The organism is Pseudoalteromonas sp. KS88, assembly GCF_004766475.1.
In the GTDB taxonomy this organism is placed as follows: Bacteria; Pseudomonadota; Gammaproteobacteria; order Enterobacterales; family Alteromonadaceae; genus Pseudoalteromonas.
This window is the reverse complement of sequence record NZ_PYHV01000009.1, coordinates 115344-173014: the sequence shown is the minus strand read 5'-3', so window position 1 is coordinate 173014 and position 57671 is coordinate 115344. Positions and strand designations below refer to the sequence as shown.

Genomic DNA, 57671 nt, shown 5'->3' with positions numbered 1-57671 from the left:
TATTTCATGGTGACTTCTTTATCGTCTGTATTCTCAAGCTCATTGCTGCTTTGTGCAAAATAGAAGCCATAGCGGGCGCGGTCAATATTACGGTCAATACTAAAAGCGAAGTGGTTGCCATTATTAACCTCAACCTTTAATGCTTCTTTGGTTTCTAATGTTTGGTTAAAGTTTTTACCAGCATAGAGGCTTACAGAGTAATCATCTTGGCCGTAAGTGGTGGCAGATAAAAAACACAGCGGAATTAGTATTTTTTTCATTATATTGCAGCTCGTTGTTGAAGAATTTTTCAGTTACTATTGAAGCATAGCTATTTTAAAAATGTAACTATTGAGCGCGCAATTGAGGTGCGAATGTTGCAGCGATTGAATTTAAGGAATGGTATGAAATCATTAAAAATAATTAGTCTATTGGGGTTGTTAGCTTTACAAACTGGGTGCTCAGACGATGCTGCATCAGTTAGTTTAGGACTATTTACAACGAAGGATATTAAAGTAGTTTCACAACAAGACCCGTTGGTTACTGGCGTGACATGTCATATAAGTCACATTGAAGCGAATCTAGATTTTTCAGACCCATCGGATATGTCTATTGCATGTCGCCAAACCGGCCCTATTACAGCTGAGCAGTTAGCTGACATTGACCGAAGCAAGTCAGGTGAGGTTGTTTTTAAATCCTCAAAAAGTATTTTATTTAAATCGTTAAAAGTACGTCGAATTTATGATGCACAAACACGGTCTTTATTATACCTCTCATATTCAACTAAAGAATCGACTGGGAGTCATCATCACGCTTTATCGACTGTGCCGCTTTATAATACTCAGGCATGGCAATGGACAAGTTCCCAACAATAATATTAAGAGTTGATTATGTTAGCTTTATTTAAATCTAAACCGCTGTTAGATGCACAAGAACAACAATGGTTAATCGATACGTTTGTGTGGGCTGTTGAGCATTTTGACAGCGAGTTTTTTATCAATAAAACACAGTTAGTGTTACCTAATCATCAATTCTTTCCTGATCCTGTATCAAGTATTGAAGAAATGGCTAGCAAAGTATTTCAGCGAGTTGTGGGGTATGCGGGTATGCAAGCGTGGCCAATTCAGCTTGTTGGGCCTGCGCAGCTTCAGCCACAAGTGTTTCCGCATTTTGAGTTTACAGACACACTACGTTCACCAAACAGTACTCTTATCGTTGCACCGCCGCATTTGGTTAATGTGTCTTTTAATCCAAATCAAATAAATCAACCACAGGATTTGGTGGCGAGTTTTGCAGGAACACTTGCAACGATCATGATTCACCATGTTGGTGTATTACCACCAGGTGGTAAAGAGTTTTTACCTCAAGCCAGTGACGCGCTTGCATGCTTTTTAGGATTTGGAGTGATGATGAGTAACACTGTTTATCAGTTTAAAGGAGGCTGCGGGTCGTGCTATAACCCTTACGCGAACAGGCAGGCTGCATTAACTGAATCACAAACTTTGTTTATGCACGCTTTAATATGTCACTTTAAAGGTCACAACGACTCGAAAAAGCACCTTAAGCCACATCTGCGCGGCCAATTTAAGAAAGCGCAAAAAGAGATAAAAGCACTATTAAGTGAAACTGCAAACCCGCTTTTATTAGCGCTAGACGAAAAAAAGGCCGGATAAAAATTTGAATTATTTAGATGAATTTATCCTCATAGCGTTGGCACACTTTTTTGCAGTAGCGAGCCCAGGCCCCGACTTTGCAATCGTACTTAAGCAAAGTATTCAACATGGTCGGCGTAATGCGCTATGGACTAGCTTTGGTGTTGGCTTAGCGATTTTACTTCATGTGGGTTATTGCTTGTTGGGGGTTGCGGTATTGTTAGCGCAATCACCTAGTGTATTTATGGCGTTAAAATATTTAGCCGGCGCTTATTTAGCATACATAGGATTTCAAGCGCTGCGTAGCGCCAAACCCACGACAAACACGGGTGAAGAAGTACTTCAAAGCCAAAGTGAAGAGTCACTCTGGATTGCGTTTCGGCGTGGCTTTTTAACGAATGCCTTAAACCCCAAAGCGACCTTATTCTTTATGTCGTTATTTACTTTGGTGATCAGTCAAACTACACCGCTTTTGGTGCAAGCTGGATATGGTCTTTATATGGCTGTGGCAACTTGGCTTTGGTTTTCATTTTTATCACTGGTGTTATCTAAACCTAATGTACGTGGTTTTTTTCAAAAAAGCGGTTATTGGTTTGACCGTGGTATAGGCGTGATTTTAATCGCGTTAGCAATACGCGTCGTTTTATAGGAGTAAACAAACATGGCACTTTATAATTTTTCGTTTGGCTCAAATATGTCGTCAAATCGTTTATTAGCACGCCTTCCTGAAGTTAAACGAGTAGGGACGGCACGTTTAATAGGCTATGAGTTAACGTTTGATATGGTCAGCCTTGATGGTTCTGGTAAATGCAGTGTAAGAAAAAGCACCGCTCAAGACGCTCAAGTATATGGGGTGGTATATCAAATAACGGCGGATGAAAAAGAGATTCTCGATGCTATTGAAGGCCCGCGTTACGATTGTGTAGATGTTGAAGTTATTTTACTTGATGACAAAAAAATAACTGCGCATTGTTATATTGCTAATACCACAGATGCAACAATTCTACCTTATGACTGGTACATAGAGCACGTTCATCGCGGGGCGCTTGAAGCTGAGCTGCCAAATGCGTACAGTGAAAATATCAAGTCGCGGCCTACCCGCCAAGATAGCGATAAAGCACGTGCAGCTATTGAGTTTGCCGTACATAAACAATAAAAATTACGCCAAGGAACGTTATGAAACTGAAGAGAATAGCCATTGCTGCAACACTGTTAACTGGCTTGTCGTTTTGTGCTCAAGCACAAATAAATACCGAACAGTTAAACCAAGTTATTGAAAACTCAATGGCACGCTTTGATGTACCAGGAATGGCAGTCGCTGTAGTTGAAAATGATAAAGTGGTGTTTGCCAAAGGGTTTGGTGTAACTCATTTAGATACTGGAAATAAAGTAAATAAAAACACCTTATTTGGTATTGCTTCAAATACAAAGGCATTTACTGCTGCGGCGTTAGCTAAGCTGGTTGATGAAGAAAAAATTAGTTGGGATGACAAAGTAATTGATCATCTCCCTGAATTTCGTTTATACGACCCTTATGTCACCCGAGAGATGACCATACGAGATTTATTGAGTCATCGCAGTGGTCTAGGCTTAGGCCAAGGCGACTTGATGATTTGGCCAGATACCGATAAATCGGTAGATGAGATTTTAGCAGGTTTAAAGTATTTAAAACCTGCGAGTAGTTTTCGCAGTAAATACGCCTATAACAACTTAATGTTTGTGACTGCTGGTGAAGTTATAGCCCGTGTTTCGGGTATGAGCTGGAACGACTACATTGAAAAGAACATGTTACAGCCGTTAAAAATGAAAAACTCACGCGCTGGCTTTTCACGTATCCCAAATAGCAATAAAAACTGGGCGACGGGTCACATACCCATGGATGGCAAGTTAAATCCATTTTTCGTTAATTACCTAGAAGACTTTCGTGGTGCAGGCGCAATTGCATCAAGCGTCAGTGATATGAGCCAGTGGCTTCGTACACAACTTGCTGGTGGCACAATGCCCAATGGTGAGCAACTGTTTAGTGAAAAGCAGCAAGCGCAAATGTGGCACCCGCATATAACCTCTATGGCGTCAGAAAAAGCGTATGAAGCGTATCACCAACAGTTTAGAGGATACGGCTTAGGTTGGAGTATTGAAGACTTCCATGGGGTTAAAAAACTAGCTCATGGTGGCGGGATCTTAGGCATGGTATCGCAGGTAACCTTGGTGCCCGAGAAGAATCTAGGTATTGTCATATTGAGCAACCAGCAAGCATTTAGTGCACTCTCTGCGATTACTTACGAAGTGTTAGAGGATGCATTTGACCTTGAAGATAAAGACTGGGTTGAAGATTTAGCGAAAAAGCACTTTGAAGGTAAGCAAAAAGCGTACGCAAATGCCAAACCTGAAGCTCCTGCAGATTACCAGCCGCAACTACCAAATATCAGCTACACAGGCACTTTAAATGATGATTGGTATGGTGATGTAATTATTGAAGAGTTAAATGGTAAGTTACGTATTGATTTTACCCATACTAAGCGTTTAAAAGGGCAGCTTGAGCATTACTCAGGTAATACTTTTATTGTTAAGTGGGATGAAAAACTGCTGGAAGCCGATGCATTTATAACGTTTGAGATGAGTACCACAAACCGCGTTAAGCAGGCAAAAATGCGTGCAGTCTCTACATCAGTCACTGATTTTAGTTTTGACTTTAGAAATTTGACCTTAAAAGCAAAGCGTTAAACAGGTGTGATAGTAAACCAAAGTCGCAAAGCCACCTACGGGTGGCTTTGTTATAGTTAACTCAGCTAATTTATTAGGAGCTTTGTATGCGCACTGCAATTATCTCTCATCCACACTGTCGTAAACATAAAATGATAGCGGATCACCCAGAGTGCCCTGAGCGCTTGGATGCCATTGCAGATCGTCTTCTTGCAAGTGGGTTGGATATTGCCGTAGAGCAAAAACAAGCACCAAAAGCATCAACAGAGCATTATTTGCTTGTGCATGATGAGTCTCTTATTAGACATGTTGAAAATACCTTGCCTGATGAAGGTCTTGCCTCGTTAGATGGTGATACTTGGTTATGTCCTGATTCTTTAAAAGCAGTTGAACGAGCAGTGGGGGCTGGACTGTTGGCGGTAGATGAAGTACTTGCTGATAATTTAGATGCGGCTTTTTGTTCTGTCAGACCACCTGGGCACCATGCTACACGTTCGGCGTCGAGCGGGTTCTGTGTGTATAATAATTTAGCCATTGCGGTTAGGTATGCGCAAAGCAAAGGCGTCAAACGCATTGCTATTGTCGATTTTGATGTGCATCACGGTAATGGCACGCAAGATATTTTTATGGACGATGAAAACGTTCTTTTTTGCTCTTTGTTTCAATATCCCTTTTATCCTAATACTGCCATCGAAAATAATGCCACTTTAGTAAATTCTCCACTGCCCATTGCCAGTGATGGTAACGATTTGAAAGCACTTTATGATCAGCAATGGTTGCCTAAACTGTCAGCTTTTCAGCCCGAGCTTATTTTTATTAGCGCAGGCTTTGATGCGCACCTTGAAGATGATATGGCGAGCTTAAAGTTTGTCGAGGATGATTATGTTTGGCTAACAGAGCAGCTAGCCTCTTTGAGTAAAACACTTAACTGCAAAGGGATTATCTCTTATCTTGAAGGCGGGTATGCTTTATCGGCATTAGGACGCAGCGCAGTAGCGCATGTTAAAGCACTAGTCGATAGCTAATAAATCAAATGCCTGAGCTGGTGTTAAGTGATCTATTTTAGCTAAACAACATTGCCCTTCTTTTGCTAGGTAATGTTTAACTAATGTTGCCAAATCGCTAGATGATAAGGCTTGCGAGGGGGTGTTTTTAAGCGTTTTATAGCGTGCCTTTTTATCTAGTAAAATTACCTCTTTTTGTTGGCTTTCACTCATTCCATACAGTAAATTTTCGAGATCGCTAGGCTCTTCAATAATATCAATTTCGTGGTTGTAAATAAGTATTAAGGGGTCGAACTGACTCATTTATTGTCCTAAATCAAGTTGTTTTTACTGAGGCTATTTATACTTTAGACCTTTCACTGCAAAGAACTCTATTATGCCCCAAAACAGCCGCTATCAAAAAGTTCATGATGTATATACTAACAAGGTTATTGCTTGCACAAAAGATACTAGGCTTATAGAAGCGGTCAAACTTATGCGAGCACATAATGTTAGCGCTGTGTTTGTAAGAGGGCAGCAAGGTATTGTTGGGGTTTGGACAGAATCAGATTGTATGAAGCTCGACTTCACTAATCAGTCTGTAAAAAACATTGTTATTGGGCAGGTTATGTCATCACCTGTTTTAAACGTTTCTAGTAAGCAGCTTTTGAGTGATGCAGCGCTTATTTTTCATCAAAATAGTGTACGGCACTTATTAGTGACTGATGAGAATCACTTGCCATGTGGTGTATTAAGTATCAGTGATATTGTACGCAATCAAGGGCTGGATCATTACTTACAATTTAGAACAATTAACGATCAATACAATAAAAATATTTTGATTGTACCAAGCGATATGGTTGTAACTGATGCGATTGCTAAAATGCGCCAACGCAATGATAAGGCAATCCTTGTTTATAACGAGCATTTACAAGAGCACGGTATTATCACTCAGCGTGATTTGTTGAACTTAATCCTTGATAGCTGTGGCGATGGTTTATGCTGGGACTTTGTTAATCGATCTGTTCATCATATTAGCCCATCGCAAAGCTTATTTGATGCATACCGTTTGATGTCTCATAACCATGTTCGGCATCTAATTGTTATCGAAGAAGGCGTTATTGAAGGTGTATTGTCACTGGAGCATTTGATTAATGAAATTGAAAGTGCGTATTGTTGTGAGCTTGAAAAAGTACTGCAACAACGAGATGTAGCATTACAACATTCACAGCGTAACCTATTTCTAGCCAACAAAATTATTGATTGCTCGTTAGATGGCATCATGATCACCTCGCAAAAAGGTGAGATTATTCAAGTAAATCCAGCGTTTACTGAATTAACAGGTTATAAAGAGTTTGAAGTTATAGGGAAAAATCCCAGCCTATTAAGCTCAGGTCGACACAATCATAATTTTTATAAACAAATGTGGCAGCAAATTGAAGAGCATGGTGTGTGGCAAGGGGAAATTTGTAATCGTAAAAAAAATGGCGAATTATATGTTGAGTGGCTGACGATTATTGAAATTAAAGAGCCGCATAATAGCGAAAAGTTATATGCCGCTATTTTTAGTGATATTACAGAGCGTAAATGCGCAGAGGAAAAAATAGTCCAATTAGCTTATTTTGATGAACTGACAGGACTACCTAACAGGCGCTTGTTTAATGATAGGCTAAATATGGCGCTGGCAAGTGCCCACCGCGATAATACAATGCTTGCTGTCATGTTTATTGATTTAGACAGATTCAAAGAAATTAACGACACGCTAGGACATGGCGCGGGCGACCATTTACTTCAATTAGTTGCTAAGCGTATTGAGCAATTACTTGATGAAGGTGACACCCTCGCTCGTTTGGGAGGAGATGAGTTTGTCGTATTGTTTAATGTTGAAAGTTTCGAATCTGTCAGCAAACTGGCTAATAGCATTCTAAAAAATTTAGAAGCCTCATTCATGTTAGAGGGAACTGATGTGAGGATCACAGCCTCTTTAGGGGCCGCTGTTTACCCTGAGGACGGTCAAGACAGCGAAACACTGTTAAAGCATGCTGATATTGCGATGTACCGTTCAAAAGATCAGGGCCGTAATTCTTTTCAGTTATTTAAATCATCTATGAACGCACGCTCACTTGAACGACTGGCAATGATGAGCCGCTTTCAATTTGCTTTAGAAAATGATGAATTTGAACTCTACTTTCAACCTAAACTAAACCTACACAGTAAAGAAGTTCAGGGCGTTGAGGCGTTATTGCGATGGCACGACCCTGCACTCGGTGTTATTTCCCCAGCGCATTTTATCCCATTAGCAGAAGAACTCGGGTTAATTGTGCAACTTGATTTATGGGTCATAGAGCAAGCAGGAAAACACCTTGAACAGTGGCAAGCTTTGGGTATCAATGCGGGTCGATTGGCTATTAATATTTCCGCATGCCATTTAAGTCAGGGGAAATTGGCGAGTAGTATTGAAGCCATGCTAACTAAATACACGCTATCAGGTCGCTTACTTGAGATTGAACTCACAGAGAGCAGTTTTATTAGTTCGTTCACACAAGCTAAGAAAGAGCTAAACAAAGTAAAGGCGCTCGGAGTTAATATAGCTTTAGATGATTTTGGAACGGGGTATTCGGCATTAAGTTACTTAACGAAACTGCCGTTTGATGCCTTGAAAATTGATGCCAGTTTTATTGCAAAAGTACCCGATGAATATGGCAATAGCGAAATAGTGGCAGCAATTGTCTCATTGGCAAAAAATTTAAACTTAACGGTAATTGCCGAAGGTGTAGAGAAGCTAACACAGCAAACGTATTTATTAAGTTTAGGCTGTGATGTTATTCAAGGATATCACTATTGCCGCCCGTTAGCGCAGCGGCAATGGTTAGCGTTTTATTCGCAGTTTACTCAACCGTTACTTCATAAGACGTAAATTTACGGATATTAATAACGCCCTTATCAAAAATGAGGTATTGGCCTTTAATTCCTTGCAAAATACCGCTTACAACAGGCTCTTTATCAAAATTAAACGAACTAATTTTAGTTGGGTATTCAGTCACTGGAAACGTTAAATCAACTACGTCTTCGTCAAGTTGTTCAATGGCTGTTGCACCAAATAGCTCGGCAAGCTCATTAAGCTTATCTGCAATTTGCGGTATTAATTCAGCAGCAGAGGCTTTCAAATCAAGCACTTCACTTTGACCTTTGAGCATATTGCGCCAATTGGTTTTATCAGCAATAAACTGCGCGAGTGCAACTTCAACTAAACCAGATTGTAAGCGTGTCTGTACTTTAAAAATAGGCAATGCTTGCGTTGCACCTTGGTCAACCCAGCGTGTAGGGATTTGTGTATGGCGAGTGATACCCACTTTAAGCCCTGACGTATTAGCTAAGTAAACATAATGTGGGATCATGCAATTTTCTTCGCCCCACTGTGGTTCGCGGCAGGTACCTTGATCATAATGGCAAGTTTCAGGTTTCATGATACACATATCACAGCTGGCAAGCTTACGCATGCAAACAAAGCAATGGCCTTGCGAGTAGCTTTTTTTGGTCTTTTTACCGCAGCTAGAGCATAAAATCGTGCCACTAAACGTGAGTGTAAGTTGCTTACCAATATAAGCATTCAAATCAATCAATTCATCACCAACAGGAAGGTGATATTGGATTGGCTGTGTCAGAGAAGATTTTAGCTTTTTGAGTGTGCCTTGCATCTTTACGCCCCTAAAGATGTTTAAAAAAGGGATGGTACCAAAAATACTGCTGTATGTGGTAGCTATAAGCGATTATGCATAGGCCAGAGTAAGGTGTGTCTTTATTACTGCTCGTTTAAGAAATTAAGGTACTCATCGAATGGAATCGGTCTAGAGTAATAATAACCTTGAGTAAAATCAGCTCCCATTGCTTTTAGGGCATTGTGAGTATGCTCATCCTCAACGCCTTCAGCTGTTACCGTGATCCCTAAATTATGCGCCATATCAATGGCTGTTTTTACAATTACTTTATGGGATGCGTTACTCTCTAAGTTACTGACAAAGGAGCGATCAATTTTCAAGTTAGAAAATGTATAGTGCAATAGATAGGTTAACGAAGCATAGCCTGTGCCAAAATCATCAAGTATAACGTGTATACCTTGCTCATGAAATTGAGATATTAGATGCTGCATTTTTTCTTGGTTTTTCACTAATGCAGATTCCGTAAGTTCAAACTTAATTTGTTTTGCGGGTATATTGTATTTAAGCAATATATTCTCAACTTTTTCCGCTAACTTGTTAATGCTCAAATTTTTGGCACTTAAGTTAATACTCACGGTGTGCTCAGTGAAGCCTTGTTTATTAAGTATTTGCAAATCGCGGCAACTTTTTTCTAATACCCATAAAGTTAGCTCGTTGATAAGCCCTGTTCTTTCTGCAAGTTGTATGAGTTCTTCAATATTTAAATAACGGCACTCAGGAGTTGGCCAGCGTAGTAAAACTTCGCTGCCAACAATGCGCTTAGTGCTGAGATCTATTTGTGCTTGGTGATATAAAGCAAGGCTGTCATTTTTAATGGCGGCTTGCAGTTTTGCGGCAAGCTCTATATCCATAAATTGACTAGTCTTTTGCTGTGAATCACTAATGCTTGTGAGGCTGCTTTTAGCTTGCTTTAGCGTGACGTAACCGCGTTGCAAGCATGCCTCAAAGTTATCACTATCTAATGAAAAGCTAATAGCGGCAGCATACTTTAATTGCAAACTTAATCCTTGTATTTCATATTGTTTAGGTAACCCCTTAACAATTTTAGCTAAGCATAATGACAACTCTTCTGCACTTTGTGTTTTTGTTGAAATGCAGGCAAAAATACCCGTTCCTAAGTCAGCTAACTTAGAGTGGCTATCTAATGTTGAATCTAAAAATGAAAATTGGCGCTCACCAGTAAGCTGTAGCTCCAGAGATTGAGCCACTTTAATAATTAAGTTATTACTTTGCGTGGGGGTCAGCAAAGTATGCAATGAGTGAAAGTAGCGAATTTTAATTAAACATAGGGTGTTTTTTCGCTGTGCTTGTTCAAGGCCCATATAGGCTTGCTTTAACATTGCGCTATTAAGTAATTTCGTTTGTTGTGTATGGGTTGCGTGGTAAAGCGCACGCTCACGCTGGTAGCGCACACGATCAGCCAGTGCCATAGCCATTAAAATAACTTCACATAAAATAGCTACTAAAAATGCATGGCGAATAGCAAAACTGTATGGCAATACATCGGTTAATTCTAAAGGCTGAATTGCAGCGCCAATAATAAGTGGTATCCATGAAATAACATAAAACTTAGCCCATCTAAAACCACTGCGAAGTTTGTTGTAAATCATAATGATGCAGATAATGTATAACAGCACCATGGTGGAAAAAAAGATCCTCGCCGCGATATTTTCAACAATAAAAAAGGAGGCTAAGGCCAAAATAAACATAATGACCATTAAGCCGATGCTGGCCTTAAAGCGCCAGCAGCGTTCTTTGTGATACCGCAAGAACATGGTGCAAAATGCGAGCGTGAAAATAGAGATAGCGTAATTGCTAACGATAATATATTTTTGAAAAAATAGCTGCCAGCTAACAGGCCAGAGGTAAAACCCAAACCCAAGTACTGCGCCCATTAAAATTATGGCGCTGATAATGTAGCCAATGTAAATCAGGTATACACGGTCCCTAATACCAAAAAAGAGTACTAGGTTGTAGAGCGCTGCCATAATAAGTACGCCAACAAAGATACCCCAAATTGTTGCTTGTGAGCGGTTTAAACTTTGAAAGTCCAGCTCTGAATACAAGTTAATAGGCGTTTTACTGATACCTGTTGTGTCTATCTTAACTAACAAGCTGTGGCTAGTATTTGAAGGAATGTCCAAATAAATATGAGGCACGCTATATTGGAAAAGAGTTAACCCCTCTTTTAAATCACCAAGCTGAGTCTGTGTAACTACCTCATTGTTCTCATCTAAGTGATACACCGTTAAGTGATCTATCATCGGGTTATCAAAGTGAGCAACAACGCTTTCGTCTTTATGGCTGCGGTTATCGAGTTTTATTTGTAGCCAATAATTGCGGGGGGTGAAGTTCCAGTTTATTGTCTCAAATGGCTTATTAATAAAAGTATGGAGGCTGTTCAATACAGTCTCATTAGGCAGTTTTTTGGTGTCGTCGATTAAATAGCTGTGCTTTAAATAGATTGGGGTTGTTTTATCAATTGTGTATTTAGTGGGGTTCGCGAGATTGCTTGCAAAATTTGCAATAACATAAAATAACAGTACTAATATTAAAACAGCAATAAAGTGATAACGTAAGTAATTATTTTTCAATGTTTGTCGTCTTTTGCGAATCGTCCAGTAAGTGTAGCACCTTTCTAAAAAGAAAAAGCGCAGTGAACTGCGCTTTATATTAAATTTTACAACAATAAAGTATGGCTTATTGCTCGCGTGCAATTGCACGATAAGCAATATCGGTACGGTACTCCATGCCTTCCCAGTTAATTTCCTCAACCAGTTTATAGGCACGCTGTTGTGCTTCTGTAACAGTGTTACCAAGTGCCGTTGCACATAACACGCGCCCGCCAGCAGTCACAACGTTATCGCCGTCTTGCTTAGTTCCTGCGTGAAATACTTTTTCGCCTTCAGGGTAGCTTACTTTTAGGCCATTGATTGAGTCACCTTTCGGGTAGCTATCAGGGTAGCCTTTAGCAGCTAATACCACACCTACAGCTGCGCGTGAATCAAACTCAATGGTTGTTTTATCAAGTTCTACACGGTTAGCAGCTTCAATCAATTCGACCAAGTCTGATTGTAAGCGTAGCATCATAGGTTGTGTCTCAGGGTCGCCAAAACGACAGTTATACTCAATAACTTTCGGTGTGCCGTCGCTGTCGATCATCAAACCTGCGTATAGGAATCCTGTATAAGGGTGGCCTTCACTAGCCATACCTGCAACTGTTGGGTTGATAACTTCATCCATAATGCGCTGATGGATTTCGTCAGTTACAACTGGGGCTGGTGAGTATGCACCCATGCCACCTGTGTTTGGACCTTTATCGCCATTGTAGGCACGTTTATGATCTTGGCTAGTAGCAAACGGTAGTACGTTTTCGCCATCAACCATAACGATGAAAGAGGCTTCTTCACCCTCTAAAAACTCTTCAATCACAACGCGACTGCCCGCTTCACCAAAAGCGTTTCCTGCCAGCATGTCACGAATAGCATCCTCGGCATCAGCTTCAGTCATTGCAACAATAACGCCTTTACCTGCTGCTAAACCGTCTGCTTTTATAACAATCGGCGCACCTTTTTCTTTTAAATAGGCAAGGGCAGGGTCGATTTGTTCAAACGTTTGGTAATCCGCAGTTGGAATATTGTGGCGTGCTAAAAAGTCTTTAGTAAACGATTTAGAGCCTTCCAGCTGAGCAGCCCCGGCTGTTGGGCCGAATATTGCTAAGCCGTGCTCGCGGAATTTATCTACTACACCCAGTACCAGTGGTACTTCAGGGCCCACGATAGTGAGGCCAACATTGTTTTGCTTTGCAAAGTTAAGTAGGCCGTCTAAGTCTTCAACGTTAATGGCAACGTTCTCAAGCTTAGGCTCATGGGCTGTACCTGCATTACCAGGGGCAACGAATACAGTGGTTACTTTTGTGTTTTGAGCGGCCTTAAACGCAAGTGCGTGTTCGCGGCCGCCGCTGCCAATGACTAATACATTCATGGCGAATTATCCTATCTATTAAAGCGGTTTTTTAAATTTCAGCGTCATACGGTCACTTTCACCAATCGCTTTATATTTAGCTGCGTCTTTTTCATCAAGCGCTAAGCGAGGTGGGAGAGTCCATACCCCTTTAGGGTGATCAGCTGTATCAAGAGGGTTTGCATTAATTTCACTGCTTGCTTCAAGTTCAAAACCTGCTTGTTTAGCAAGTGCAATAACAACACTTTGCTTCATATAACCTGACGACTTTTGCATTTCATCAGCGCTACTTTCTGGTAAGCGATGCTCTACCACACCTAGCGTTCCGCCTGGTTTTAATGCTGAGAAAAAAGACTTAAAGGCACTTAATGCCGCGTCTTTTTCTTTGCTCATATACCAGTTATGCACGTTGCGAAAGGTTAATACCATATCAGCGCTGTTTGCTGGAGCGATATCTAAATGTGTTAGTGGAGCAAACTCTGTCACCTTTACTTGGCTATATCGTTTATCTTCAGCGATTTTCTTTTTAAAGCTCGCTAGTGAACGTTGATAGTAACCAACTGATGAATCTGCAGGAAAGTGAGCAGCATAGTAAGTACCTTGCTCTTTTAATGCAGGCGCTAAAATGTCACTGTACCAACCGCCACCAGGGGCAATTTCAACCACGGTCATAGTTGGTTTAAAACCAAAAAAATCCAATGTTTGTACAGGATTACGATACTGGTCACGCTCATTGTTGCGCTCAGTTGATTCGACTGCTTTTTGCAGTGCCGAATCGGCGCTGTGGTTATGTGCAAGAGCTACTGTTGAGCTGACTGCTAACGTAGCAACCAATAGAGATTTTAGTGCAAATTTCATCGTCTGTTCCTTCATATTATAATTTTACAAGAGGTTATAGAATAAGCAGAATACGTGAATTTAGTGCAAACAAAAAGAGCTAACTGTATCAGTTAGCTCTTTGCGTGATTAGTGGCGGAAGTGACGCATACCAGTAAACACCATTGCCATGCCAGCTTCATCAGCTGCCGCGATAACTTCTTCATCGCGCATTGAGCCACCTGGTTGTATGACCGCTGTAATGCCAGCTTCTGCAGCTGCATCTATACCATCACGGAATGGGAAGAACGCATCAGATGCCATAACTGAACCTTTCACTTCAAGGTTTTCGTCAGCGGCTTTAATACCCGCTATTTTAGCTGAATAAACGCGGCTCATTTGGCCTGCGCCTACACCAATTGTCATACCGTCACGGGCATAAACAATCGCGTTTGACTTAACAAACTTAGCCACTTTCCAGCAGAATAATAAGTCTTTAAGCTCTTGCTCAGTAGGTTGGCGTTTAGACACAACTTTTAAGTCGCCTTGCGTTACCATACCTAAATCACGGTCTTGAATTAATACACCACCGTTAACACGCTTGATGTCATGGCTTGTGCCTTTAGCAGAAAACTCACCACATTCTAATAAACGCACATTTTGCTTTGCAGATACGATTTGTGCAGCTGCTTCAGATACCTTAGGTGCAATGATCACTTCAACAAATTGGCGAGCAACAATGGCTTCTGCAGTCTGGGCATCAAGCTCTTGGTTAAAGGCAATAATGCCACCAAATGCCGATGTAGGGTCAGTTTTGAAAGCACGGTCATACGCTTCAAGAATGTTTTCACCGATTGATACGCCACAAGGGTTTGCATGTTTTACGATAACACAGGCAGGTACGTCAAACTCTTTAACACATTCAAGTGCTGCGTCAGTGTCAGCAATATTGTTAAACGATAATGCTTTACCTTGAAGTTGTACCGCAGTTGCAACAGAGGCTTCTTGTACGTCGTTCTCAACATAGAAAGCGGCGTCTTGGTGAGAGTTTTCACCGTAGCGCATATCTTGCTTTTTAGTGAACTGCATATTGATTGTACGTGGGAATTTAGTTTCCTCAGCCGCTTCATCAGTGTAGTCAGCAACCATTTTACCGAAGTAGTTAGCAATCATGCCATCGTACTGTGCGGTGTGCTCGTAAGCAGCAATCGCAAGATCAAAACGCGTTTTGTATGACGTTGAACCATCGTTGCTTTGCATTTCGCTGATCACGCGGTCGTAATCTTTTGCATTTACTACAATAGTCACGTCTTTGTGGTTTTTAGCCGCAGCACGCACCATAGTTGGACCACCGATATCGATGTTTTCAATAGCATCTTCAAGGCTGCAGTTCTCTTGAGCGACTGTATTCGCAAAGGGGTATAAGTTAACTACAACAATATCGATAGCAGAGATGTTGTTATCTGCCATTACGTCTTCATCTTGTCCACGACGCGCTAAGATGCCGCCATGAATTTTTGGATGAAGAGTTTTTACGCGACCATCCATGATCTCAGGGTGACCTGTGTGGTCAGATACTTCAGTGACTTTAATGCCGTTATCAGCAAGTAATTTACAAGTACCGCCAGTTGATAAAAGTTCGACACCTTGTGATTCAAGTGCACGAGCAAATTCAACGATACCGGTTTTATCTGACACACTTAGTAGTGCGCGACGAATTGGACGATGTGTATCCATTGTAGTTTGATTACCTCAGTGTTTGAGCTAGCTTAGAAAGGCGTTATTTTAACTGAATATCGCTTAAAAAACGATATTTAAAGGGTGAGGATTTTGCAATTAGGCACTTTTTGAGAGTTTTTAAAGATATAAAAAAAGCACCCGAAGGTGCTTTTTCATTTAAAATAACATGGTTATTTTAAATTTTTATTTTTTATACCAGTTATAACTGATATTAGTTCATGCCGTATTTCTTAAGCTTCTTACGTAAAGTACCACGGTTGATACCTAGTAAGATTGCCGCACGTGTTTGGTTGCCACGAGTGTAAGTCATTACTTCTTCAAGTAATGGTGCTTCTAGCTCAGAAAGAACAAGGTCGTAAACGTCTTGCACATCTTGACCGTTAAGCTGTTTTAAATAATGATGAACAGCTTTTTTCACTGCATCGCGTAATGGCTGCGGTTTCTCGTGTGACTGAACATGAGGGTTAGTAATAAATGGAGAAGTCACGTTTTGTTCGAACATTGTATATATCTCTTTCTTTCTTAGTTAGCTGCTAGTGTTTTAAAGTATTGCTCTAATGTCTCGATTTGTGCCTGTGGATTATCGAGAGCATTAAATACTCGCCTAAACTGACCGTCACTGTCATGGGTTTGCAAATACCAAGATACATGTTTGCGAGCTATGCGCGCTCCCATTGGTTCCCCGTAAAACGTATGAAGGTTCACTAAGTGTTCCATCAAAATACCCCGCACTTCTGAAATCTCAGGTGTGGGTAAATGTTCTCCGGTTCGCAAAAAGTGGTCTATCTCCCTAAATATCCAAGGGCGACCTTGGGCGGCTCGACCAATCATAATGGCATCTGCACCCGTATAGTCCAAAACCTGCTTTGCTTTTTCTGGTGATGTAATATCACCATTAGCAACCACAGGTATCGACACTGAACGCTTTATATCCCTGATTGTGGCGTATTCTGCTTCACCTTTATACATACATGCACGCGTGCGCCCATGTACGGCTAATGAAGCAATACCATAGCGTTCAGCTATTCTCGCAATCTCAACACCGTTACGGTTATCCTGATCCCATCCTGTACGGATTTTTAATGTTACAGGTACATCAACAGCGTTAACCACGGCGTCGACGATCTCTTCCACTAAATCAGGAAACTGTAATAAGGCTGAGCCTGCGAGCTTCTTGTTCACTTTCTTTGCAGGGCACCCCATATTTATATCTATGATCTGTGCACCATTGCTGACATTGAATTGTGCAGCCTGGGCCATAAGCTCAGGATCAGCTCCTGCTATTTGCACTGCGCGTATTCCTGATTCACCGCTGTGATCCATACGGTTCATCGATTTTTCGGTTTTCCATACCTTTGGATTTGACGACAGCATTTCAGACACAGCAAGCCCTGCACCTAAGCGTCGGCAAAGCTGTCTAAATGGTCTGTCGGTTATGCCCGCCATTGGCGCGACAATAACATTATTCTCAAGTTGGTATGAACCGATACGCACGATATTCAAAGGCCTCTTTTCAAGGGGCGCTAAGTTTACGGTGTTTTTACTAAAAAACAAAGGCTATAAATTGAACAAAAGTGACTTTTTTTTGACTTTTTCGTATTGACTTTTGATAACAGTTTGAAGGCTGGGTTGATTTGTTTGTTAATTAAGCAAAACAAAAACAAAGGGGCTATTTTGTTTTCAAAGTATGCGTGTAAATAATAGGTAAAGCCTGTTAATTACAGGCTTTACAAACGTATTTAGAGTTAACTCTTTAATAAATAAAACGCGATTAGATAGCGTTTTTTTCACCGCTGACTCGAGTCCATTCACCCTCAACAGCAATTTCATCAAGGGCAATAAATGGCGCATAAACGTCAGCAACTGACTGTGCCTGCTCTTCTAAAATGCCTGACATCGCTATTTTACCACCTGGTTTTAACAAGCCTAAAATGACACTGTGAAGTTCACGTAATGGCGCGGCTAAAATGTTTGCTACCACTATATCTGCTGTAAATTCAGGCTGATTTTCTGGTAGGTAAACTTCAAGCTTGTCGGCTACACCGTTACGCTGTGCATTATCGAGGCTCGCTTCTAATGCTTGTGGGTCGATATCAATGCCTATCATACGCTCAGCACCCAATTTTATAGCTGCAATGCCTAAAATACCTGAGCCACAACCAAAGTCGACGACGGTTTTACCTGTTAAGTCTTGGCTTTCAAGCCATTTTAAACACAATGCGGTAGTGGCATGCGTGCCTGTGCCAAAGGCAAGGCCAGGGTCGAGTAATACATTTACGGCATCAGGGTCTGGAATATCGCGCCAGCTTGGGCAAATCCAGAGCTTTTCGCCAAACTGAATTGGGTGGAAGTTGTCCATCCATTCACGTTCCCAGTCTTTATCTTCTAGTTGTTCTACTTTATAAACCAACGAGTCTCTTATCTCGTCATGGCGTTTTAATAGCTCAATAACCGCATTCATATCGTGATTAGCCTCGAACAGACCAATAACAGTGGTATCAGCCCAAAACTCGACAGTGCCAATTTTAGGCTCATAGATAGGCGTATCTTTAGCATCAATGAAAGTAACAGACGCGCTTCCAGCTTCCATTAATAAGTCACTGACAGCATCAGCGGTTGCGGCATTAGCATTGATACGGATTTGGATCCAAGCCATGATTATTTCCTTGAAATAGAAAAAAGGCCGCTACAGCGGCCTTTTAATTATGTTTGTTAGCAGCTAATTATTTAGCGTCTAAGAAGCTCTTAAGTAAATCAGAGCGAGAAGGGTGGCGTAGTTTACGCAGTGCCTTCGCTTCGATTTGACGAATACGTTCACGTGTTACGTCAAACTGTTTACCTACTTCTTCTAGAGTATGGTCGGTATTCATATCGATACCAAAACGCATACGTAATACTTTAGCTTCACGGGCTGTTAAGCCTGCAAGTACATCGTTGGTAGCACCACGAAGAGACTCCATTGTTGCCGAATCGATTGGCGAGTCAATAGTAGTATCTTCGATAAAGTCACCTAAGTGCGAATCTTCATCATCACCGATAGGCGTTTCCATTGAAATTGGCTCTTTCGCGATTTTAAGTACCTTACGGATTTTATCCTCAGGCATTAACATACGTTCAGCTAATTCTTCTGGGTTTGGCTCACGACCCATCTCTTGCAACATTTGACGTGAAATACGATTCAATTTATTGATCGTTTCAATCATATGTACCGGAATACGGATAGTACGTGCTTGGTCAGCAATCGAGCGGGTAATGGCTTGACGGATCCACCACGTAGCATAAGTTGAGAACTTATAACCACGGCGATATTCAAACTTATCAACGGCTTTCATTAGACCAATATTACCTTCTTGGATTAAGTCCAAGAATTGTAAACCACGGTTGGTGTACTTTTTCGCAATCGAGATAACAAGACGTAAGTTTGCTTCAACCATTTCTTTTTTCGCACGACGAGCCTTAGCTTCACCAATACTCATACGACGGTTGATGTCTTTAATACGTTCAATGCTCAAACCAGTGCTTTCTTCGATAGCACTTAGCTTATTAATGCAGCGTATTATTTCAGGCTTCACTTCTTCAAGTTTAGCTGAATGCTTTTCGTTAGCGGCAATTTCTAAGTCAAGCCACGATGAATCTGTTTCGTTATTTGCAAAATGCTTAACAAAGGTTTTCTTTGGTAACTTTGCAAATTGTACCGCTTGTTTCATGATAAGACGTTCTTGAATACGAACTCTGTCCATCATTTCACGCATGTTGTTAACCATGCGATCAAACTGTTTAGGTACTAGTTTAAATGTTCTGAATAGCTCACCGATTTCAAAAATAGCGGCTTTTGAATCAGGGTGAGAGCGGCCTTTTTTATCAAAAGTATCGCGTGCTTTGTTATACAGATCGCGAAGGTTTTCAAAGTGAACACGGGCTTCTTCAGGATCTGGGCCAGTATCAACTTCTTCTTCGTCTTCATCATCATCACTTTCTGAATCATCTTTATCTTCTTCATCAAGCTCTTTTTCGCTTAATTCAGAACCGATATGTGTTGCAGAAATTTGCGTTTCATCTTCATTAGGATCAAAGAAACCAGAGATAATGTCGCTTAAGCGCATTTCTTCAGCTTCGAATTTATCCCATTGCTCAAGAAGATAAGTAATTGCTTCAGGGTATTCAGCAACCGAGATCTGAACTTGGTTGATGCCTTCTTCAATACGCTTAGCGATGACAATTTCGCCTTCACGGGTCAGTAGTTCAACTGTGCCCATTTCACGCATGTACATACGAACCGGGTCCGTAGTACGGCCGATTTCTTTATCTACAGTAGCAAGCGCAGCGGCTGCGGCTTCTGCTGCGTCTTCATCTGTCGTGGTTTCTTGCATCATCAATTCATCGGCATCAGGCGCGTTTTCGCTAACCTTGATACCCATATCATTGATCATGCTAATGATATCTTCTACTTGATCTGAATCGATAATATCTTGTGGAAGGTGATCATTAACTTCTGCAAAAGTTAAATAACCTTGCTCTTTACCTTTTTGAATCAGAAGTTTTAATTGTGACTGAGGAGTTGGATCCATAGAGATTGTTTCTTCCACTCTGATAAGTTGATACAACAGGCGCCAGCTTGCTTATAAATAAGCTAAACTAAGTATTATTTGACGCAGTGAATAGCACAGTATAACAGCATTTATCAATTTTGACTAGCTGTTAGTTCCTTTTAGCGCTTGAGTTAATAAATGACACTCGAGTCGCTCATCGCTGTTTAATCCTTGTGTCTTGTCCTTTATTAATAGGGTCTCGAGTCGATAATTTAAACACTGATCTTCAATAAATTTAAAAGTATTTTTAAATTCATCTTCTAAGCGGTCGTCATTTATTTCATGACGCCACGTCGCTAATTTAATCAGTGCTTCATACTCTGGGCTTTCTCTAAACGCCTCAAGTAATTGAGCGGTAGTAATTGTGCCTTTTTCTAACGCGTAGTGCTGTAACTTTATTAACAGGGCAATACCTGCGATATTCATTTGAGCAAGATCAGGTAAGTAAGGCACTGCATTTGCTAAACTCGGATGCTGCACTAGCAAACCAATAGCACGACGCATTGGCGTTATTTTAAATTTACGCTCAATTGAATGCTGTTGTTTGGGGGTTTTTAAACGGCCATTTAGCTGCTCTTTTGTACGGCCAATTAATCGCCCTAGTTGCTCAAGTAAATTTTCCTGATAAAACTCACTAGGAATTTTTTCTATTAAAGGAAGCACCGCGCTGAGTAATTTTGCTTTACCAGCATCACTAGTTAAGTCAATTTCCTGACTGAGTTTGTTAAACAACACTTGAGTGAAATCATCAGCGTGGGCTAAACGTTGTTCGAACGTGTCTTTGCCTTCTTGTTGTACTAGTGAATCAGGGTCTTCGCCATCAGGTAAAAATACAAATTGCAGTGCTTTACCATCACTTAAATAAGGCAACGCATTTTCAAGTGCGCGCCAAGCAGCATCACGACCTGCACGGTCACCATCGTAACAGCAAATTACCTTGTCTGTGGTTCTGAACAAAGTATGCATGTGCTCAGCTGTTGTTGCGGTGCCAAGTGCTGCGACTGCGTATTCAATGCCTTGCTCGCTCAATGCGACCACGTCCATATAACCTTCAACAATAAGGACATGCTCAAGCTTTTTGTGTGCTTGCTTTGCCTCATAAAGCCCATATAACTCAAAGCCTTTATGAAAAATGCGGGTCTCTGGAGAGTTTAGGTATTTGGGCCCTTGGTCTGATTGCATAACCCGACCACCAAACGCGATAACACGACCCCGTTTATCACGAATTGGAAACATTAAACGGTCACGGAAAAAATCAAACTGCCTGCCGGGGGTTTTCTCCGAAGCGAGCTTTAACTCTACAAGCTGCTCTTTTTGCTCTTTATTACGACCAAGCTGTTGGCACAAGCCTTCCCACTCACTCGGAGCATAGCCAATCATAAACTTTTTAACGGTTTCACCACTTAAGCCACGACCTTTTACATACTCAATAACATCAGCTGAATTTGCGTGGTGTTTTAATTGATGCTGATAAAAGCGGGCGGCGTGTAGCATTAAGTCGTAATCAGAACGTTTTTGCTCTGCGGTTCTTTGTGGGCCTGAGCTGGTGTTACCTTGTTCACGTGGCACATCTAGATTTAATAAGCTAGCAAGTTCTTCAATTGCATCAACAAATTCAAGTTTATCGTATTCCATTACAAAAGAAATTGCGTTGCCATTAGCCCCACAACCAAAGCAATGGTAAAACTGTTTATCTTGTGAAACAGTAAACGAAGGCGATTTTTCGTTATGAAAAGGGCAGCACGCTTGGTAATCTTTACCGGCTTTTTTAAGACCAACTTTAGAGTCAATAAGCTCGACAATATCTGTTCTGGCGAGTAAATCGTCAATAAAATTTCGTGGGATCTTTCCGGCCATTAGTAAAGTGTAGTCCTGAAATAAATAGAAAAAGGTGAACGAACTAGCTCTAGTTCTGCAAAATTAGATTTGAACACAAATGCTATTTTTGTTAAAGCTAAAAACGAAGAAACCGAGCACTTGGCTCGGTTTGCTTTAATCATACTTTACGTATGTGGGCGTATTAGGCAGTTAATCGTTGCTTAATTAAGCCAGAAATCTTGCCTAAATCGGCGCGACCTTCAGCTTTGCTTTTGATTATACCCATTACTTTACCCATGTCTTGCATACCTGCTGCGTTAGTATCAGCAATAGCCGCATCAATGAGAGCAATGATTTCGTCTTCACTCAATTGTTGAGGTAAAAACTCTTCAAGTGCTTTAATTTCACTGGCTTCAACTTCAGCTAAATCATCACGCCCAGCATCTTTGTACTGAGTGTAAGAATCGCGGCGTTGTTTAACAAGCTTCACTAGGACTGCGGTAATACCGTCATCATCAAGTGTTATTTGCTCGTCAATCTCACGCTGCTTGATTGCAGCAAGCACCATACGAATTGGGTTAAGACGTGCTTTGTCTTTCGCTCGCATCGCATCTTTTTGCGCATCTTTTAGCGTTATTAAAAGGCTCATTTATACAAGACCTAATACTATTAGTATAATTTAACGCGACGTGCGTTATCGCGAGAAAGCTTCTTCATGTGACGCTTAACCGCTGCAGCTTTTTTACGCTTACGCTCAGCTGTTGGCTTTTCATAGTGCTCGCGACGACGAACTTCTGAAAGGATACCTGCTTTTTCACATGAACGCTTGAAGCGACGAAGTGCTACGTCAAACGGTTCGTTCTCTCTTACTTTAATTACTGGCATTAAAAATTCACCTACCTAAATAATGAGCGTTGCTCAAGTTGATCAAACAATGATCAAGTGGTTCAAAAATGGTGCGGTATTGTAATCCGAAGCCACACCACATGTAAAGGATAAATATTATCTAGTTCTAACTGCGCACTAAAATAAATTCTATGTTATTAATTTTACTGTACTTGATATAATCGACATTGTACTTGGCCGGCAATTTTTTCTTTTAATAACAGCCAATTATTTGGTATTGGGAGATTGTTCAATTCGCTTTCAATTTCAATATAAACAAGCGCATTTTCACTTAGCCAATTATTTTTTATAAGTAAATCACAGCATGGCTGAGCTAAACCTAGGCGAAAAGGCGGATCGACAAAAACTAAATCAAATTGTTGTTCATTAGTATTTTGACCTAAATACTGCAAACTATCGATGCAATGAATGTCTGTATTACTCAAATTGAGCGTTTGGGCGTTTGTTTTTAATTGCGCCGCTGCTGAATTGTCCATTTCTAAAAATGTAGCGCTGTGAGCAAATCTAGAGAGGGCTTCAAAGCCAAGCCCGCCGGAGCCTGCAAAGCAATCGAGAACTTTAGCATCTCGAGTATCTTGCATTAACCAATTAAAGAGCGTTTCTTTAATGCGATCTGTCGTTGGCCTTAAGCCTTCAACATTTTTCACCGGTAATTTACGACCACGAAATTGCCCGCTAATGATCCTAATAAAGCCATCGCTAGATTTATTATTTGATTGTTTTTGTGGTAATTTTTTTCTCATTTAACTCACTAATAAATGGTATCTAGAACGCGGCTCAGATAATATTGTCATCATATGGTAGAGCGTCATTTTTCAACTGCGCTAAAAGTGTTACCATAAGCATCTTGGACAATAGTTTTATGAATGGCTTTAAAAGCGGGTTCAGAAAAACTATTTGCATTAGTTTATCAGATTTTTATAAGTGGTTATTAGCAACTATGGCAAAAAAAAGTAAATTCCTGTCTTGGCTAGGTTTTGGCAAATCAGAAAATAAACAACAAACAGAGCAAGCAGCAGATGCTGATAACCAAAAGCAATTAGCAGAGCAAGAGCGACTTGCTGCAGAAAAAGCAGAAGCTGAGCGTTTAGAGCAAGAACGACTTGCTGCAGAAAAAGCAGAGGCTGAGCGTTTAGAGCAAGAACGACTTGCTGCCGAAAAAGCAGCGGCTGAGCGTTTAGAGCAAGAACAACTTGCTGCCGAAAAAGCAGAAGCTGAGCGTTTAGAGCAAGAACGCATTGCTGCAGAGAAAGCAGAGGCTGAGCGTGTAGAGAAAGAACGACTTGCTGCTGAAAAAGCACACGAAAAGTTGCTCGAAACAGAGAAGGCTGAGCAGGTTCGCCGTGAGCAAGCAGATCGCTTAGCACAGCAAGAAGAAGCAATGCGTTTGGAACTTGAACGCAAAGCCGCAGAACAATCGCAACATGATGCAGAATTAGAGCAACAACGCATTGCCACAGAAAAGGCAGAGGCTGAGCGTTTAGAGCAAGAACGCATTACAGCAGAAAAGGCGGAAGCTGAACGTGTAGAGCAAGAACGCATTGCTGCAGAAAAGGCGAAAGCTGAGCGTGTAGAGCAAGAGCGCATTGCAGCAGAAGCTGAGGCAGAACGTTTAGAGCAAGAGCGCATTGCTGCGGAAAAGGCGGAAGCTGAACGTGTAGAGCAAGAGCGCATTGCAGCAGAAAAGGCGGAAGCTGAACGTGTAGAGCAAGAACGCATTGTAGCAGAAAAGGCGGAAGCTGAACGTTTAGAGCAAGAGCGACTTGCTGCAGAAAAGGCAGAGGCTGAGCGTGTAGAGCAAGAGCGCATTGCAGCAGAAGCTGAGGCAGAACGTTTAGAGCAAGAGCGACTTGCTGCAGAAAAGGCGGAGGCTGAGCGTTTAGAGCAAGAGCGCATTGCAGTAGAAAAGGCGGAAGCTGAGCGTGTAGAGCAAGAGCGACTTGCAGCAGAAAAGGCAGAGGCTGCACGAGTAGAGCAAGAGCGCATTGCAGCAGAAAAGGCTGAGGCTGAACGTTTAGATCAAGAGCGACTTGCTGCAGAAGCTGAGACAGAACGCTTAGAGCAAGAACGTCTTACAGCAGAACTTGCTAAAGAAGAAGCTAAAAAAGCAGAAAAGCCTAAAAAAGAAGGTTTTTTCTCGCGTCTTAAAAAAGGCTTACTTAAAACCAAGCTAAATATAGGGTCTGGTTTTGCGTCAATTTTTAGTGGTAAAAAAATTGATGACGAGCTATTTGAAGAATTAGAAACACAATTATTAACTGCTGATTTAGGTGTTGATACCACCATGAAGCTGATTGATAATTTAACCGATGCAGCAGATCGCAAGCAGCTAAAAGACGGTGATGCGCTTTATGAGTTAATGAAGCAAGAAATGGCCGCAATGCTTAAAACAGCAGAACAACCATTAGAGATTCCGAGTGATAAAAAGCCATTTGTTATTTTAATGGTTGGTGTTAATGGGGTAGGTAAAACCACCACAATCGGTAAACTTGCTAAGCAATTCCAAAACGAAGGTAAATCAGTGATGCTTGCTGCCGGTGATACCTTCCGTGCTGCAGCTGTTGAGCAACTGCAAGTATGGGGTGAGCGTAATGAAATCCCCGTGATTGCGCAGCATACCGGTGCGGATAGTGCCTCAGTGGTATTTGATGCCTTCCAAGCGGCCAAGGCACGTAATGTTGATGTGTTAATCGCCGATACAGCAGGGCGCTTGCAGAATAAAGATAATTTAATGCAAGAGCTTGAAAAAATAGCGCGTGTAATGAAAAAGATTGACCCAGATGCGCCGCATGAAGTTATGCTAACGATTGATGCAGGCACGGGTCAAAATGCAATTAGTCAAGTAAACCTGTTTAATCAGTGTGTTGGTTTAACGGGGATTACACTTTCTAAGTTAGATGGCACAGCTAAAGGCGGCGTGATCTTCGCGGTCGCTGATAAGTTTAATATTCCTATCCGCTATATAGGTGTGGGTGAAAGTATTGATGATTTAAGAGCATTCAATAGTAACGACTTTATCGATGCGCTGTTTAGCCAAGACGAGGACGAAGCGTAAATTTAAAAAGGGGCTTAAATCAAATTGGTTTAGGCCTTTTTTAGCTGAGGGATAAGAATGATAAATTTTCAGCAAGTCAGCAAAACATATCCAGGTGGCCACCGAGCTCTGGAAAAAGTGAGCTTTCATATCAGGCCCGGTGAGCTGGCTTTTTTAACAGGCCATAGCGGAGCTGGTAAAAGTACCTTACTTAAATTAATCAGCTTGATGGAGCGTCCGTCGGCAGGAAAAGTATTGATCAATGGCGTTGACTTGAGTGCTGTTAAATCAAGACAAATCCCTTATGTTCGTCGTGACATTGGTATTATATTTCAGAACCATCGCTTATTAGAGCGCCATACAATATTTGATAACGTAGCGCTGCCGCTGGTCATCGAGGGCACTCACCGCAAGCAAATTGAAAAACGCGTTCACGGCGCTTTAGATAAAGTTGGTTTGTTAGATAAAGTAAAATGTCACCCCTCTACATTATCAGGCGGTGAGCAGCAACGAGTAGGTATTGCACGTGCAATTGTTAATTCGCCACCATTACTCCTTGCCGATGAACCTACGGGAAACTTAGATCCAGAGTTGTCTATGGATATTCTGCGTTTATTTGAAGACTTTAATAAACACGGCACCACAGTATTAATCGCGACCCATGACTTAGGGCTGATCTCGCGTATGCGCTATCGTAGCCTGACTTTAAAAGAGGGTCGTATGAGTCAAGATCCACTGGCTGAGGCGTCATTATGAGTTTGTTATTTAAAGGGCGTCAGAGCCAGAATGAACGAGCAAAAAAATCATTTATAGCGGCTGGATATTTTTTTATTTTAAATATTTTCCGCCAAGGTATTCATAGTTTAGGTGAGATGTGGCGAACGCCCATGGCCTCGATGATGACGATTGCAGTACTGGGCTTAAGCTTAACGTTACCGGCAACCTTGTATTTAGTGGTTAAAAATGTTCAACAAATAAATAGCGGATTTGAAGAAGCGGCTGAAATTTCATTATTCGTTAAAGAGTCAATGAGCGAACAAGAAACACAAACGCTAGTGAAGCGCTTAGCGTTATACCCCGAAGTTGATAAAGTCACCTTTATTTCGAAGCAAAATGCACTCGTTGAATTTAAAGAAGTATCAGGCTTTGGCCAAGCACTAGAGTATTTAGATGAAAACCCATTACCCGATGTTGTTTTGATCACACCTACTAGCCGTCACCGCCAAGCAGATTCAGCCCGAGCATTGCTTGAAAAACTTGAAAAAGAACGTGAGGTGGACTTTGGCAAGCTGGACATTGCTTGGCTTGAAAGGCTCAATGCGCTACTTAGTCTATTAAAAGAAAGCGTCATTACTATTGCATTACTTTTACTTACATCAGTAACGCTGATTATTGGCAACACGATTCGTTTATCTATCATGGATAAAAAAGAAGAAATTCAAGTTATGAAGCTTGTAGGGGCAACCAACACCTTTATCCACGCGCCCTTTTTATGGACGGGGATTTTGTATGGCATCATTGGCGGCTTGTTTGCCTTTATTTGTGTTGCTTTAATGATGTGGTGGCTGGGCTCAGCTGTTACTGAGGTTGCGGGCGTGTATCAAACACACTTTGATTTAATCGGGTTGAGTGTGTCAGAGTTTGGCTCATTGGTATTGCTAGCAACGATACTTGGCTTTGTTGGCTCTTACTTATCAGTGAATCGTTACATTAAAGAAATAGAACCCGATAAAGTGTAACAATAGATGTGTATCATCACTAAAAGCGTTAGAAATATAACCGTTGGGGATTTTTTCTAACGCTCTGCAAAGCTAGAATTCATCGCATATTCAGACGTTTAAAGTACAATAAAAAACATCGAAAAAATCACTTGCTTCAATCGAAAAAAAGATTTAAATTGAAGTTAGCACTCTAGGTTAAAGAGTGCTAAGATGGTTTCAAATGTTTATCACCGAGGTGAAAAATGAGTAAAGATTTATACGCAATGGCACTCACAGTTGGACAGCAAAGCGCGAGTATTGATGGTTACCTTCAAGCGGTAAGTACAATACCTATGCTAGAGGCTGAGCAAGAAAAAGAGTTGGCAACCCGCTTACAGGAAGACGGCGATCTTAATGCTGCAAAGCAACTCATCATGTCTCATTTACGCTTCGTGGCGCATATTGCTAAAGGCTACTCAGGTTACGGTCTACCACAAGCGGATTTGATCCAAGAAGGTAACATCGGTCTGATGAAAGCAGTAAAACGTTTTGACCCATCAGTGGGCGTACGTTTGGTTTCATTTGCAGTGCACTGGATAAAAGCAGAAATTCACGAATTCGTGCTTAAGAACTGGCGTATCGTTAAAGTTGCGACCACTAAAGCACAGCGTAAGTTGTTCTTTAACTTGCGTAAAAATAAAAAGCGCCTAGGTTGGTTTAACCAAGCTGAGGTAGCAACCGTAGCAAATGAGCTAGGTGTAAGTGAAAAAGAAGTACGTGAAATGGAATCGCGCATGAGCGGCCAAGACATGGGCTTTGATTTAACTAGCGACGACAACGACGACGCGCCAAGCAGCACTTACTCACCAGTTCAGTACTTAACTGACGGTAGTAACGACTTAGCTGAAGAAGTTGAACAGCAGCAGTGGCAAGAACAGTCTCATACACGTTTGTTTAGCGCATTAAAAACACTCGACGAACGTTCACAAGACATCGTCAGTGCACGTTGGTTGTCTGATGATAAGGCTACTTTGCAAGAGCTAGCTGCAAAGTACAGCGTATCAGCTGAGCGTGTTCGTCAGCTTGAAAAAACAGCGATGAAAAAGCTACAAGCAGCAATGAGCTAACGCTTAACCTTGTATAAAATTTAAAAGCCCTGCATGAAAATGCGGGGCTTTTTGCGTTAAAGGGAAGCGGTAAGTCATAAGCATAAGTGGGCACCGCTATTTTTTGCCTCTTGCTAAACATGATAGAAATAGCTTTAAGTGAGTTATTCACAAAGAGATTTATAGGTGCTGCGCTTAAGAGGGGTGTAATGCACATACCTAGTATTCGGCAAGTTAGTGCCAAAAGATATATTTGGCTACATTAATTGCTTATAGCCGCACTTTTAACCAATTTAAAATTTTGGTGTTTTTTGAGGTTGTTGGTAATAACCTTGCTGCTTAGGGGGGTCAAATAACTCAGCTATTTTGACTTCATTTTTTAAGCAAACATCTATTCCATATTCAGATAGTGAAAATGTAAAATATTCATTACCATTTATATCGCTGCTATTTCGTTTTTCAATAAGTCCAATTCGCTGAAGTTTAACTATAGCTAAATTCAATCTAGGCCCAGTCAAGTATAGTTGTAGATTATTCTCTAAATTCCAACTAGTTGAACCTTCAATATCATTATTATAACTATCTAGCAGGGTACCTAAAATATACAAATCTGAATCAGATATTTTACTTAGAGCATCATTAACATCAATTTTGTGAATGGAAGAGGTTTTTATTTCATTGTAAATCCCTTTATCCTTTAACTCTCGTTTAATTTGAGTGGCGGCGTAAGTTAGTGATGAAGTTAAATCATCATCAGATCTATCGGGATCGTAATCCGTTGGTGTGATACCAAGTAAATCACTCGGGAAGTGCAAGTCTGTATTACGGGGTTTTACAATGAAGCATCTTTCTTTGCCAATTGAACCAATAAACAAGCCAAGCTCAAACACAACATTATCACGAACTGTTGCGACTTCTCTTGAGCGAATCTTGGCGACATCGTCAGGTGAGAAAATGAAAATAGAAAAATCCACGGACTTAGATTTAATTATTAAATCATCTAATGCGTTATTAGATAACTTAAATGTACCGCTTCTTCAGATAGTAACTTCGGCATCAAATTCTAAGTTTTCGGCTATTGCATCCGCAATAGGTAAACTTTCGACAGATGAGCCTATAAATATTCTTGGCTTTCTCATATGTTCACCAAAACCTCTTCTGTAGCTATCAATATATTTTATATCATTGACATGGCTTATAATAATTAAATGACTTATATTAAGTCTATTTATAATTTCAACAATAATTACTTTTGTAAACAAGTAATTAAAATAGCACGAATTCAAAATTAGGCTCTTACACAAAGCAGTAGGAATAAATTTAACTTTTTCAATGTCCGGTTATCGCTCAAAGCTGTCTATTAACTCATACCTTAAATCGTTGGGTTTCGTTGCTCTCAACCCAACCTACGTGATTATTTTAACGACGACCTATGCTGTTTTCCTAGCACCTAGCACCTAAAATCTAGAACCTTTTATCTTGCATTTACTGCTTTAGATTCAGCCTGTGCGAGTTGTATATATTTACGCTCTACAAGTTGTGAAAGCGGCACGAGCTCAAATCCTTGTTGTTCCAACTCAGGAAGTTTGCGCGATAAAAACTCAATGGTTTCAGGGTAGGGGTGGGCGATGGCTATGGCAAAGTTATAACGCTGGGCTTTATGTTTTAGTTCATCTAGTCTAAATTGCAGTTGCTGCTCATTGGGGATGTTGTCTAAAAATACATGACGACCTACATTTTCTACTCCGTATAAGTTTGCCACGTTTTGAGCTTGGCTTAACCCCGTAGTGCGGCTATCTAAAAAATACAGGCCTCGCTGTTTTAGTACTTCCATTGTCCATTTCATCGGGGTGCTTTTTTGAGTTAGGTCTGACCCCATATGATTATTAACACCTTTCACTTGTGGAAGGCTTGCAAGTGCATTGTAAAGCGTACTTTGTAACTGCTCTTTATTCATGTCGTTGGTTAATGCGCCAGGGCCGAGCGCTTTACTTTGATCCAGCGCTTGCATTGGGACATGCAGTAATAGCTCTTTATCAGTCTGGCTGGCTAGTTGTGCAAATATTTGAGAAAACGGGGTGTGGGGCAAAATCGAATACGAAATTTTACCAGGAAGGTTGAGAGTTTCTAAGTCGCGTTGATGATTGCCAATATCATCAATCACAATGGCTATTTGTTTACTGTGTACATAACTAGGTAAAAGACAAATAGCCATAATTAGCAAAAGTATTTTTTTCAAATTTATAATTTTTATTATCTTTTTATTTAAGCTACATCACTTCATAGTAAGCAACTGCTTTGCTTTTAATAACTGTTGATCGGTTGGGTTATCACTAAACCACGAGCCGTTGCTGTTTCCTTGTTCATTTTTTATTATAGCGACTTTATTTATTTGTGAAAGTGTTGATTTATTAATCGCTACGTCAGGGGCAACACCTATTCCGTCGATTGACTTTCCTGAAGGGGAAAAGTATTTAGCCGTTGTTAGCTTTAAAGCCGTATTACCGTTACCCAAGGGGATTAAAGATTGCACTGAGCCTTTACCAAAGGATTTGTTGCCGACTAAAGTAGCTCGTTGGTTGTCTTTTAATGCTGCGGCAAGTATTTCGGCGGCTGATGCCGAGTTTTCGTTGATCAATACAACGATAGGGGCGTCATTTAAAATATCACCTGCACTGGCTTTATAATGTTGGTTGGCATCATAAAAACGCCCTTTTGTGGTGACGATTGTGCCATGTTGTAAAAATAAATCAGCAACTGCCACAGCACTTTGTAATGTGCCACCTGGGTTATCGCGCAAATCTAGCACAAGTCCTGCTAATGCTCCGCCATAGTTACTTTCAAGCTCTGCAAGCTGGCGTGAAACATCGTGTAATGTGTGGTTGCTAAAGCTATTAATGGCCATATAACCCACACCAAAGTCATACAATGCGCTTTTAACGCTTTCAATATTTATTTCTTTACGGGTGAGCGCAAAGCTAAGAGGTTGCTGAATATTGTTGCGCTTAATGCTTAACTGCACTGTCGCTGATCCACTCTTTAAAATCATATTTGCGACTTGGCTTATATCTTTATTCGCAACTGATTGATTATTTATAGCAAGAAGAACGTCGTTTTGTTTTATACCTGCGCTATGGGCAGGGGAGTTGTTGAGTGCATTAATAATGACAATTTGGTCGTCTTTGGCTTGTACTTCAATACCTAAACCTGTGTATCGCCCATTGGTGCTATTAAATAGGGCGTCTAGCTCATTTTCATCAAGGTATTTTGAATAAGGGTCAAGCTGATTTAATAGTGCTTCGAATTGGCGTTTATCACTAAAGCTACTTTGCAACGAAAGGTCTTCTACATAGTAAGCATGTATATTAAATAGAATTTCGTGTTGCTGCTGTTGTTTTAGCTCATTGATAGAGGTGACGGCAAAACAATTTAGGCTAAAACATACGAAAAATAGCATCAGCAAAGAATTGATGATGTTATTACTGGCTAAGTTTGTGGCTTGGCGCTTAATAGTAGGTTGTGTTGTTGGCATCAGCTGCTCCTCATTGGGTGCAGCACTGTTTAGTCAATTAAATGCGTCTGCACCATTTTACAGGATTTACTGCGCGTCCTTTGTGGCGTAATTCAAAGTATAGACCAGAATTTGCCTGTCCGCCGCTTTGCCCAACTAATGCTATAATTTCGCCTTTACGCACCGTGTCGCCAACATCTTTTAATAGAGTTTGCGTATGACCATACAGGCTCATAAAACCTTCACCGTGGTCTACTACAATCACCCAGCCATAACCTTTAAGCCAATCGGCATATACAACTTGCCCGTTATGAATACTGCTTACTTGGTTGCCTTCATTAGCGCTTATTAGTACACCTTTCCAATTAATGCCGCTATGCTTTCGCTGACCAAAGCGGTGTGCGAGTTTCCCTTTCGTTGGCCAATTTAAACGACCTTTACTTGATTGTAAGCCAATCAGTTCGATAGTCTGATTTTTCTCTTTTTCGAGCTCTTGTAATGTAGTAACAAGGGTTTTTTCATTTTCTTTTAAATAGTTTATGGTGCCTTTAGTTGAATCAAGCTTCGCTTTTAATTCGCTAATATTGCTCTTTCGTTGTTTTTGCGCATCAACTAATGCTTGGTACCGAGACTTTTGCTCTTGGTGTAATGCGATAAGGTGTTTTTTAGATTGTTCAAGTTCAGCTTGAACCGCTTCTATTTCAACCATTAACGCTTTTAATTCTTCTATTTGCTTTATGCGGGCTTTGTTAAGGTAGTTGTAGTAACTAAGGGTGCGTTCTACTTGTGCCGTATTTTGTTGATTTAGGAGCATCTTTGCGTAGTCATTGCCGCCTGACATATACGCACTTTTTAGTTGGGCAGCGAGCACACGTTGTAATTTTTGTTGTTGTTGCTTTAATTTATTAGCTTGGCGTTGCTGTGCAGCTTGTTGTGCTTCGGTCTCTTTAATCGATTGTTTTGCAATCGAGAGAGCCTTTGCGTTCTTCGCTATATTTAGTTCAAATGCTTTTAAGGTTTGTTGCAGTTTTGCAATGTCTTTGCGCTGTGCTGCTAAGTCGGCTTCACTTTGTTTTAACGCATTTTGAATTTCAGATAGGTCTTTTTTAGTACGATCTTCATTCGCTGTTGCCGGAGCAATAGCGAATGAAGTAAGTATTAACAGACTAATAATGAACAGGTTAACACTTTTTGTCATAGCTTATTTCAATGTCATGATAGGTGTGCCAGTCATTTCGTTAGGCTGTTCCATGCCCATTAGGTGTAGCATTGTAGGTGCTACGTCACTCAGTGCTTTGCCTTCACTTGGTGTGGCGTCGCGGCCAACATAAATGAAGGGAACTGGTTCACTGGTGTGTGCTGTATGTGCTTGGCCCGTTTTTGGGTTTGCCATTTGCTCGGCGTTACCATGATCTGCTGTAATAAGTGCCTCGCCACCAAATTCATTAAGCGCAGCTACTACACGGCCAATACAACTATCAACTGCTTCACAGGCTTTTACTGCGGCTTCAAATACGCCTGAGTGGCCAACCATATCGCCATTAGGGTAGTTACAGATTATAGCGTCGTATTGTCCGCTCTTAATGGCTTCGACGAGTTTGTCGGTGAGCATTTCTGAGTTCATCTCAGGTTGTAAATCATAGGTAGCTACTTGAGGTGATGGGATCAGCTCGCGGGTTTCGCCATCAAATTCATCTTCACGGCCGCCACTGAAAAAGAAGGTCACGTGTGCGTATTTCTCTGTTTCGGAGATACGCAGTTGGGTTTTTCCATTTTTCTCGAACCATTCTCCTAATACATTAACAAGCGGTTCAGGGGCAAATGCCGCAGGCGCATCAATGTCAGCGGCGTATTCTGTTAGCATAACAAAGCCACTTAGTTCAGGCGCTTTTTTCTTGGCAAAGCCATCAAAGTCTTTATCAACGAATGCGCGGGTCATCTCGCGAGCACGGTCGGCTCTAAAGTTTAAGAAAATAACCGTATCGCCATCATTGATTTGAGCAGCTTGTTGGCCTTCTGCTGCAATTGTTGTTGCGGCAACGAATTCATCATTTTCGTCGCGCTCATAAGCGGCAGTTAGCGCCTCAATACCGTTAGCGTAATTATGCTGGGCAATGCCACTAACCATTAAGTCATACGCTTGCTCAACACGGTTCCAGCGGTTGTCGCGGTCCATTGCATAGTAACGGCCTACAATTGAAGCCAAGCGGCCACAGTTAAGCTCGCTAAATAAGGCTTCAACACGCTCTATTGATGCTTGGGCACTGCGTGGCGGTGTATCACGGCCATCTAAAAATGCGTGGAAGTAGACTTCTTTTGCACCTCGGTTTGCTGCCATTTTGATTGCAGCAACAATGTGGTCTTCATGGCTATGAACGCCGCCTGGGCTTAAAAGACCCATAAGATGCACTGCTTTATCTGCGTTAATTGCTTTGTCGATATTTTCAACAAGCGTTGGGTTGTGCTCAAACTCACCGTCGTTAATTGATTTGGTTATGCGTGTGAAGTCTTGATAGACGATGCGTCCTGCACCTAAGTTAACGTGGCCCACTTCAGAATTACCCATCTGGCCATCAGGCAGACCAACATCTAAACCAGACCCTGAAATTAATGTATGTGGGCGGGTTGCCCAAAGCTCATCCAATACAGGCGTGTTTGCTGCTAGGATTGCGTTGCTTTGAGTGTCTTCGCGGTATCCCCAACCATCTAAAATCATTAATACGAGAGGTTTTTTATGCTGTGTCATTGTAGCTCCTGAAATTTGCAACCTGTTGGATGCTTAGCATACCGTGTTTTTGCTTGTGGATCAGCATTCAAATCAGGATATTAAAATATTTCACTCTCTGGTAATTTTTCATCAAGCACGTATACTTGCGAGGCTAGATTATAGCCCTGTTATTAATAACCCCAGCGCCTTTGGTGCGGGACAATTTTCATAGTGGAAGTCGCATGGAACAATATATTGAATTTATCGGAAATCATCCGATTTTAAGTTTAGCGTGGGTCGCTTTAGTTGCGCTAATTGTGGGTGGGTGGTTTAAAAGTAAATTTTCAGCAATCCGTCAAATAAACCCGCAACAGTTAACGTTACTAATTAACCGTGAAGACGGCTTAGTTGTTGATATACGTGCACAAAAAGAATTTAATAATGGGCGTATTGCAGGCGCTGAGCATTTAAATCCTGAAAAAGCTAAACAATCTGACTTTTCAAGCCTTGAAAAGCATAAGAGCAAACCCATTATATTAGTATGTACAACTGGCATGACCGCTTCTGGTGTTGCTACAGCTATGCATAAAGCTGGGTTTGAGTCGGTTTATGTTTTATCCGGTGGTATGGGCGCATGGCAAAGTGCAGGCCTACCAACCACAACAGGTCGTTAATAAATTTAACTGACCGATAGAGGAATTAGTATGAGTAATGTTGTTCTATACACCAAAGCGTATTGCCCTTTTTGTCAACGTGCTTTTGCATTGCTTGAAAGCAAAGGCGTAACGTTTAAAAATATTGATATTGGTGTACAGCCTGAGCTTCGCGCTGAAATGATAAAAAAAGCAGGTGGCGCAAGCACAGTACCGCAAATCTTTATTAATGATGAACATATCGGCGGTTGTGACGACATGATGGCTATTGAAGCTCAAGGTAAACTTGATGCTAAATTAAACGCTTAAGTTAATTAACGTATCTATTATAAAAACGATTAAAGTTAGGAATTACAATGAACGAAGAAAATCAAAACGTAGCCGCTCAAGAAGCTGGCGCACAATTTAGCATTCAACGTATTTACACAAAAGATGTGTCTTTTGAAACACCAAACTCTCCTGCTATTTTCCAAAAAGAGTGGACACCAGAAGTTAAGTTAGACCTTGATACGCGTTCGAATAAATTAGATGAAGGTTTGTACGAAGTAGTGCTTGCATTAACTGTAACAGCTTCTATCGGTGAAGAAACTGCGTTTTTATGTGAAATCCAACAAGCGGGTATCTTCACTGTAGGCGAAGTTGAAGAAATGCAATTAGCACACATGCTAGGTGCTTTCTGCCCTAACGTGTTATTCCCGTATGCACGTGAAGCTGTTTCTAACTTAGTTAATCGCGGTACATTCCCACAGCTTAACCTTGCACCAGTTAATTTTGATGCATTGTTTGCTCAGTACATGCAGCAGCGCGCAGCGCAAGCTGATCAGGCAACTGCAGACGCATAATTTATGAGTACAGCAAATTCAGCTGTTACTGTATTAGGGGCGGGGTCTTATGGCACCGCCCTTGCTATTTGTTTAGCCCGAAATGGTCATAAAGTGACACTTTGGGGACGCAATAGCGACGACGTTGCCACGCTTGCAGCTGAGCGGAAGAATCAACGTTACCTACCCGATGTTACTTTCCCTGACACTCTTCACCTTGAATGTGATTTGCATCGCGCAGTTTGTGATAGTCAAATTATTTTGGTTGTAGTGCCTAGCCATGCATTTGGTGACACATTGCAACAAATCAAACCGTCGTTACTCGAAGGTGCTGAGGTTGCGTGGGCTACCAAGGGGTTAGAACCCAATACTGGTCGCTTATTACAAGAAGTTGCACAGCAAGAGCTGGGTGATGACGTGCCTTTAGCTGTGGTTTCTGGCCCTACTTTTGCTAAAGAAATGGCAATGGGCTTACCTACAGCAATTTCTGTGTCATCAACTTCACCTGCTTTTGCAAAGCAATTAGCAGATTTACTGCATTGTGGGCGTTCATTTAGGGTGTATAACAATAACGACTTTATTGGTATACAGCTTGGTGGTGCGGTTAAAAACGTTATCGCTATAGGTGCGGGAATGTCTGATGGCTTTGGTTTTGGCGCGAATGCGCGAACCGCGCTTATCACACGTGGCTTGGCTGAGCTTTGCCGTTTAGGGTGTGCGCTTGGAGCAAAGTCAGAAACGTTTATGGGCATGGCTGGTCTTGGAGATTTAATTTTAACCTGCACAGACAATCAATCTCGTAATCGTCGCTTTGGTTTAGCGTTAGGCGGAGGTAAAGGGGTGGATGCTGCTATCGAGTCGATAGGACAGGTAGTTGAAGGTTATCGCAACACTAAAGAAGTGTATTTACTTGCGCAGCGTACCGGCATTGAAATGCCTATTACAGAACAAATCTATAAAGTCCTTTACGAGAATAAAGACGTTAAAGAAGCCGCAATGGCATTGCTAGGTAGAGAGCAAACGTCTGAATAGTGTCTAGTTTTTTAAAAGCCAAAAGCGCGATTTTATATCGCGCTTTTTTAATCTTTAGAGAAAAGCGGCTATAAGCAACACCTTATTCTGCGTTAGGAAATCCAAGCTGACGCCACGATTCATACACAAATACCGCAACAGCATTTGATAAATTCATACTGCGGCTATTTGCCTGCATTGGAATACGTACCCGCTGCTCTTCAGGTAATGATTGTATTAGTTCATCAGGAAGGCCGCGTGTTTCAGGGCCAAAAACAAGGCTGTCGCCTGCTTCGTATTGTGCTTGGTGATGAAATTGACTGCCTTTCGTAGTACAAGCGTACACTTTTTTTGGTTTACACTTTTCTAAGTAGGCTTCAAATGATGCGTGACGCTGCACATTGCTAAACTCATGATAGTCTAAGCCAGCTCTTTTAACGCGTTTATCATCCCACTCAAAACCCAGTGGCTCAATTAAGTGAAGTGAAAACCCTGTGTTAGCACATAGGCGTATAATATTACCGGTATTAGGCGGAATTTCAGGTTGGTATAAAACGATATCGAGCATGGATGTGCCTTATTAGAAACTAATTTTTACTCATGTGAGTATACACTAAACGTTTTAAAAAAATGATATACTCTTAGCTATAAGAGCGGCTTACATATAGGTAAAAAAGTGCATCATCGCAGTTATGAATTTTGGGTTAAAACGGCCAGCGTAGTGACGATGGTTATGGTCAGCCTAATGATTGCCACCAAATGCTGGGCATGGTTAGCGTCAGGCTCAGCGTCTATGCTTGGCTCTCTTACTGACTCATTAATGGATATAACTGCTTCTGCGATGAGCTTTTTAGTGCTTGGGTATGCCCTGCGCCCTGCTGATGACGATCATCGTTTTGGTCACGGTAAAGCTGAGGCTTTAGCGGGGTTAGGGCAAGCGGCCTTTATTGCAGGTTCAGGGTGTTTACTTGCGTTTCACGGTATTGAGCGTTTATTTAACCCCGTTGAATTAAGTCATTCTATGCTTGGGGTTTGGGTCAGTGCGTTTGCAATTTTGTGTACACTCGTGGTGGTGTTTGTGCAAACTAAAGTGATTAACCATACAGAGTCCATTGCTATAAAAGCAGACTCTGTGCATTACAAAGGCGATTTGATTTTAAATGCCGCGGTATTAATTGCGATTTTACTAGCAGGAAATGGCGTACAGTATGCAGACCCTCTATTTGCAATAGGTGTTGCAGGGTATTTACTTTATAACAGTTGGGATATTGCAAAACAAAGCGCAGATCATTTAATGGATAAAGAGCTGCCCGATGATGAAAAACTTGAAATAGTTGCAATTGCCAACAGCCATAAAGATGTTTTTGGTGTACACGATGTAAGGACGCGCCAAGGTGGTAAAGTTAAATTTATACAAATGCATTTAGAGCTTGAGGATACGCTGCCACTCATTAGGGCACACTATGTGGCCGATGAGGTCGTTGATATGATTCAGCAACAATTTGATTGTGAAATGGATATTCTTATCCATCAAGACCCATTATCATTGAGTCAGGTTGACGTTACTGAATCACAAAACTCGTAAAAGCGCGTTAATACAGCTTTACGGATGCTGTCTTGTTCAAAAAGGAGCTCATGTTTAGCATCGCTAAACGTTTCTAAGATTGCATTCTTTTGTAAGTGTGTAATGTTCTGTTGAGCTTTATTGTCAACCACGGTATCTAATTGCGCGCTCGCAATAAAGAGGGGAATAGGGAGTGTTGAATTTGGTGCGTCTTTAATAAATTTAAAGGCCGCATTTAACCACCCATATGTAACCCCCCCTAACTGTACACTGGGCTCTTGCTGGTAAATCTGCCTAAATAATTGGTAGCGAACTTCGCTGCTTGTTAAGGTGTTTTGTGCAAATGTTTCTGGTTTATAGTTGCCTTGACCCAATGCGTATGATTTATTTAAACCTATAAAACAGGCTATTTTTGCGACTAGTTTAGCAATTGGTTTTGGTGTGCCTTTAGTGTAAATATCAAACATAGGTGCTGATAAAAATACGCCACTGTAGTTATTGTCAAATTGGGTTAAAAAATTAAATGCGATTGCTCCGCCCATTGAGTGACCAAGCATTACTTTTTTACCTTGCCAGTGCTGCGCTATAATTGTTGAATCAAATATGGCTAAATCATTAGCGTAATCAGAGAACACATTAACAAAGCCCTTATGTGGGTTTTTTAATGCGCGGTATGAGCGCCCCTGGCCTTGATGATCCGCAATGAAGACGGCGTAGTTATTGTTATATAACTCCCATATTAACTCTCTGTATTTATCTAATCCTTCAATACGCCCAGAGCTTATTACGATTGCCGTATGCGCTTGTGTGGGAATCGCATAGCCATAGTATAAGTTGCCACTGGGAGTTGCTAGGTGTTGCTTAGTTACCTGTTGAGTAAAAAAGTCGTCAATGTGCTTTTGCTGCTCAAAAAGAGTGTGTTCAGTGCTATAAAACATCGCTATGGCTGCTCGTTAATAGGTAAAACAATGTGCACACTCAAACCACCTTGAGTCTGATTGTGTAGTGTTAAATGCCCAGAGTGGGCTGCAATCGCATTTTTTGCAATTGCCAATCCTAAACCTGTGCCACCACTGGTTCTATCTCTGGCGTCAGATTGTCTAAAGAATGGTTCGCACAATCGGGCTAAGTTTTGCGGTTCAACACCTGGGCCATCATCACTGATCTCAATGTTGATAGCATCTGTTAGTGTAAGCTTGATAGAAATGGATTGCGCTGCGTATTTTATCGCATTACGCAGAATATTCTCAAGTGCGCTGGCGAGCAAGCTTTCGTCACAGTTTATGTCAACATTGAGTTGCCCATCAATATGTAATGTTTTGTTGCTCTGTTTTGCTTCAAACTGTGCGTCATTTAATACGTGAGTGATGATCACGTGCATTGACTGTTTATGTAATGACAGTGGTTGGCTTTTTGCCTCTAAGCGTGAAACTTGCAGTACATCTGTTATCATTTTATCAAGCTGGTTAGCTTCTTTTTCAATGCGCAATAAATAGGTTTGATTTTCATCTTCAGCTTGCATTTGGGCAAGGCCTGTCGCCATTTTTAAACGAGTAAGCGGGGAGCGAAGCTCGTGAGAAATATCAGCTAGTAAGCGTTTTTGCGCAGCAATGAGTTGCTCAATTTGCGTTGCCATGCTGTTAAATTCTCGGCCCAAAATACCAAGCTCATCTTGTCTATTTTCATTAATATTTGCACGGGCTGTTAAATCGCCTTGCGAGAGTTTATTAGCTGCTTGTTTTAAATGATTGATCGGGGCAATTAAGTTGCGACTAAACACAAAACTAAGCGCTAATGAAGCAACTAAAGCAACAGCAATTTTTAACCATGTTGGCATTAACTTTAAACGTATTAGAAATGGAGGCTGATTGTTTTCATCTATTTCATATAAATAAAACGTGCCTTCAGGGAGGGTTGTCTTGATTGGTCCAAATGCTATAAAGTTTTCAGTAAAAATAACTTGCGGCGACATGTTTTTAGTAAAGTTTACAAGGCTTAAGTCAATATCACTTGCTGGCGGGCGGCTAGTGATTGAATTGTCAGGTTGATCCGAATTTAAATAAAGTAGTTTTCGCTTTGCTAATCGTGGGTGTTGCAAGATATCCGCAGCACTTTTTTTGTGCTTTAAAGCGATTCGCTCAAAACTTTTGGCTGCATATTCTAAGTTCTTTAACATTGGGCCCTGAAGCTGCTCATTACTGACTTGGTTTATTGCTAGGTTGCTAAGAAATACCAAAGACGTAATAGTGCCTATCACTGTCAGCCAAAACCAAACAAATATTTTAAAAAACAAAAAGCTTTTTGGATGTTTTAGCCAAGCAAAGTGTGTTGTTTTATTCTCCTTGGATAAAGACATAACCGGTTCCTCGCATTGTTTTAATTCGCTCCGCACTGTTATGCTCGGCTATTTTTTTGCGAATATTACTGACATGCATATCGATTGAGCGATCGAAGGCTGCTAAGCGCCGGCCCAGCACTTCTTCACTTATTTGCTCCTTACTAACAACATCGCCAGCATTTTTAACAAGTAAGGCAAGCACTTCATATTCGGTTCCGGTTAGGTTAAGTAGGCTTTCATCTATGAAGGCTTCACGAGCGGCAAGATTGATTGTTATGCTGTTTACATTAAGCTTATTGGCTTGCGTGTTACTTAAGCTAGTAATATGTTCTATTCGACGAGTAATTGCTTTTACTCTAGCTAGCAATTCTCGGTGGTTAAAGGGTTTTGGAATGTAGTCATCAGCACCAAGCTCTAAACCAAAAATACGATCAAAATCTTCACCTTTGGCAGTCAGCATGATAACCGGCGTTAACTTTGTTTGCCTAAGTTGCTTTAGGACATCAAAGCCATCGAGTTTAGGGAGCATGACATCAAGTAAAATTAGCGCATATTCGTATTTAAGAGCGGCTTGTAAGCCTAACTCACCATCATGAACACACTCAATTTCATAACCTTGTGCACACAGGTATTCGCTAAGTAATTCACATAGCCCTATATCGTCGTCAATCATTAATAGTTTCATTTAGCTAACCTTGTCATGCTGCAATACCGCTATTTTACGCTCTAATATGCGTAAAAGTGAACCTTTACAAAACCTTTACATTGCTTTGCGTTGCTTTGCATTGCCATTGATATAGTTAACTTACTCGTTAAGGCGACACTATTCACAACCAAAAGGTAATGATTATGATCACACGTAAACTCACTAAACTAGTATTAATTTGTGGTTTAGCTACAACAGCACTGGGTACAGGCGCTGTAATGGCTAAAGGCGGTATGCCTCATGGCAAAGGCATGCCAGAAGCGCGCTTTTTACTCTCTGAACGTGGTGCTGCAAAACTAGATTTAACCCAACAACAGCAAAAAGAGTTAAAAGCCGCATTTGAAGCGCAAAAAGCACAAATGAAGGCAATGCGCGGTAACAAAGAAGCGCAGCGTGATACTTTTAAAGCTCAAATGGAAACGCTGTTAGCAAAAGCAACGTTTGACGAAAGCGCCGCACAAGAAATTATAGATTTACGCAAAGCTAAAGTTGAAGTTTTTGCTATGCAAAAACTTAAAATGGAACACACCGTATGGCAGATTTTAAATGTTGAACAGCGTGAAAAGTACACTAAAATGAAAAAGCGTTTCGCTAAAAAAATGAAAGATAAAGGTCACCGTAAGGGCTGGCATGGCGGTAAAAATGCGGATGAAAAAGCTGAGGGTTAAATTGTTCTAAGCTCAATGATGATTAGGCGAAAGGTAACTTTCGCCTTTTTGGACGTTTACGGGGAGTCCATATAAAACCTTAGTCGCTATTTAAAAAAACTGTCGTCGTTTTTGGCGAGCATTTCTTCAATATCTTCAATTATATCTTGGCTTAAGTCATTGGCTGACGTAATGGGGGCTGAAATTTTGTTATTCTCAAACGACCACTCACCTAAATCAATTAGCTGACAGCGCTTTGAACAGAACGGGCGATGCGGGCTTTGCTCAGACCATTCAACATCAGCTTTACAGGTTGGGCAGTTAACTACAGTTGGCATAACATATTCTCATGAATAAAGCGTTGGAGCTTATTTTACAAAGATAAGTGGATGAGTGTAAATGATAAGGAATAAATAAAAGTAAATGTTTTGAATTGCGGGCTACGGGTGCGGGGCGATGAGCGCTGATTTACACTTAGCACCATATTAGGCCGTCATTGATGGCGATAATCGATTATATAAAATTGACGCGCTAAAGCACGTCCTACCTTTCGGTCATTCGCGGTTAAAGCCAATCACAAACACTTAGAGATAGGCGCTAGGCTTTTTAAACATCACCCTAGCACCTTTAACCTAGTAGCTTAACTTAAAAACTTGTTACTCGGTTTATTTCAGCAAGTGATGTAACACCTGCTGCTGCTTTTCGCAGACCTGATAAGCGTAAGTTATTAAATCCAGACTTTAATGAAACTTCTGCAATCTCCAAAGAGTTACCGCCACGCATAATGATTTGTGCTATTTCAGGAGTAATTTGCATGACTTCGTAAACACCTACACGGCCTTTGTAACCTTCGGTACAGCTATCACACCCTTTTGGTGCAAAAAGCGTAAGCTCACTGATTTGCTGCGGTGTGAAGCCTTGGCGTTGTAACTCTTCGGCAGGAAGGGGTTCTGGTGTTTTACACTTCGAACATAGGCGACGAGCTAATCGCTGGGCAATAATCAAGCTAATTGAGCTTGCGACGTTATAGGCAGGCACACCCATATTTAATAAACGTGTAAGCGTTTCGGGAGCTGAATTAGTATGCAGTGTCGACATAACTAAGTGACCCGTTTGCGCCGCTTTTATTGATATTTCAGCGGTTTCAAGGTCACGGATCTCACCAACCATTACTACATCGGGATCTTGGCGTAGAAACGCTTTTAACGCATTGGCAAAGGTCATATCAGCTTTTGGGTTGATCTGTACTTGGTTAATGCCTTCGAGATTAATTTCAACAGGATCCTCTGCTGTGCTGATATTACGCTCAGGTTGGTTAAGAATATTTAGCCCGGTATACAATGATACCGTTTTACCAGAACCTGTCGGACCGGTAACTAAAATCATGCCTTGCGGTTGTTGTAGCGCGTCCATGTAGAGCTGTTTCTGCTCAGGTTCATAGCCAAGTACATCGATTCCCAACATGGCGCTGGATGAATCGAGGATACGCATTACTATTTTTTCACCCCAAAGAGTAGGGAGTGTGCTGACACGAAAGTCGATACTTTTACGTTCAGTAATTTTAAGTTTGATACGACCATCTTGTGGTTTGCGCTTTTCTGCAATATCTAAACGCGACATAACTTTAATACGCGCAGATAAACGAGTGGCTAAGCTATTTGGCGGGCTGGCCATTTCGTGCAAAATACCATCGATACGAAAGCGCACACGGTATTTGTGTTCGTAGGGCTCAAAGTGCAAATCAGACGCGCCTTTTTTAATCGCATCCATCAATATTTTATTGATATAGACAATGATTGGCGCATCATCTTTATCATCTTCAGTGTTTTTTTGTGGCTCATTAGATGAGTCGGTATCTAAATCAGCAAACTCTTTAAATTCATCTTCACTGAGGTGCAAGCTGCCCGTCGCATCGAGTAGTTGTTCTATTTTATTATCGAGCTGGCGGTAATCTACAACAACCACTTCGCATGAAAGGCCGGTGCTAAATTCGAAGTTTTCAAATGCGCCATAATCAGTTGGATCTGATGCGGCTATATATAACTTGCGGCCTTTTTTTATTAATGGAAGTATATGATGTTGCCTGATCAGTTTTTCTTTGATCAAATCTTGGGGAATGAGCGCAACATCAAAATCTTTTAAATCAAAATGCGGAACACGAAAAAAATCAATACATTGCTCGGCTAACTCTTGTCCGCTTATACCACTGCATTTTGCAATAAGCTCCGCAGTTGAGTTAAATTCACGCTGCTTTAGTTTAACGTCTTCTGCGTCAACACGGCCTAACGTGATATATTTTCGAAGTAATGGTGAATTAATGTTCATTGTGCACCCAGTAAAATCCTTTCATATTCGCAATTTATCAGAAAAAAGAAGGGGAAAACATCTGTCTTGTCATTTTAGCGTAATTTAGCGACAAAAAGCGTAAAGTTTATCGAATATTTCGAACTAGTTGTTGGTTGCGTTAAATGCGTTTGCTTTTATTAAGTACCGTGCGTGTAATGTTTCTACGTCACTCGCAACCAGTGTTAAATCACGGTTATTATCAAGCACGTCATCGGCTTTTGCTAATTTATCTTCGCGTTTCATTTGTGCTGAAATGATACTCATTGCTTGTTGCTCACTGACATTATCACGGCGAACTGTTCTGCTTATTTGTATTTGAACAGGTACATCGACCACTAAAGTATGTTGGCAGTATTTATCTAGATTATTCTCAAATAAAAGCGGTGCGACCAGTACAACATATTGACTGGTTGCACTGTTTAAATCACTGAGTATTTTTTCTCTGATGAGTGGATGTAGTAAGTTATTCAACCACGCTTTTTGGCTTTCATCAGCAAAAATAATGTGACGTAATTGTGCGCGGTTTAAAGAGCCATCCTCGTTGAGTACTTGATCACCGAAGTGTGCCTTAATTTCTTTTAACCCTTTCGTTTTTGGCGCAACGACTTCACGCGCGACAATATCTGCATCGACAACAGTTATATTAAACTGTTCAAACATATCACTCACAGCACTTTTACCAGAGCCAATACCGCCCGTTAATCCAAGAACCCATTTACCAACTGCTGAAAGAGTCATATCAATAACCTAAGGTGTTAAAGTAGTAGTGCTGAATGTGTTCGCCCCACAATAATGTTACCCAACCAGCGATTGCTAAATAGGGGCCAAAAGGAATTGGAGTGGCTTTGTCTTTACCTTGAATACTTAGCAAAATGATACCAATAACAGCGCCAACTACACTTGAGAGCAAAATAATGGTGAGTAATGACTGCCAACCAAGTAGGGCACCGAAAACAGCAAGGAGCTTAAAATCGCCGAAGCCCATGCCTTCTTTGCCAGTAACTAGCTTAAATAGCCAAAATACACTCCACAAGCTTAAGTACCCGCATGCAGCACCAATAATGGCTTCTTCAGGTGTCACTGTTGTTATGCCAAATACAGAGGCAATTAATGCCAGCCATACTAAGGGGAGGGTGAGTTGATCGGGCAGTAACATGTGATCAATATCTATAAAAGTAAGGGCAATAAGCACCCAGGTGATCACGATATAAAGTAGGGCTAAATTAGATGCGCCTAAATTTATAGCGACAACTAAACTGAGTAGGGCGGTCAGCATTTCAATTATAGGATAGCGAACTGAAATTGGGTTTTCACAGCTGGCACATTTACCTTTTAGTAAAAGCCAACTAATAACAGGAATATTTTGCCAAGGTTTAATCGCTGTTTTGCATTTAGGACAAGTTGAATTCGGTTTAATTAGATTAAACACTTCTGAAGGCGATTTTTCTGCTGTTTTGAGCTCTTCGGCCAATAAAATACGGCACTCTGCTTGCCACTCGCGTTGCATCATTTTTGGGATGCGATAAATAACCACATTTAAAAAGCTGCCAACACATAAACTAACAAGGCCAATAGTGAGTAAATAAAACCATAAATGACTTTGCATTACAGTGATTATGTCGAGAAAAAATTCGTGCATTACATACCTAAAAAATTGAGTTAAAAACCATTTTCACAAAAAGAAGTGATTGAGCGCAAGTTAACAAAAGCCACGGGCTTTGTGCAACGAGCTATGAATACGCCTAGCGGATAGTCACTTCCCTAGAACCTAGCGTCTTTAACCTAGAACCTCTAAGCGCCGCGTCTCTTAATCTCTTTGTGAATAAATCTCTTAAATTGATGTTGCATTATTTATTATAAAAAAGGAGTATTTTTGCTTACAGCTTACAGCTTATAGCTTACAGCTTACAGCTATTAAATAACCGAACCAAGCTGGAATATGGGTAAGTACATGGCGATGATTAAACCACCCACAAGTACGCCAAGCACCGCCATAATTAATGGTTCAAGCAAACTTGAGAGACCATCAACTGCGTCATCTACTTCTTGTTCATAGATGGTGGCTACCTTTGCCAGCATCCCATCCAATGAGCCTGACTCTTCACCAATCGCGACCATTTGCACTACCATATCAGGGAATATTTTAGAATTTCGCATTGCCCAGTTCATTTGGTTACCAGAGCTCACCTCTGCTTTAATATCTAAAATAGCATAACGGTAAACTGCATTACCTGAGGCACCCGCTGCAGAGTCGAGTGCATCCACTAGAGGCACGCCAGCAGCAAAGGTGGTTGACAGTGTACGGGCATAGCGAGCCACAGCGGCTTTATTTAATATCATACCAATGACTGGCAGTTTTAAAATAGCACGGTCGGTTGCATCCCGTAGCTTTTTACTTTTAAGTAGCGCTTCTTTATATGCCCAACCAAACCCAACAATCGCAATGAGTATTATCCACCAATATTCTTGCATAAATTCAGAAATACCAATCACCATTAAAGTAAACGCAGGGAGTTCTGCGCCAAAGCCAGCGAAAATATCTTGGAACTGGGGAACTACAAATATAAGCAAAATCGATGTGACTATGCCCGCTATAACAAGAACCGAAATAGGGTAAAACATTGCCTTTTTAATTTTTGATTTAAGCGCTTCTGACTTTTCTTTATACAATGCTACACGGTCAAATATTTTATCAAGCGCCCCTGATTGCTCACCTGATGCGACTAAATCACAATATAAATCATCGAAGTAACGAGGATGCTTGCGCAGTGCGTTTGATAAAGTATCACCCGCTTTTACTTCATCACCAATTTTAGCCATGAGTGAACCGACGCTTTTGTTTGTTGCGCCGGATCCTATCATCTCGATAGCTTGAATCAGTGGTACACCCGCCATGAGCATAGTGGCTATTTGGCGTGTCACTAATGCAATGTCTTTCGGTGTTATTTTTTGTACATTCTTAATGCCAAACAGTGGCTTTGCTTTTCGTTTTACTTTTGAAGGGGTAATACCTTGTTTGCGTAATTGTGCTTTAACTAAAGCGATACTGGTACTTGAAAGCTCACCCTCTAGCTTTTTTCCTCTGGCGCTGACACCCACCCACTCAAATGTATCTAATCCTTTATCTTCTTGTTTTTTTGCCATAGAAAAATACCTATCTATTGTGTGATTTCAGGATTGAAACTAAAAAGTAAAAGGTATAAAAAAAACGCTCTGAAAGAGCGTTTTATTTAATATTAATTTATATTAAGGAGTCGCAGCTTGAGGACAGCTTTTTGGTGCTAAGGTTGCGTCGCCAGCTAAAGTTGTTGCACAAGTCCACTCTCCAGAAGCAGCTCTTGACCAAGTTATTACTGCATTAGAAACTTGAGAAGGAGCGTTATCAATAGCGCAGGCGATACTACCAATACCTGTAGCTGCAAGAGTGGCGGTGATATTGCAGTTCTGAGTTGATGCATTTTTTATTGCTTTCAAGTCAGTAACAGCCGTCACTGTTTCGCCGTTATTTGCTAAAATTTCCATCTCGGTCTTAGCACCTGTAATTTCAGCTAAACCAGCAGTTAACTTAGATGATGCTTGGTAGTTAGAATAAGCAGGTAGTGCTACTGCTGCTAAAATACCGATGATTGCTACTACAATCATTAATTCAATTAGGGTAAAACCCTTTTGACTTTGTTGTGTCATTTTTTCCATGTTCCTCTCCTAAAGGATAGTATGTGTGTAAGTTAAATTGGTTACACGTTAAGCGGGTTACGCGTTAAAGAGTATAAGCAACTTTTCTTACTGTTTTTTTAAATAATGCCTTGATACTTAATTTAAGACCTAAACTAATCGAAAGTCGGCTACTAGATTTACTTTAGCACTAAAACACTGTTTTGGAAGTGACTTCCTAAGTATTTAACGGTATTTTACGAACTTTCCTAGTTATTCAAGAATGTTCAGTACGCATTTAATTAAATTAGTGGTACAGCTGAACAGTCTGCGCTAGTTGTTTAGTTTTGGTTTTTTTGTTTTACCATCATACACAAGACTTATGATAACACCCTTTTTTTATAAAAAGGGAACTATAATTAACAGTTTGTTACAAAATAAGCCTTTCGGCGTATTTAATGATTAATTGCCTAAAATGTCAACGTTTTAGGTAAATATTATATTCATTAAACTTGGAATGTTTACTCGAATCGCATGGACAAGTCAATTGATTGTAAATTTTTTGTAAGTGCACCGCTTGAAATAAAGTCTACTCCGGCTTGTGAATATGTTTTGAGCGTTTCTATTGTCATATTGCCCGACACTTCAATTTTTGCTCGTTTATCCGTTAGTATGACTGCCTGTTTAATTTGCTCAGGTGTAAAGTTATCAAGCATTATAATATCAGCACCGGCATTAATAGCTTGATCTAGCTCATCAAGTGATTCAACTTCTACTTCAACAGGCTTATTTGGGTGATTTAATTTTGCTTGTGATACTGCACTTTTAATGCCTCCGCAGGCCGCTATGTGATTTTCTTTGATAAGAAACGCATCAAATAAACCAATGCGATGGTTAGCGCCGCCGCCACATTTTACTGCGTACTTTTGCAAAGCACGCAAGCCAGGGATTGTTTTACGGGTATCGAGCAGCTGTGTTGTTGTTCCTGCTAGTTCTTTAACGTAATGCGCGGTGGTTGTGGCTGTGCCTGATAGGGTTTGTACAAAGTTAAGTGCAGTACGTTCAGCAGTTAAAATAGCGCGTGCAGACCCTTTGGCTGTAAACAAGGTGTCGTTGGCGTTTATTTCGTCGCCATCATTGACTAACACATCGACGTGTACGCTGGGATCTACCTGCTTAAACACTTCTAAGATAATGTCCTTACCGCAGAATACACCGTTTTCACGCGTAATTACTTTGGCGTTTGCTTGCTGTGAATGTGGGATTAAGCCTGCCGTAATATCACCTTGCTCAGCGCTTTGGTAATTTAAATCTTCATCAAGGGCAATTTTTACTAACTGGCTTAAAAGGCTGTGCGGAATAGACATTATAAAAGCTCATTATAATTAAGAAATTGGAAAAATTTTACTATGTTTGCATAGCGAATAGAAGAGGCATAGTCCCTTTGCTATGGGGTGTTCGATATTTATTGGTATTTGCAGGTGCAAACTTACTAGGTTACGACTCGTTGAAATAAACATGTTACAAGGACCTGTTGGCTGCTTTTATTTATATGTTTTATCCTTTAGCATCTTCTATAGAGTGTAATAATGGTTTTGTAACATGCAAATTGATTGTGAAGGAAGACTTGAAGGTGTAATGCAGCGTGAATGCTTGCATTTTGATGCTCGACCCCAGGGTGAAGAAATATCGCTATTAGTGATTCATAATATTTCGTTACCGGCGGGAGAGTTTGGTACACCGTATGTTGACGATTTGTTTATGGGAGCAATTAACTGCAATGCTCATCCAAGTTTTGTTGATTTACAAGGCCTTAGTGTATCTGCGCATTGTTTTATTAAACGTACTGGCGAAATAGTGCAGTATGTCCCTTTTAGTAAGCGGGCATGGCATGCTGGTAAATCTGAGTTTTTAGGGCGCGAGCGATGTAATGATTTTAGCATTGGCATTGAACTTGAGGGAACCGATACTAGCGGCTATACCCAAAGTCAATATAATACATTACAATCAATTACTAAGTTATTGATGAATAAGTATCCTTCAATAAATAAAGCACGTATTGTTGGGCATTGTGATATTGCACCTGGGCGAAAAACCGATCCTGGTGAAAGTTTTGATTGGCAATACTTTTTTGCCGACCTAAATTAACTTGGCTTTAGTAAAGAGAGCATTATGATTTTAATTTCAATAATTACCGCTTTGATTTTAGAGCGCCTTGGTGCGCGCTCTGATTATTGGCAGATAAGCTATTACGCACAAGGTTATTTAGTGCGTTCTAAAAAGCAATTGAGCGAAAATGGTCTGTTTAACTCAGCATATGGTTTTTTGATTTGGCTAGTTTTGCCTGTTATTGCAATTGCATTAGTTTATACGTTTTCTGATTTTGTGGTCTGGCAATTAGTCGTTAACATAGTGGTATTACTTGTTTGCTTTGGCTGTGCTAAACATCGCGCATTATATAAATCATACCTCAATGCTCTAACCCGTGATGATAAAGAGGCTGCAACTTTATATGCTTTGCAAATGGGGCAGAAAAAAACTGAAAACGAGCCCGGCGGTGAAACGTTTGGACAAACATTGGCTTGGATTAATTTTCGTTTTTATTGTGCAGTGATTTTTTGGTTTGTGGTTTTAGGTGCGCCCGGTGCTGTATTTTATGCGTTAGTACGCACTTATGCTGACTTGGTGCGTGAAGATAGAAAAGTGCCTTATGTGGCTCGATTCAAACTGATTCACACACTACTATTTTGGCTTGATTGGTTACCGGCACGTATTACCAGTTTTGGTTACTTAGTGATTGGTAATTTTAATAAGGGAACAAGCTGCTTGCTTAAGTATGCGTTTGACTTTTCTGTGAGCAATCGCAATGTTGTGGCTAATACGGCGTTAGCTGCGGAGCAAATTGAACAAGCGCATTTTGGTTGCACAGCAGAGGCAACATGTATGATGAAGCTAGTTAAGCGTAATGTTTTATTTTATTTAGTACTCATTGCACTGCTTACTTTATTTGGGGGACTGGCGTAAAGAAATAGTAAAGGCGCTAGGTACTAGGGAAGTGAATAGTACTAGGTCTAACCTTTCTTCTTTGTGTAGCGTGAAGCGCCTCGGACCCCACTGCAGCAAAATATGGTTGTGGCTAGGTGAATTACTCGCTGATCGTTGCACAAAGTCCATAGTTTTTCTTACTCACTTCTTTTTGGGCAAAATTGTTTTAAGTAATTTATTCACAAAGAAGTGGATGGTTATAGGTACTGGATTAAAGGTACTAGAAGCTAGGTTTATTTATAGCTCGCAGCCCGTGGTTATTTCTTCTCGGTGTAGCGCCGCGGTGGTAAAAGATGGTCATGGCTAGGTGTATGTATACCCAAACCACCTCAAGATGCGAGTTTCAGTTGGAATTAAAAGCGATATAGGCAAGGCAATGATTGCAAGTAATAGTGGTTCTATTGTTAAAATCAATAACGCAGTATAAATCGCTTTTAAACCAACCCTCTGGGCGCTTCACAGGAACTTACTCTCATCGTTGTTACTTCTTAAAAGGGAGTGCCATTCCTGCAAAGTAACGCCTTGATATTAAGCCCCTGTGAAACGCTGAATTCTGCATCTTGAGGTGGCTTGGGTATATAACCTGCAGCTCGAAGCTCGTTACCCGTCGCTTTTCCTTATTCACTTCTCTTTGTACAAAAATTTGTAAGTTATTTAATGATAGTAAATAGCCCGCTTCTTAATGGGGATATCTGGTCAGACCATTTGAGGCCACGTAAAAAAATCCTCCCAAAGCCACTCGATATAACCTACTGTTTATTCTTTGAGCTAAATGCGTTAGGCTGTTTTGTTGTATGTATTCTTCGTGAAATTGACAGCAAACTTGCTTTTTGATAACGTATGGCTCAAATTTGGTATGACCAATTTACCTTTTGGTTTCAGCTATAGGCTCAATCTGGTTGTTTAGAACCAGAGCCCACTACAATGCGGACGTTGATGAATGTCTTTAAAGATTAAAGCAGCAAAATTGTCGGATGTTATTTTACAACAACTTGAGAATATGATTCTTGAGGGGTCATTAGCACCCGGTGAAAAACTGCCGCCGGAGCGGGAATTAGCAAAACAGTTTGAAGTGTCGCGCCCTTCATTGCGCGAGGCAATTCAAAAGTTAGAGGCCAAAGGCTTAGTTACTCGCCGTCAAGGTGGCGGTACCTTTGTAAAAAACCAGCTAGAGGAAGGACTCACTGATCCGCTCTTTGATTTGATCAGTAAACACCCTGAATCACAGTTTGATTTATTAGAGTTCCGTCACGCCTTAGAAGGTATTGCTGCATATTATGCTGCACTTCGTGGCACGAGTACTGACTTTGATAAAGTAAAACAAAGTTTTGACAGCATTGCATCAGCAAACGACGATTTGCAACAAAAAGCTAAAGCAATCAACGCGTTTCATTTTAGCGTGGCGGAGTCATCACACAATGTGGTGTTGTTGCATTTAGTGCGAGGAATGCAAGCGCTGCTTGAGCAAAATATTTTACAAAACTTAACCGTCTTGTTGGAAAAGCCACATATTAGTAAGCAGTTAGCAGAGCACCGCCGTTTGTTAATGGATGCGGTGATTGAAGGGAATCCGGAACAAGCTCGTTTAGCCAGTAATGCTCACTTAGCCTTTATTGAAGAAGCATTGCTTGAAGCAGGCAAAGAGCATTCGCGAATTGAACGTAGTTTAAGACGCACAAAGCAGAATTAGCAAAGTAACTATTTAAACAAGTACGGTGGTGCAACACACAATTTACCGTATTAATTAAAAACATTCGTATTTTAAACATAAGGAAACCTCCATATGTCTGAAGTCAATAAAATTGACGTAGACGCGCTAGAAACACAAGAGTGGTTACAAGCTCTTGAATCAGTTGTGCGCGAAGAAGGTGTTGAGCGTGCTCAGTTTTTACTTGAGCAAGTATTAGAGCAAGCCCGTTTAGACGGTGTTGATATGCCTACAGGCATCAACACAAACTACGTTAATACGATTCCGGTAGACCAAGAACCAGCATACCCAGGGGATGTTAATCTTGAGCGCCGTATTCGTTCTATTATTCGTTGGAACGCAATCATGATTGTATTGCGCGCATCGAAAAAAGACCTCGACTTAGGCGGCCATATGGCGTCTTATCAGTCTTCTGCTGCTTTTTATGAAGTGTGTTTTAACCATTTCTTTAAAGCACCAAATGACGTAGACGGTGGTGACTTAGTTTATTATCAAGGTCATATTTCTCCAGGTATTTATGCTCGTGCATTTGTTGAAGGTCGTTTATCTGCGGCTCAGCTTGATAACTTCCGCCAAGAAGTAGACGGTAACGGCTTACCTTCATACCCTCACCCTAAATTAATGCCTGAGTTTTGGCAATTCCCTACAGTATCTATGGGTCTGGGTCCTATCGCGTCAATTTACCAAGCGCGTTTCTTAAAGTACTTAGATGGCCGAGGCTTAAAAAATACTAAAAACCAACGTGTTTATGCGTTTTTAGGTGATGGTGAAATGGATGAGCCAGAATCACGTGGTGCTATCTCTTTTGCTGCTCGTGAAAAACTGGATAACCTATGCTACCTGATCAACTGTAATCTACAGCGTCTAGATGGCCCAGTAATGGGTAATGGCAAGATCATTCAAGAACTTGAAGGTCTGTTCAAAGGTGCAGGCTGGAACGTTATTAAAGTAGTTTGGGGCAGTGGTTGGGATATCTTACTTGCTAAAGACACAACAGGTAAGTTATTACAATTGATGAACGAAACCATCGATGGTGATTACCAAACATATAAAGCAAAAGACGGTGCTTACGTACGAGAACACTTCTTTGGTCGTTACCCTGAAACAGCAGCGCTTGTGGCTGATATGACAGATGACGAAATTTTTGCGCTTAAGCGTGGTGGTCATGAGCCATCTAAACTATACGCTGCATTCAAAAAAGCTGAGCAAACCAATGACCGTCCTACGGTTATCCTAGCTAAAACTGTAAAAGGTTACGGCATGGGTGAAGCAGCTGAAGGTAAAAATATTGCTCACCAAGTTAAGAAAATGGATATGACACACGTTGAACACTTACGTTCGCGTTTAGGTCTACAAGATCTTGTGTCTGATGAGGCAATTAAAGACTTACCTTACCTAGAGCTTGAAGAAGGCTCAGAAGAGTACAAGTACTTACATGCTCGTCGTAAAGACTTGGAAGGTTACACGCCTACGCGTATCCCTAATTTCTCTGAAAAATTACAATTGCCAGAAGTAGACGCATTTAAGCCGCTACTAGATGAGCAAAAACGTGATATTTCTACAACAATGGGCTTTGTACGTGCGCTTAATATCTTATTAAAAGATAAAGGCATTGGTAAAAACATCGTGCCAATTATTGCAGATGAAGCACGTACCTTTGGTATGGAAGGTTTATTCCGTCAAATCGGTATTTATAACCCGCATGGCCAAAACTACACACCACAAGACCGTGACATTGTTTCTTACTACAAAGAAGCAACATCAGGTCAAGTATTGCAAGAAGGTATCAATGAGTTAGGTGCAATGTCATCGTGGGTTGCTGCGGCAACGTCATACAGCACTAACGATTTACCAATGATCCCATTCTACATCTACTATTCAATGTTCGGTTTCCAACGTGTTGGCGACATGGCGTGGATGGCAGGGGACCAACAAGCACGTGGTTTCTTATTAGGTGCTACAGCAGGTCGTACAACGCTTAATGGTGAAGGTCTACAGCACGAAGATGGTCATAGCCACATTCTTGCAAACACAGTGCCTAACTGTATCTCTTATGATCCAACGTATGCGTACGAAGTAGCAGTAATCATTCAAGATGGTATTCGTCGTATGTACGGTGAAGACCAAGAAAACATTTACTACTACCTAACGCTGATGAACGAAAACTACGCGCAACCAGCAATGCCTGAAGGTGCTGAAGAAGGTATTCGTAAAGGTATCTATAAACTTGAGAGCTACGAAGGTAAAAAAGCCAACGTACAGCTATTAAGCTCAGGTACTATCATGACAGAAGTACGTAAAGCGGCAGCCATCTTAAGTGATGACTATGGCATTGCATCAGATGTTTTCTCTGTAACGTCATTCAACGAACTTACTCGTGATGGTCAAGACGTTGAGCGTTCAAACATGCTTAACCCAGAGGGTGAGCAAAAAACTGCTTACATCACTAGCGCACTAAATGATTCAGTGACTGTTGCAGCAACGGATTACATGAAAAACTACGCTGAGCAAGCGCGTTCATTCATTCCTAGCAGCAACTACAAAGTATTGGGCACAGATGGTTACGGTCGTTCAGACAGCCGTGAAAACTTACGTCGTCACTTTGAAGTTAACGCAGGTTATGTTGTTGTTGCTACGTTATCTGAACTGGCTAAACGTGGTGAAGTTGAAAAGTCAGTGGTGGTTGACGCGCTTAAGAAGTTCGACATCGACACTAACAAACTTAACCCACTGTACGCTTAAGAGGTTTTGCAATGAGTATTGAAATTAATGTACCAGATATCGGTGGCGATGAAGTTGAAGTAACCGAAATCTTAGTGAGTGTTGGCGACGTTGTTGAAGTTGACCAATCACTTCTTACTGTTGAAGGCGATAAAGCGTCAATGGAAGTACCGGCTGCGCAAGCGGGTACAGTTAAAGAAATTAAAGTAAGCGAAGGTGACACGGTTACCACTGGCTCTTTAATTATGATTTTTGAAGGCGAAAGTGCAGGCGAAGAAAAAGCGCCAGAAGCGCCGGCTAAATCTGAAGACGCAGCACCTGCTGCCTCTTCAGGCTCAACGACAAAAGAAGTGACCGTGCTAGATATCGGTGATGATGAAGTTGAAGTCACAGAAATCATGGTTTCAGTGGGCGATAGCGTAGAAGAAGAGCAATCTATCTTAAACGTTGAAGGCGACAAAGCGGCAATGGAAGTGCCAGCACCGTTCGCAGGTACCGTTAAAGAAATCAAAATTGCGACTGGCGACAAAGTAAAAACAGGCTCATTAGTGTTTGTTTTTGAAATCGCGGGTGGCGAGTCAGCGGCCCCTACACAAGACGAACCAGCGCAAGAATCTGCACCAGCGGCAAGTTCAAGCAGCAAAGAAGTCAACGTGCCAGATATTGGTGATGATGAAGTTGAAGTCACAGAAGTGATGGTTGCCGTTGGCGATAAGGTTGAAGAAGAGCAATCAATCTTAAACGTTGAAGGCGACAAAGCCGCCATGGAAGTACCTGCGCCGTTTGCAGGTACCGTTAAAGAGATCAAAGTAGCGACAGGCGACAAAGTTAAAACTGGTTCGCTTATCTTTGTATTCGAAGTGGCTGGCAGTGCGCCAAGCGAAGCGCCAAAAGCAGAGAAAAAAGCTGCTGAAAAAACTGAATCAAAACCTGCACAAAAAGAGTCTACGCCAAGTGCTGCTCCTGCAAAAGCCAGTAATGAAAGCTTTGAGAACAACAGTGCTTATGCTCATGCATCGCCAGTTGTACGTCGTTTAGCCCGTGAGTTTGGTATTAACCTTGCGAACGTAAAAGGTTCAGGCCGTAAAAACCGTGTTATTAAAGAAGACGTGCAAAACTATGTTAAAAACCTAGTTAAGCAAGTTGAGTCTGGTCAGTTATCCGCTGGCAAAGGCAACGCGGGTGGCGGTGAGCTTGGTTTAATCCCTTGGCCAAAAGTTGATTTTGCTAAGTTTGGTGAAATCGAAGAGAAGAAACTGTCTCGTATTCAAAAGCTTTCGGGTAAAAACCTACATCGTAACTGGGTGCAAATCCCTCACGTTACCCAGTTTGATGAAGCTGATATCACGACTCTTGAGCAATTCCGTAAAGAGCAAAACGCACTTAATGAGAAGAAAAAGCTCGGTGTTAAAATAACGCCATTAGTATTTGTAATGAAAGCAGCGGCAAAAGCATTGGCTGAGTTCCCTACATTTAACTCGTCGTTATCTGAAAACGGTGAAAGCTTAATTCTTAAAAAGTACATCAATATTGG

At 41.0% G+C, this 57671-nt stretch carries 52 protein-coding genes and 1 pseudogene (2 of these 53 cut by a window edge); 22 read left to right on the top strand and 31 right to left on the bottom strand.

Translation table 11 applies throughout. The features are described from left to right. A protein-coding gene (locus C7Y70_RS06495; protein WP_099294789.1) for a hypothetical protein crosses the window boundary here: on the bottom strand, nt 1-260 show its 5' portion. 328 nt of this gene lie to the left of the window's left edge; 260 of the gene's 588 nt are visible here — the first part of the coding sequence; it begins with the start codon at nt 258-260; the stop codon falls past the left edge of the window. Nucleotides 261-383: 123 nt separating this feature from the next. On the opposite strand from C7Y70_RS06495, the gene C7Y70_RS06490 reads away from it, so the two are divergent. From C7Y70_RS06490 to C7Y70_RS06465, 6 genes are all read left to right on the top strand, one after another. Next, a complete protein-coding gene (locus C7Y70_RS06490; RefSeq protein WP_135473839.1) occupies nt 384-854 on the top strand; it encodes a CreA family protein in 471 nt (156 codons plus the stop codon). Between the two features lie 15 nt (nt 855-869). Next, on the top strand, nt 870-1652 hold the full coding sequence (locus C7Y70_RS06485) for a hypothetical protein (protein WP_099294787.1): 783 nt from the start codon (nt 870-872) through the stop codon (nt 1650-1652). A 4-nt stretch (nt 1653-1656) separates the two neighbouring features. After that, a complete protein-coding gene (locus C7Y70_RS06480; RefSeq protein ID WP_099294786.1) occupies nt 1657-2280 on the top strand; it encodes a LysE family transporter in 624 nt (207 codons plus the stop codon). Nucleotides 2281-2292: 12 nt separating this feature from the next. After that, entirely contained in the window at nt 2293-2787 is a 495-nt protein-coding gene (locus tag C7Y70_RS06475) for a gamma-glutamylcyclotransferase family protein (RefSeq protein ID WP_135473838.1), read from the top strand. Nucleotides 2788-2807: 20 nt separating this feature from the next. Then, the gene (locus C7Y70_RS06470) at nt 2808-4355 is read left to right on the top strand and encodes a serine hydrolase (protein ID WP_135473836.1); all 1548 of its coding nucleotides are present in this window, start codon (nt 2808-2810) and stop codon (nt 4353-4355) included. Between the two features lie 86 nt (nt 4356-4441). After that, nucleotides 4442-5359, top strand: coding sequence for a histone deacetylase family protein (locus C7Y70_RS06465; protein ID WP_099294783.1), 918 nt, complete (start codon nt 4442-4444; stop codon nt 5357-5359). Here the strand turns inward: C7Y70_RS06465 and C7Y70_RS06460 are convergent. Then, the gene (locus C7Y70_RS06460) at nt 5345-5641 is read right to left on the bottom strand and encodes a DUF4144 family protein (RefSeq protein WP_135473834.1); all 297 of its coding nucleotides are present in this window, start codon (nt 5639-5641) and stop codon (nt 5345-5347) included. The two genes, C7Y70_RS06465 and C7Y70_RS06460, sit on opposite strands and share 15 nt — an antisense overlap. 73 nt (nt 5642-5714) lie before the next feature. On the opposite strand from C7Y70_RS06460, the gene C7Y70_RS06455 reads away from it, so the two are divergent. Then, the gene (locus C7Y70_RS06455; protein ID WP_135473832.1) at nt 5715-8234 is read left to right on the top strand and encodes an EAL domain-containing protein; all 2520 of its coding nucleotides are present in this window, start codon (nt 5715-5717) and stop codon (nt 8232-8234) included. Here C7Y70_RS06455 and C7Y70_RS06450 read toward each other — a convergent pair. The 13 genes from C7Y70_RS06450 to rsmD all read right to left on the bottom strand — a co-directional run bounded on the left by C7Y70_RS06450 (nt 8206) and on the right by rsmD (nt 23611). Continuing rightward, nucleotides 8206-9015 (bottom strand): DUF2797 domain-containing protein, encoded by an 810-nt coding sequence (locus C7Y70_RS06450; protein WP_099294779.1) that lies wholly within the window; start codon nt 9013-9015, stop codon nt 8206-8208. The two genes, C7Y70_RS06455 and C7Y70_RS06450, sit on opposite strands and share 29 nt — an antisense overlap. 104 nt (nt 9016-9119) lie before the next feature. Beyond that, nucleotides 9120-11630 (bottom strand): EAL domain-containing protein, encoded by a 2511-nt coding sequence (locus tag C7Y70_RS06445; protein WP_135473830.1) that lies wholly within the window; start codon nt 11628-11630, stop codon nt 9120-9122. Between the two features lie 106 nt (nt 11631-11736). After that, nucleotides 11737-13020, bottom strand: a complete 1284-nt coding sequence (gene purD / locus C7Y70_RS06440) for a phosphoribosylamine--glycine ligase (RefSeq protein WP_135473828.1) — start codon at nt 13018-13020, stop codon at nt 11737-11739. Between the two features lie 18 nt (nt 13021-13038). Next, the gene (locus tag C7Y70_RS06435; protein ID WP_099294775.1) at nt 13039-13857 is read right to left on the bottom strand and encodes a class I SAM-dependent methyltransferase; all 819 of its coding nucleotides are present in this window, start codon (nt 13855-13857) and stop codon (nt 13039-13041) included. 108 nt (nt 13858-13965) lie between these two features. Continuing rightward, a complete protein-coding gene (purH, locus tag C7Y70_RS06430; RefSeq protein ID WP_135473826.1) occupies nt 13966-15552 on the bottom strand; it encodes a bifunctional phosphoribosylaminoimidazolecarboxamide formyltransferase/IMP cyclohydrolase in 1587 nt (528 codons plus the stop codon). A 214-nt stretch (nt 15553-15766) separates the two neighbouring features. Then, nucleotides 15767-16057 (bottom strand): DNA-binding transcriptional regulator Fis, encoded by a 291-nt coding sequence (gene fis, locus C7Y70_RS06425; protein ID WP_002957804.1) that lies wholly within the window; start codon nt 16055-16057, stop codon nt 15767-15769. Nucleotides 16058-16077: 20 nt separating this feature from the next. Then, nucleotides 16078-17049 (bottom strand): tRNA dihydrouridine synthase DusB, encoded by a 972-nt coding sequence (gene dusB, locus C7Y70_RS06420; RefSeq protein WP_210114660.1) that lies wholly within the window; start codon nt 17047-17049, stop codon nt 16078-16080. A gap of 277 nt (nt 17050-17326) precedes the next feature. Continuing rightward, nucleotides 17327-18211: a 50S ribosomal protein L11 methyltransferase gene (prmA, locus tag C7Y70_RS06415; RefSeq protein ID WP_099294769.1), complete on the bottom strand. Its 885-nt coding sequence runs from the start codon at nt 18209-18211 to the stop codon at nt 17327-17329. Between the two features lie 67 nt (nt 18212-18278). Next, complete coding sequence (rpoD, locus tag C7Y70_RS06410) at nt 18279-20123, bottom strand: RNA polymerase sigma factor RpoD (RefSeq protein ID WP_099294767.1); 1845 nt, start codon at nt 20121-20123, stop codon at nt 18279-18281. Nucleotides 20124-20246: 123 nt separating this feature from the next. Further along, nucleotides 20247-22001: a DNA primase gene (dnaG, locus tag C7Y70_RS06405; RefSeq protein WP_135473822.1), complete on the bottom strand. Its 1755-nt coding sequence runs from the start codon at nt 21999-22001 to the stop codon at nt 20247-20249. Between the two features lie 163 nt (nt 22002-22164). After that, a complete protein-coding gene (locus tag C7Y70_RS06400) occupies nt 22165-22611 on the bottom strand; it encodes a GatB/YqeY domain-containing protein (protein ID WP_135473820.1) in 447 nt (148 codons plus the stop codon). A gap of 20 nt (nt 22612-22631) precedes the next feature. Beyond that, the gene (rpsU, locus tag C7Y70_RS06395) at nt 22632-22847 is read right to left on the bottom strand and encodes a 30S ribosomal protein S21 (protein ID WP_002957797.1); all 216 of its coding nucleotides are present in this window, start codon (nt 22845-22847) and stop codon (nt 22632-22634) included. Nucleotides 22848-23011: 164 nt separating this feature from the next. Then, on the bottom strand, nt 23012-23611 hold the full coding sequence (rsmD, locus tag C7Y70_RS06390) for a 16S rRNA (guanine(966)-N(2))-methyltransferase RsmD (RefSeq protein ID WP_135473818.1): 600 nt from the start codon (nt 23609-23611) through the stop codon (nt 23012-23014). Nucleotides 23612-23808: 197 nt separating this feature from the next. On the opposite strand from rsmD, the gene ftsY reads away from it, so the two are divergent. The 4 genes from ftsY (at nt 23809) to rpoH (ending at nt 28729) form a co-directional block, all read left to right on the top strand. Beyond that, the gene (gene ftsY, locus C7Y70_RS06385; RefSeq protein ID WP_135473816.1) at nt 23809-25923 is read left to right on the top strand and encodes a signal recognition particle-docking protein FtsY; all 2115 of its coding nucleotides are present in this window, start codon (nt 23809-23811) and stop codon (nt 25921-25923) included. A 57-nt stretch (nt 25924-25980) separates the two neighbouring features. Further along, nucleotides 25981-26658, top strand: coding sequence for a cell division ATP-binding protein FtsE (gene ftsE / locus C7Y70_RS06380; RefSeq protein WP_099294760.1), 678 nt, complete (start codon nt 25981-25983; stop codon nt 26656-26658). Beyond that, a complete protein-coding gene (gene ftsX, locus C7Y70_RS06375) occupies nt 26655-27641 on the top strand; it encodes a permease-like cell division protein FtsX (RefSeq protein WP_135473814.1) in 987 nt (328 codons plus the stop codon). The genes ftsE and ftsX overlap by 4 nt, the downstream gene beginning before the upstream one ends. A gap of 224 nt (nt 27642-27865) precedes the next feature. After that, complete coding sequence (rpoH, locus tag C7Y70_RS06370) at nt 27866-28729, top strand: RNA polymerase sigma factor RpoH (RefSeq protein WP_099294756.1); 864 nt, start codon at nt 27866-27868, stop codon at nt 28727-28729. 272 nt (nt 28730-29001) lie between these two features. Here rpoH and C7Y70_RS06365 read toward each other — a convergent pair. From C7Y70_RS06365 to gpmM, 5 genes and pseudogenes are all read right to left on the bottom strand, one after another. Then, nucleotides 29002-29727 (bottom strand): annotated as a pseudogene (locus tag C7Y70_RS06365) (TIR domain-containing protein); the annotation flags it as partial. Nucleotides 29728-30182: 455 nt separating this feature from the next. Further along, entirely contained in the window at nt 30183-30923 is a 741-nt protein-coding gene (locus tag C7Y70_RS06360; RefSeq protein WP_135473812.1) for a divergent polysaccharide deacetylase family protein, read from the bottom strand. Between the two features lie 60 nt (nt 30924-30983). Continuing rightward, nucleotides 30984-32165, bottom strand: a complete 1182-nt coding sequence (locus C7Y70_RS06355) for a S41 family peptidase (RefSeq protein ID WP_237113968.1) — start codon at nt 32163-32165, stop codon at nt 30984-30986. Nucleotides 32166-32277: 112 nt separating this feature from the next. After that, nucleotides 32278-33417 carry a peptidoglycan DD-metalloendopeptidase family protein gene (locus C7Y70_RS06350; protein WP_135473810.1) on the bottom strand — a complete coding sequence of 380 codons (1140 nt, stop codon included), beginning with the start codon at nt 33415-33417 and terminating at the stop codon, nt 32278-32280. A gap of 3 nt (nt 33418-33420) precedes the next feature. Continuing rightward, complete coding sequence (gene gpmM / locus C7Y70_RS06345; RefSeq protein WP_135473808.1) at nt 33421-34965, bottom strand: 2,3-bisphosphoglycerate-independent phosphoglycerate mutase; 1545 nt, start codon at nt 34963-34965, stop codon at nt 33421-33423. Between the two features lie 203 nt (nt 34966-35168). On the opposite strand from gpmM, the gene C7Y70_RS06340 reads away from it, so the two are divergent. The 4 genes from C7Y70_RS06340 to gpsA are packed head-to-tail and all read left to right on the top strand — an operon-like array spanning nt 35169 to nt 37432. Then, nucleotides 35169-35600, top strand: coding sequence for a rhodanese-like domain-containing protein (locus tag C7Y70_RS06340; RefSeq protein WP_135473806.1), 432 nt, complete (start codon nt 35169-35171; stop codon nt 35598-35600). A gap of 30 nt (nt 35601-35630) precedes the next feature. After that, the gene (grxC, locus tag C7Y70_RS06335; RefSeq protein ID WP_099294740.1) at nt 35631-35888 is read left to right on the top strand and encodes a glutaredoxin 3; all 258 of its coding nucleotides are present in this window, start codon (nt 35631-35633) and stop codon (nt 35886-35888) included. A gap of 47 nt (nt 35889-35935) precedes the next feature. Then, complete coding sequence (gene secB / locus C7Y70_RS06330; RefSeq protein WP_099294738.1) at nt 35936-36421, top strand: protein-export chaperone SecB; 486 nt, start codon at nt 35936-35938, stop codon at nt 36419-36421. 3 nt (nt 36422-36424) lie between these two features. Next, nucleotides 36425-37432, top strand: a complete 1008-nt coding sequence (gene gpsA / locus C7Y70_RS06325) for an NAD(P)H-dependent glycerol-3-phosphate dehydrogenase (protein WP_135473804.1) — start codon at nt 36425-36427, stop codon at nt 37430-37432. Between the two features lie 82 nt (nt 37433-37514). On the opposite strand, the gene trmL is transcribed toward gpsA, so the two are convergent. Next, the gene (trmL, locus tag C7Y70_RS06320) at nt 37515-37979 is read right to left on the bottom strand and encodes a tRNA (uridine(34)/cytosine(34)/5-carboxymethylaminomethyluridine(34)-2'-O)-methyltransferase TrmL (RefSeq protein ID WP_135473802.1); all 465 of its coding nucleotides are present in this window, start codon (nt 37977-37979) and stop codon (nt 37515-37517) included. Nucleotides 37980-38087: 108 nt separating this feature from the next. On the opposite strand from trmL, the gene C7Y70_RS06315 reads away from it, so the two are divergent. Then, the gene (locus C7Y70_RS06315) at nt 38088-38996 is read left to right on the top strand and encodes a cation diffusion facilitator family transporter (protein ID WP_135473800.1); all 909 of its coding nucleotides are present in this window, start codon (nt 38088-38090) and stop codon (nt 38994-38996) included. Here C7Y70_RS06315 and C7Y70_RS06310 read toward each other — a convergent pair. The 3 genes from C7Y70_RS06310 to C7Y70_RS06300 are packed head-to-tail and all read right to left on the bottom strand — an operon-like array spanning nt 38963 to nt 41998. Beyond that, complete coding sequence (locus C7Y70_RS06310) at nt 38963-39913, bottom strand: alpha/beta fold hydrolase (protein WP_135473798.1); 951 nt, start codon at nt 39911-39913, stop codon at nt 38963-38965. The two genes, C7Y70_RS06315 and C7Y70_RS06310, sit on opposite strands and share 34 nt — an antisense overlap. Before the next feature lie 2 nt (nt 39914-39915). Then, on the bottom strand, nt 39916-41331 hold the full coding sequence (locus C7Y70_RS06305; RefSeq protein WP_135473796.1) for an ATP-binding protein: 1416 nt from the start codon (nt 41329-41331) through the stop codon (nt 39916-39918). Beyond that, nucleotides 41309-41998: a response regulator gene (locus C7Y70_RS06300; protein WP_135473794.1), complete on the bottom strand. Its 690-nt coding sequence runs from the start codon at nt 41996-41998 to the stop codon at nt 41309-41311. Before C7Y70_RS06300 ends, C7Y70_RS06305 begins: the two co-directional genes overlap by 23 nt. A gap of 164 nt (nt 41999-42162) precedes the next feature. Between C7Y70_RS06300 and C7Y70_RS06295 the strand changes: the two genes are divergently transcribed. Next, on the top strand, nt 42163-42687 hold the full coding sequence (locus tag C7Y70_RS06295; RefSeq protein WP_135473793.1) for a periplasmic heavy metal sensor: 525 nt from the start codon (nt 42163-42165) through the stop codon (nt 42685-42687). An 86-nt stretch (nt 42688-42773) separates the two neighbouring features. Here C7Y70_RS06295 and yacG read toward each other — a convergent pair whose 3' ends face one another. The 7 genes from yacG to nadC all read right to left on the bottom strand — a co-directional run bounded on the left by yacG (nt 42774) and on the right by nadC (nt 50030). After that, a complete protein-coding gene (gene yacG, locus C7Y70_RS06290) occupies nt 42774-43004 on the bottom strand; it encodes a DNA gyrase inhibitor YacG (protein ID WP_135473792.1) in 231 nt (76 codons plus the stop codon). Nucleotides 43005-43311: 307 nt separating this feature from the next. Continuing rightward, the gene (pilB, locus tag C7Y70_RS06285) at nt 43312-44991 is read right to left on the bottom strand and encodes a type IV-A pilus assembly ATPase PilB (protein WP_135473791.1); all 1680 of its coding nucleotides are present in this window, start codon (nt 44989-44991) and stop codon (nt 43312-43314) included. Between the two features lie 123 nt (nt 44992-45114). Continuing rightward, nucleotides 45115-45750 (bottom strand): dephospho-CoA kinase, encoded by a 636-nt coding sequence (gene coaE, locus C7Y70_RS06280; protein WP_135473790.1) that lies wholly within the window; start codon nt 45748-45750, stop codon nt 45115-45117. 1 nt (nt 45751) lies between these two features. Beyond that, nucleotides 45752-46651, bottom strand: a complete 900-nt coding sequence (locus C7Y70_RS06275; RefSeq protein WP_135473789.1) for an A24 family peptidase — start codon at nt 46649-46651, stop codon at nt 45752-45754. 275 nt (nt 46652-46926) lie between these two features. Next, entirely contained in the window at nt 46927-48156 is a 1230-nt protein-coding gene (locus C7Y70_RS06270; RefSeq protein ID WP_135473788.1) for a type II secretion system F family protein, read from the bottom strand. 102 nt (nt 48157-48258) lie between these two features. Next, nucleotides 48259-48705: a pilin gene (locus C7Y70_RS06265; RefSeq protein ID WP_135473787.1), complete on the bottom strand. Its 447-nt coding sequence runs from the start codon at nt 48703-48705 to the stop codon at nt 48259-48261. 479 nt (nt 48706-49184) lie between these two features. Next, nucleotides 49185-50030, bottom strand: coding sequence for a carboxylating nicotinate-nucleotide diphosphorylase (gene nadC / locus C7Y70_RS06260; RefSeq protein ID WP_135473786.1), 846 nt, complete (start codon nt 50028-50030; stop codon nt 49185-49187). A gap of 235 nt (nt 50031-50265) precedes the next feature. On the opposite strand from nadC, the gene ampD reads away from it, so the two are divergent. The 5 genes from ampD to aceF form a co-directional block, all read left to right on the top strand. Beyond that, on the top strand, nt 50266-50811 hold the full coding sequence (gene ampD / locus C7Y70_RS06255; protein ID WP_135473785.1) for a 1,6-anhydro-N-acetylmuramyl-L-alanine amidase AmpD: 546 nt from the start codon (nt 50266-50268) through the stop codon (nt 50809-50811). Between the two features lie 24 nt (nt 50812-50835). Continuing rightward, nucleotides 50836-51687 (top strand): beta-lactamase regulator AmpE, encoded by an 852-nt coding sequence (ampE, locus tag C7Y70_RS06250; RefSeq protein ID WP_099294706.1) that lies wholly within the window; start codon nt 50836-50838, stop codon nt 51685-51687. 961 nt (nt 51688-52648) lie between these two features. Continuing rightward, complete coding sequence (gene pdhR / locus C7Y70_RS06245; protein ID WP_099294704.1) at nt 52649-53398, top strand: pyruvate dehydrogenase complex transcriptional repressor PdhR; 750 nt, start codon at nt 52649-52651, stop codon at nt 53396-53398. A 93-nt stretch (nt 53399-53491) separates the two neighbouring features. Continuing rightward, a complete protein-coding gene (gene aceE, locus C7Y70_RS06240) occupies nt 53492-56158 on the top strand; it encodes a pyruvate dehydrogenase (acetyl-transferring), homodimeric type (RefSeq protein WP_135473784.1) in 2667 nt (888 codons plus the stop codon). An 11-nt stretch (nt 56159-56169) separates the two neighbouring features. After that, nucleotides 56170-57671, top strand: the 5' portion of a protein-coding gene (gene aceF, locus C7Y70_RS06235; RefSeq protein ID WP_135473783.1) for a pyruvate dehydrogenase complex dihydrolipoyllysine-residue acetyltransferase. It continues 403 nt past the right edge of the window; only the first 1502 of its 1905 coding nucleotides appear in the window; the start codon lies at nt 56170-56172; the stop codon falls past the right edge of the window.

Coding starts and splice junctions, on each gene's coding strand:
- gpsA (WP_135473804.1), top strand. CDS start 36,425: ATGAGTACAGCAAATTCAGCTGTTACTGTATTAGGGGCGGGGTCTTAT.
- rpsU (WP_002957797.1), bottom strand. CDS start 22,847: ATGCCAGTAATTAAAGTAAGAGAGAACGAACCGTTTGACGTAGCACTT.
- C7Y70_RS06355 (WP_237113968.1), bottom strand. CDS start 32,165: ATGCTATTTTTCGTATGTTTTAGCCTAAATTGTTTTGCCGTCACCTCT.
- grxC (WP_099294740.1), top strand. CDS start 35,631: ATGAGTAATGTTGTTCTATACACCAAAGCGTATTGCCCTTTTTGTCAA.
- C7Y70_RS06310 (WP_135473798.1), bottom strand. CDS start 39,913: ATGTTTTATAGCACTGAACACACTCTTTTTGAGCAGCAAAAGCACATT.
- C7Y70_RS06490 (WP_135473839.1), top strand. CDS start 384: ATGAAATCATTAAAAATAATTAGTCTATTGGGGTTGTTAGCTTTACAA.
- yacG (WP_135473792.1), bottom strand. CDS start 43,004: ATGCCAACTGTAGTTAACTGCCCAACCTGTAAAGCTGATGTTGAATGG.
- pilB (WP_135473791.1), bottom strand. CDS start 44,991: ATGAACATTAATTCACCATTACTTCGAAAATATATCACGTTAGGCCGT.
- C7Y70_RS06485 (WP_099294787.1), top strand. CDS start 870: ATGTTAGCTTTATTTAAATCTAAACCGCTGTTAGATGCACAAGAACAA.
- C7Y70_RS06465 (WP_099294783.1), top strand. CDS start 4,442: ATGCGCACTGCAATTATCTCTCATCCACACTGTCGTAAACATAAAATG.
- C7Y70_RS06270 (WP_135473788.1), bottom strand. CDS start 48,156: ATGGCAAAAAAACAAGAAGATAAAGGATTAGATACATTTGAGTGGGTG.
- rsmD (WP_135473818.1), bottom strand. CDS start 23,611: ATGAGAAAAAAATTACCACAAAAACAATCAAATAATAAATCTAGCGAT.
- ftsX (WP_135473814.1), top strand. CDS start 26,655: ATGAGTTTGTTATTTAAAGGGCGTCAGAGCCAGAATGAACGAGCAAAA.
- rpoH (WP_099294756.1), top strand. CDS start 27,866: ATGAGTAAAGATTTATACGCAATGGCACTCACAGTTGGACAGCAAAGC.
- C7Y70_RS06295 (WP_135473793.1), top strand. CDS start 42,163: ATGATCACACGTAAACTCACTAAACTAGTATTAATTTGTGGTTTAGCT.
- C7Y70_RS06470 (WP_135473836.1), top strand. CDS start 2,808: ATGAAACTGAAGAGAATAGCCATTGCTGCAACACTGTTAACTGGCTTG.
- ftsE (WP_099294760.1), top strand. CDS start 25,981: ATGATAAATTTTCAGCAAGTCAGCAAAACATATCCAGGTGGCCACCGA.
- trmL (WP_135473802.1), bottom strand. CDS start 37,979: ATGCTCGATATCGTTTTATACCAACCTGAAATTCCGCCTAATACCGGT.
- C7Y70_RS06340 (WP_135473806.1), top strand. CDS start 35,169: ATGGAACAATATATTGAATTTATCGGAAATCATCCGATTTTAAGTTTA.
- C7Y70_RS06400 (WP_135473820.1), bottom strand. CDS start 22,611: ATGAGCCTTTTAATAACGCTAAAAGATGCGCAAAAAGATGCGATGCGA.
- C7Y70_RS06455 (WP_135473832.1), top strand. CDS start 5,715: ATGCCCCAAAACAGCCGCTATCAAAAAGTTCATGATGTATATACTAAC.
- C7Y70_RS06265 (WP_135473787.1), bottom strand. CDS start 48,705: ATGGAAAAAATGACACAACAAAGTCAAAAGGGTTTTACCCTAATTGAA.
- prmA (WP_099294769.1), bottom strand. CDS start 18,211: ATGGCTTGGATCCAAATCCGTATCAATGCTAATGCCGCAACCGCTGAT.
- coaE (WP_135473790.1), bottom strand. CDS start 45,750: ATGACTCTTTCAGCAGTTGGTAAATGGGTTCTTGGATTAACGGGCGGT.
- purH (WP_135473826.1), bottom strand. CDS start 15,552: ATGGATACACATCGTCCAATTCGTCGCGCACTACTAAGTGTGTCAGAT.
- C7Y70_RS06360 (WP_135473812.1), bottom strand. CDS start 30,923: ATGGCTATTTGTCTTTTACCTAGTTATGTACACAGTAAACAAATAGCC.
- C7Y70_RS06460 (WP_135473834.1), bottom strand. CDS start 5,641: ATGAGTCAGTTCGACCCCTTAATACTTATTTACAACCACGAAATTGAT.
- C7Y70_RS06300 (WP_135473794.1), bottom strand. CDS start 41,998: ATGAAACTATTAATGATTGACGACGATATAGGGCTATGTGAATTACTT.
- C7Y70_RS06275 (WP_135473789.1), bottom strand. CDS start 46,651: ATGCACGAATTTTTTCTCGACATAATCACTGTAATGCAAAGTCATTTA.
- C7Y70_RS06435 (WP_099294775.1), bottom strand. CDS start 13,857: ATGAAATTTGCACTAAAATCTCTATTGGTTGCTACGTTAGCAGTCAGC.
- secB (WP_099294738.1), top strand. CDS start 35,936: ATGAACGAAGAAAATCAAAACGTAGCCGCTCAAGAAGCTGGCGCACAA.
- C7Y70_RS06305 (WP_135473796.1), bottom strand. CDS start 41,331: ATGTCTTTATCCAAGGAGAATAAAACAACACACTTTGCTTGGCTAAAA.
- fis (WP_002957804.1), bottom strand. CDS start 16,057: ATGTTCGAACAAAACGTGACTTCTCCATTTATTACTAACCCTCATGTT.
- gpmM (WP_135473808.1), bottom strand. CDS start 34,965: ATGACACAGCATAAAAAACCTCTCGTATTAATGATTTTAGATGGTTGG.
- C7Y70_RS06475 (WP_135473838.1), top strand. CDS start 2,293: ATGGCACTTTATAATTTTTCGTTTGGCTCAAATATGTCGTCAAATCGT.
- ampD (WP_135473785.1), top strand. CDS start 50,266: ATGCAAATTGATTGTGAAGGAAGACTTGAAGGTGTAATGCAGCGTGAA.
- pdhR (WP_099294704.1), top strand. CDS start 52,649: ATGTCTTTAAAGATTAAAGCAGCAAAATTGTCGGATGTTATTTTACAA.
- ampE (WP_099294706.1), top strand. CDS start 50,836: ATGATTTTAATTTCAATAATTACCGCTTTGATTTTAGAGCGCCTTGGT.
- C7Y70_RS06450 (WP_099294779.1), bottom strand. CDS start 9,015: ATGCAAGGCACACTCAAAAAGCTAAAATCTTCTCTGACACAGCCAATC.
- nadC (WP_135473786.1), bottom strand. CDS start 50,030: ATGTCTATTCCGCACAGCCTTTTAAGCCAGTTAGTAAAAATTGCCCTT.
- rpoD (WP_099294767.1), bottom strand. CDS start 20,123: ATGGATCCAACTCCTCAGTCACAATTAAAACTTCTGATTCAAAAAGGT.
- dnaG (WP_135473822.1), bottom strand. CDS start 22,001: ATGGCCGGAAAGATCCCACGAAATTTTATTGACGATTTACTCGCCAGA.
- C7Y70_RS06350 (WP_135473810.1), bottom strand. CDS start 33,417: ATGACAAAAAGTGTTAACCTGTTCATTATTAGTCTGTTAATACTTACT.
- purD (WP_135473828.1), bottom strand. CDS start 13,020: ATGAATGTATTAGTCATTGGCAGCGGCGGCCGCGAACACGCACTTGCG.
- ftsY (WP_135473816.1), top strand. CDS start 23,809: ATGGCAAAAAAAAGTAAATTCCTGTCTTGGCTAGGTTTTGGCAAATCA.
- aceE (WP_135473784.1), top strand. CDS start 53,492: ATGTCTGAAGTCAATAAAATTGACGTAGACGCGCTAGAAACACAAGAG.